Raw genomic sequence first — 57,517 nt, forward strand, 5'->3', positions numbered from 1 at the left:
GTTACGGCGGTCATAGCGTGGGGGAAACGCCCGGTCCCATCCCGAACCCGGAAGCTAAGACCCACAGCGCCGATGGTACTGCACCCGGGAGGGTGTGGGAGAGTAGGTCACCGCCGGAACACCATTAACGGTCGAGGACCCCCACCACAAGGTGGGGGTCCTCCCGCATTTAACCGCCCAAAACACCCAACTGACTGGCAGCAGGGGCCGTTTTGGCGGCTCAGAACGGCCCCTGCTGCGAGTCAGTTGGGAAGAGGCCCCTGATGAAACAGGCGGGCAGTTCTGGCATATGCCTAAGAACCATGGAAAAACCTTGGGCATGTCCTTAATCGATGGAGACCTTGGGAATACCTTTAAACCGCCGGCTATTTTGGTCATGCGCATTGAGAGGCCGGATTTGACCGGCTAGGGTTTGGATTCCTACGGACCACTAAGGCGCAGGGTGCGTCGACCGGACCTTATAGGAGTCCCGCGATGCGCGTAGATCCTGGATTCGCCTTGGGCAAGAAGGCAACTAAGGGGCATCGGTTTGCCCGGTCCTTTGTGGGGCGCCGAGGGATTTCCCTGGCGTCAGTTGTCTTCCTGGTGGCTGCCACAATTTCCCTTATTGCCGGCCCCGCAGAAGCCGCCACTTTGACCTTTTCTACCACGGCCGATGCCGTCGTGAAGCGTGACAGTCCCACTATCAATTTCCGCACGGCGACGGGCCTCAAGGCTGATAATTCGCCGGTCGAAATGATCTTCCTCAAGCTCACGGTAACCGGCACCGCCGGCAGTACCGTGACTGGCGCCAAGCTCCGGCTGTTCGCTACGGATCCATCCAACTCGGGCGGCCAAGTCCGACGGGTCCTCAACAACTCCTGGAGTGAGAACACGATCACGTTCAACAACGCGCCCGTTGCGGAAACGCCGATTGTGGCTTCGCGCGGCGCTGTTGCCGATAACACCTATGTCGAGTTCGATCTCTTCGGCGCGATTAAGGGTGACGGGACCTATTCGTTTCGCATCAGCAACACATCCTCTGACGGCGTCATTTACAGTTCCAAGGAAACTTCCGTCACCACGCAACGGCCTCGATTGACCGTCACCACGAACGCGACGCCGCCGCCACCTCCTCCGCCGCCACCGCCGCCGCCTCCGCCCCCCGGCGACAACCCGTGTGGCACGGCGACCGCCCCTCCGGCAAAGTACGACCACGTCATGTGGGTGCTCTTTGAGAACAAGACCTATTCACAGGTCATCGGGAACGCCAGCGCGCCGTACATGAGTACAAAGGCGAACCAGTGCGCCTCGGTTTCCACCTGGGCTGACGCCGGCCTGGGACTGCCCTCGTTGCCGAGCTATCTGGCCATGACCTCCGGCAGCACGCAGGGCGTCACGTCCGATTCGAGCCCGAGCGGCCTGCCGCCCATTACGGCCGACAATATCTTTCGGCAGGTGCGTACGTCCGGCCAGTCCTATAAGAGCTATATGGAGGACATGCCGTCGAATTGCCGGCTGAGCGCGTCCGGCCTGTATGCCGAGCGGCACAACCCCGAAATCTACTACCAAGGGACGGGGGACAGGGCGGCATGCGCGGTCAACAATGTGCCCCTGGGCACCGTGAGCGCCGGGCAGCTGGCGGGCGACCTCGCCAACAACACATTGCCGAATTTCTCCGTGGTGGTGCCGAATGTTTGCAATGACATGCATGACTGCAGCGTCGCGACGGGCGACACCTGGCTCTCGCAATGGCTGCCGGTCATCCTAAACAGCCAAAGCTACCGGGCGGGACGCACGGCGATATTCGTGCTTTTTGACGAAGATACTCCGGTACCCAATTTCGTGGTGGCACCATCCGTGGTCCCGGGTACCGTTATCCAGGGCAACTACAGCCACTACTCGCTGCTCCGGACCACCGAAGAAATGCTGGCCATCAGCCTGAAGTTGCAGAACGCCGGCACGGCCCTGAGTTTCCGGTCGCCGCTGCGCATCTAGGCACTGCGGGGAATCCCAGCAAAGTCTCGGAAAGCTCCCGGCTCCGGCGGAACGAACTCTCAGTTGCACTCGTTAGAATTCGACGGGGCTGGATTCCAAAAGACCAGTTCATCGCATCGTTCTAAGGACACCTCAATGCCCGAGCGCACTATCGTCATCACCGGAGCCAGCGACGGCATCGGCGCGTCCGCCGCGCGGACCTTCGCCCGGCAGGGGGAACGTGTGGTCGTCGTCGGGCGTTCTGCGCAAAAGACCGAGGCGATCGCGAACGAAATCGGCGCGGAATTCTTTGTCAGCGACTTCGCCGACCTTGCCCAGGTGCGGACCCTGGCCACGCAGCTGAAGGAAAAGTACCCGCGGATCGACGTCCTGGCCAACAACGCCGGCGGCATCATGGGTCCCCGTGAGCTCACCGTGGACGGCCACGAGAAAACCTTCCAGGTCAACCACCTGGCCCCGTTCCTGCTCACCACCGAGCTGATCGAGGTGCTGACCGCCAGTCAGGCCACCGTCATCAACACCTCAAGCGTCGCGAATTCGCTCTTCGCCAAGTTCGACATCGACGACCTCGACGCGGCCAAGAGCTACTCCACCAACCGCGCCTACGGCAACGCCAAACTCGCCAACATCCTCTTCACCGCCGAACTCCACAACCGCTACAACACCGAGGGGATCTCGACGGCGGCGTTCCACCCCGGCGGCGTGGCCACCAACTTCGCTGCCGACTCCACGAGCCCCATGCGCCTGGCCTACAAGTCCTTCCTCAAGCGCTTCATGCTGACCCCTGACCAGGGCGCGGACACCCTTGTGTGGCTCGCCAACGCCACCCCGGGCCACGACTGGATCTCCGGCGCTTACTACGCCAAGCGGACGCTCTCCAAGGCCAACAGGCAGGCCTACGACGCGGGCCTGGCCAAGGCCCTTTGGCAGCGCAGCGAGGCGATGGTGGCCCAGGACCTCGACAAGCTGGACCAGGGCTCGGATCACGGCGCCTGAGCCTCACCGGAAACGCCGAATTCGTGGGTTAGCATTTTCCTGCCCCTCGCCGATCCGCGGCCGAGGGCTTCTACCTGGGGGAGTGCTCTTAAACGTGCGCCTGAAGAAATTGCTTATCGCGTCCCTGGCGGCATCCGCCGTCGTCCTGAGCGCTACGGCCGTGCCGGCATCCGCCGCGCCCGCGCCGAAGTCGTACAAGAACTGCACGGAGCTGAACAAGGTCTATCCGCACGGCGTCGGCAAGAAGGGCGCCCGCGACAAGACCAGCGGAAAGCCGGTCACCACGTTCCGCGTCGACAACACCCTGTACAACCTCAACGACGGCGGTTTCCGCCAGTACGACCTCGACCGTGACAACGACGGCATCGCCTGCGAAAAGCGCTGATATGACCAGTCGGGATCCTCGCCAACGGCGGGGATCCCGACTGCTTTAAGCGGCTACGGCCCCGGGACTCTAACTTCTGGGGCCAGCCCGGACCATCCAACGAATTGCCAAGAACGGCCACTAAGCCATGATGCTTGGCGGCCGTTTGCGTCCAATGGCAGAGTGTGGCGGCGTCAACGCGACCCGCCCGGCCGGCCTAACGTCAGCCAGCCCGCCCGCCTACCGCGCGGCGTCGACCTTGTCCAGGGCGTTCAGGGCACTCTCCATGGTCCCGGCCAGGTGGCTGGCGGGGGCTGGCTTGGCGAACAGGTAGCCCTGCAGGGAGTCGCAGCCGCGGTCCATCAGGTACTTGGCCTGCGCGGGCGTCTCGATGCCTTCAGCCGTGACTTTCAGGCCGAGGGCATGCGCTGCGCTGATCATGGTGGCGAAGAACGGGAGCTGTTCCTGGCCGGTCTTGATCATGGCCACGAAGGAGCGGTCGATCTTGACCTTGTCCAGGGGCAGTTCCTGAAGCCGGCCGAGCGTGGAATACCCGGTGCCGAAGTCGTCCATGGCAATCCGGACACCGGCGCCGCGCAGCTGCCGCAGCTGGCCCAGCACGTCCGAGGAGGCGTCGAAGAACACGCTCTCCGTCAGCTCAAGCGTGAGCTGTCGCGGGTCAACGCCCGTGGACGCCGCAATCGCCAGCACGTCCGCGGCGAAGTCCCGGTGCTGGAACTGCAGGCCCGAGACGTTCACGGCGACGCTGTAGGCAGGATCGCCGGCCAGCCAGGGCCGGATCTCGGCGCAGGCACGGCGCAGGACCTCGTCGCCGATCTCGCGGATCAGGCCGCTCTGCTCCGCGACGGGCAGGAACTGGTTCGGCGGCACCAGCCGCCCGTGCCGTTCCCACCGCGCGAACGCCTCGAACTGCACCACCGAACCGATGCCGGGAGAGACCACGGGCTGGTAGTGCACCGAGATCTGGCCCAGTTCGACGGCGCGCCGCAGCCCGGAATCGCCGTCGGCCTTGTGCGCCGGGGTGCTCAGCATCTCCGGCCGGAACCGCAGCCAGGTGTTCTTCCCGGCAGCCTTCGCCGCGGTCATGGCGGCGTCGGCCTCCCGCAGCAGTTCCGCCCCGTCCAGCGTCTGCCCCGACTTCGACGCCAGGCCCATGCTCACGCCGGGCCGGACCATGGAGTTGCCCACGCGCAGGGGGGCGTAGAGGGACTCGGCGATCCGCTTGGCCACCGCGTCCGCGTTGAGGCATTCGGTGAGCAGCACCGCGAACTCGTCGCCGCCGAGCCGGGCCACGGTGTCATGCGGGCGGACGCAGTTTCGCAGCCTGCTCGCCACCTCCACCAGCAGTTCATCGGCCGCGGAGCGACCCAGCACGTCATTGAGGTGCTTGAAGTCATCGAGGTTCAGCAGCAGGATGTCCACCGGATCGGGACGGCGGAGGGCCGCGGCGAGCCGTTCGTTGAAGAGGGGGCCGTTGGGCAGCGCCGTCAAGGGGTCGCGGAGCGAGCCCGCCTTGAGTTCGTCGTCGTGCTCGGCAAACGCCGCAGGAGCGGCAGCCGCTGGACCTCCGGAAAGAGAAGCTCCCGCTGCACCAGAAGTACGACGGCGGGCAAAGTCGCCGCTGAGCGTGCGCCCGGCGCTGCCGGCGCCCGGGTTCCGGCCTGCGGCGCCGCGGATGGAGAGGGCAACGGACGTTCCGGCGTCGGCTGCTCCGGCCGCGGCGGGGACCAGCGAGCAGGTGATTTCAACGGGGAGTTCCGTGCCGTCGGCGCGGCGGCCCGAGCCGGCGAACGGGGAGCCGGGGCGTGCGGCCTTGGCCAGCCCGGCCAGGACGCCGTGGAATTCCTCCCGCGAGGCCTCGGCCAGGAGCATGCTGTGGTCCGCGCCGAGCAGTTGCGCCCGCGGGTAGCCGAAGAGCCGTTCCGCGGCCGCATTGAGGAAGGAAATGGCTCCGTCCTGGGCGACCAGCAAAAGTGCGTCCGGGCTGTACTCCAGCAGTTGTTGTGCGAAACCAGCTTCCACGATGTCTAACAGCCCCCCGGCGATGAATACGGATAGCGGGCACCTTGCGGAGAGCAGGCGCACTGCGCTGACTGAATCATATGCGGTGCGGGCTCCCCGGACGGGATGGCCATCATGCCGCAACCAAATGTGTCGAACGCCCCGGCTACCCGGGCAGCGGCACGCCCTCGAGCTCGGCGATGGCCGCCGCGGAGTTCCGGACCGCGCGGTGCCTGGCCGCCCCGGGTTCCGGGCGGGAGAAGAGGAAGCCCTGCAGGGCATCGCAGCCGTGGTCCATGAGATAGCGTGCCTGGGCCGGTGTCTCGATGCCCTCGGCCGTGACCTTCAGCCCCAGGCTCCGGGCCATGTGGATCATGGAGGTGAGGATGGGCAGCTTTTCGACGCCGGTCTGCAGCATCGACACGAAGGACTTGTCGATCTTCACCACATCCACCGGCAGGTCCTGCAGGCGGCCCAGCGAGGAATAGCCGGTCCCGAAGTCGTCCAGGGCCACCCGGATGCCGGCCTCGCGAAGGGTCTCGAGCTGGCCGATCACGTGGGAATGGGCGTCGAAGAACACGCTCTCGGTCACCTCCAGGACCAGCTGGCGCGGGTCCACGCCGCTCCACGCCGCAATGTCCAGGACGCGCTCGGCGAAGTCCCGGTGCTGCAGCTGCACGCCGGAGACGTTGACGGCCACGCTCCGGAACGGGTCCTCCCCGAGCCACGGGGCGAGCTCGGTGCAGCTGCGCCTGAGCACCTCGGCGCCGATTTCCCGGATCAGGCCGCTGCGTTCGGCGGTCTCGATGAACTCGTCCGGCGGAATCAGCTCGCCGTCCCACTCCCAGCGGGCCAGGGCCTCGAACTGCACCACCTCGAGCCGGTCACTGGAGATGACGGGCTGGTAGTGGACGGTGATCTGCCCCAGTTCCACCGCCCGCCGCAGCCCGGCCGTGAGCTGGGTGCGCTCCAGCAGCGCGGCCAGCATCTCGGGCCGGAAGTGCACATAGCAGTTCTTCCCGGCCTCCTTGGCCGCGTACATGGCCAGGTCCGCCTGCCGGAGCAGCTCCGACGACGTCTCGGTGCTGGCGTCGCGCGATGCCACGCCGAGGCTCAGGCCGGGCCGCATGAGGGTTCCCTCGATGGAGACCGGGGCGTTCAGGGTGCTGACCACGCGCTGGGCCACGGTGTCGGCGTCCCGGCAGCCGACCAGCAGGACCACGAACTCGTCCCCGCCCAGCCGGGCGACGGTGCCGTGCGGACCCACACAGTTCTGGAGCCGGCGGGAAATCTCGACCAGCATCTCGTCGCCGGCATGATGGCCCAGGACGTCGTTGACTTCCTTGAAGTCGTCCAGGTCCAGGAGCAACACGTGCACCGGTTCCGGGGTCAGCAGTGCCGCGGCGGCCCGTTCGTTGAAGAGCATCCGGTTGGCCAGCCCGGTAAGCGGGTCCTGAAACGCGAGTTCCTTGAGCTTGCCCGCCTGCTCGGCCAGTTCGTCCATGGCGCGGCGGGCCTGGTCCTGGGCGCGCCGGCGTGAGGTGATGTCCCGGAAGTTCCAGATCCGTCCCACGATCGCGTCCGCCACCTTCTGCGGGCGCGAGTACAGCTCCACGGTGCGGCCGTCGGCGAACTCGAGGATGTCATGGCTCTGCATCAGGTTGTCCGCGTAGAGCGCTGCAACCTTTTGCAGGAAGGAGTCGGAATCCACCAGCTGGTCCGCGATGAACCGCACCAGCGCATCGGGGTCCTCGGCCGCGATCAGTTCCGGCGGCATGCCCCACAGCAACAGAAACTGGTCGTTGATCCCGGTGATTTGGCCTTCGCTGGAGAGCACGACGATACCGTCCGACGTCGATTCCAGCGTGGCGTCCACGAGGGAGAGGGCCAGCCGGCGGCCGGAATCGGGGTCGTTGCGGTGCTCGGCGTCGCGGACGGCTACCGCCATGGCCGTGCCGCCGTCGACGCTCACCAGCGAGCACGTGATCTCCAGGGCGAGGTCCGAACCGTCGCGGTGCAGTCCGGCGGCCGCGAACGGGCGGCTTCCGGCCGGGCTTTTGCGTCCCAGCCGGCCGAAGACCCGGAGGAAGCCGCTGTGGGCTTCCTCCGAGAGCAGGATGGTGTGCTGAACGCCGAGGAGTTCCTCGCGGGGGTAGCCGAACAGCCGTTCCGCGGCCGAATTCACGAAGGCGATGGTCCCGTCCGCGGTCAGCAGCAGAAACGCATCAGGACCCTGCTCCAGCAGGTCTTCACCAAATCCAGTTCCCACGACGATACCGGCCCCCAAGCGACGGAAGTTCATAGAGCGATGATGTTCCCGGCCGAGGGCCCGGAGCAATGCGTTTCACTGAATCATAGGGTCCTTCGGCCCCGTGTCCAGCACCTCGGCCATGGAACTTTGCGGGTCACCGGTTGCCGGGCACCCGATCGCCCCGCAGCGCGGCGATGGCCAGGGCCGCCCGGTCCAGCGCGGGCTGGAGCGTGGCCTCCGGCTGGGGGCCTGAAAACAGGAAACCCTGCAGGGAATCGCAGTGCAGGCTCATCAGGTAGCGGGCCTGGGCGGCCGTTTCCACGCCCTCCGCGGTGACGGTCAGCCCCAGTCCGTGGGCCATCCCGATCATGGCGTTCAGGATGGGCAACTGCTCGGTGCCGGTGTTGATCATGGACACAAACGACTGGTCAATCTTCAGCGTGTCCACGGGCAGGCCCTGCAGGCGTCCCAGGGAGGAGAAGCCGGTGCCGAAGTCGTCCAGCGCCACTTGGGCGCCGGCCGCACGCAGGGTCATGAGCTGCTGGATGACGTGGCAGTCGTCTTCGAAGAAGACGCTCTCCGTGACCTCCAGAATCAGCTGGCGCGGGTCCACGCCACAGGATTCCGTCACGGCCATGACCAGCTCGGCGAAGTCCCCGTGCTGCAGCTGGACACCGGAGACGTTCACGGCCAGGGACCGGGTGGAGTCCTCGTCCAGCCAGGGCTTGAGCTCCGTGCAGCTGCGAAGCAGCACCTCGGTGCCGATCTCGACAATGAGGCCACTGCGTTCCGCCGCCGGAATGAAATGCTTGGGCGGGACGAGCGCGCCATCGCGCACCCAGCGGGCCAGGGCCTCGACCTTAGTCACGGTCCCGCTGCCGGCGGAGACGATCGGCTGGTAGTGGACGGCGATCTGTCCGCTGTCCACGGCGCGCCGCAGGCCGGCCTCGAGGTCGTTGCGGTCCACGAGGGCCTTCATCATCTCCGGCTTGAAGCGCATGTACCGGTTCTTCCCGGCAGTCTTCGCCGCGTACATCGCGACGTCGGCACGGCGCAGGAGCTCGGAGGCGTCCACGGCGGCCTCGCCGATCGAGGCGAGCCCCAGGCTGAGGCTGGGCCGCAGCATGGTGCCGTCGATCCACACCGGGACGCGCAGCGAGTCGACGATCCGGGCGGCGACCGCCTCGGGCTCCAGCGAGTCGAGCAGGAGCACCACGAACTCGTCGCCGCCCAGCCGGGCCACGATGTCGCTCGGGCGCACGCACGCGCGCAGGCGCCGGCCGACCTCAATGAGCATCTGGTCCCCGGCGTGGTGGCCCAGGATGTCGTTGACTTCCTTGAAGTCGTCCAGGTCCAGGAGCAGGACGTCGACGGCGCCGCCGTGCTGGTCCGCCAGCGCGCTTGCGAGGCGGTCGTTGAACAGTTGGCGGTTGGACAGTCCGGTCAATCCGTCCCGGAACGCCAGCGCCGTCAGCTGCGCGGACTGTGCGGCGAGGTCGGCCATGGCCCGGGTGATCCGGTCCTGGGCCACCTTGGCCGCGGTCACATCCCGGAAGCTCCACACGCGTCCGACCACCTGGTCCGCGACTTTCTGCGGGCGGGAATAGCGTTCAAAAGTCCGGCCGTCGCGGAATTCCAGGATGTCGTGGCTTTCCGCCGCGGGTTCGGCGTAGAGGGCCTCGACCTTCTCGACGAACTGGGCCGGCTCCTGCAACTGGTCCAGGACGAAGGCCATGACCGCCTCGTCCTCCCCGGTGGCCAACATCTCCCGAGGGATGCCCCACATGGTGACGAACTGATTGTTGACGCCGGCGATCTCGCCGTCGCTGCTGACCACCAGGATGCCGTCCGCGGTGGATTCGAGCGTCGCGCTCAGCAGCGACATGGCCTCGCGGAGGCTGTCATCGTTCTCCGGCCGGTGCGAGGTGTCCCGGACCGCGGCGATCATGCTCGCGGTCCCTTTACCAATCCCGTCCCGGGCGCCTGTACCGGTGAAGAAAATAGATCCGGCCACCTCGGCCTGGAACTCCGTACCGTCCCGCCTCACCCCGTAAGCCTCCACGGGAGCAGTGTCAGTGTCAGTTTCGGCGGCAGCGGCGTCGCCGTCGGGGTGGGCGCCGCGGCGGAGGTTGAAAAACAGCCGCTCGAGGCCGTTCCGGAACCCCTCGGCCAGGAGCATGCGGTGGTCCGAGCCCACGAGTTCCTCGCGGGCGTACCCGAACATGCGCTCCGCGGCGGTGTTGACCATCCTGATGGTCCCGTCCTCGGCCACCACCAGCAGGGCGTCGGGGCTGGATTCCACCAGGTCCCCGTAGCCCGGGACCGCGGCGGATACTTCCTGGGGGACTGTCGTTGGGACTGTGCCGGGGGCTTCCTCCGGGTACAACGACGCCGTCACCCGGCTACCGCCGTGCGAACCTGAGACCACCAACGAGACATTTAGAACCCTCCCATCGGGAAATCATAGGCGCCGGAAGCCTCCCTTGGGTGTCAAGAGGGTGTCAACACGTGGGCGGGGCCGAATCCGTGCCCGTGGCGGAGGACTTACCGCCCAGTTGCGCTATCACCTAGGGTGCTTAAAACTCTGGTTTGGCAGCCCTAAGTGACAGGGCAACGCGGGGGGAGCGGCCCACCTGGGACTCGCCGATCACGGCCCTGTAGTGGCCAACGAGTTCGGCGCCGAGCACGGACCACGTCCGGCCCTGGACCGAGGCGTGCGCGGCCGCGGCGAACGCTCGGCGCTTGGCGTCGTCGCCCATCAGGTCCATCACCCGGGCACGGAACCCGGCGAGGTCGCCGGGCTCGTACAGCCAGCCGGTCCGCGAGTTCTCCACGAGGTCCAGCGGGCCGCCGCGGCCCGTGGCCACCACGGGCACCCCGGACGCCATGGCCTCCTGGATGGTCTGGCAAAAGGTCTCGAACTCGCCGGGATGGACGAAGAGATCGAAGGAGGCCACGGCCCGGGCGAGGTGGTCGCCGCCGAGGAAACCGGTGAAGACCGCCCGCGGCAGGGCAGCTTCCAGGGCGGCCCGCTGGGGCCCGTCGCCGATGATCACCAGCCGGGTCCCGGGAACATCCGCCAGCACCGCCAGATCCTCCACCTGCTTCTCGGCCGCCAGCCGGCCCGCGTAGCCGATGAGGCGCTCGCCGCCGGGCGCCACGGCAGCCCGCCAGCCGGCGTCGCGCTTCGCGGGGTTGAACCGCTGCGTGTCCACGCCGCGCCGCCACATGTCCACGCGCGGAATGCCGCGGCCGCGGAGCTGGTTGAGCGCGAACGTGGAAGGGACCAGGGTGCGCGAGGCCAGCAGGTGGATCTGGTCCACCCGGTTCCAGGCCCAGTTCTCCAGAAAGGGGACGCCGTAGCGGCCCGCATAGCCGGGGACCTCGGTCTGGTAGATGGCGACCGTGGGGATGCCGAGCTGGTGGGCGGCCTGCGCTGCCCGCCAGCCGAGCACGAACGGGGACGCGAGGTGCACGACGTCGGGCGCGTAGTCGGCAAGGATTCGCTTGACCCGATACACACCGCCCATCGCCACCCGCAGATTCGCGTAGCCGGCCAGCGGGACCGAGGGGAGCCGGAGGACGTGGGCGCCATAGACCTCGTCCGGTACATCCGTGTCCTGCGTGGACGGCGCGATCACCAGCACCTCGTCCCCGCGCTTCTGCAGATGCTCCAGCACGCGCAGGATGGAGTGGGTGACCCCGTTCATGAGCGGCAGGAATGATTCGGCGACGATTGCGATCCTCACCCCTCCACGGTGCGGGCGGCGGTTTGCGGCGCGGGGGAGCAGGCGTGGCCGGGAGGGGAAGAGTGGGTTAACAGGCGGGCGAACTCAGGAGGGAACGCCACAGGGCGCGCGGATAGGCGGACGGTTGCCGGGAACTAGTCGGGCACCCTCTCGTCGGCGCAGTTCATCGCGGCCATGCGTCCACGGCGCAAACCCTACGAAGCAGCGGTGCCGGATGGCATGACGAAAGTCGAGCTACAGCGGGTCGGGCCAGTTGCCGACCGGGAAGCGGGCACGGATGCCGGAAACCGGACCGCAACGCGCACGCTTGTTGCCTTCCATCAGAAATACCTCCAGAGGCTACGGAACTTCAGAATACGCCCGTCGCCTCCTACCGTCCAGAGGGTCAATCGGCCTTGAGGACATCCGGAAGTTCGTCCACAAACACCGTCTGCGGCGGTTCAAAATAGATGACCAGGACCTGCTCGCCCACGGCGAAAACGCTGGTCTTATCGAAGGGGTGCGCGTGGAAGGCACTGGTTCCGCCGCGGACCGGCAGCATGACCTCGCCGATGGTGCCCGGGCCGATCCGTCCGGTGACGCGGCCGATCTTTCCGGTCAGGCTCCGGTCAACATCCTTATGCATCAGAACCCCAGTACATCAGAATCCCAGTACATCAGGTCCTCCGGCTCTCCGCGCGCATTCCCGCCCCTACGCCTCAGGCGCCTTCGCCGGCCGTTTGCCGCCATCCCGGGTGTTTTTGAGGGCCGTGGAGAGCGCCGGGAGGTAGTCGCCCACCTGTGCCAAAATCCCGCCGATCATCCGGTTGACCCCTTCGCCGCCGTTGAGAACGGTCATCTGGCCGACGTGCGCGAACGGCTCGGCCGCCGCCGCCACGATCGCCGGCATGTTCTCGGCGAGCTGCTGGGAGATGACGGCGTCCTGGTTGGTGCCCAGTGCTTCGGCGCGGGCCTTGATGCCATCTGCCTCTGCCAGTGCCTTGGCTTTGATGGCGGAGGCGGCGGCATCGCCGCGGGCCTTCGTGGCGGCGGCCTCGGCCTCACCGGTGACCTTGGTGGCCCCGGCCGCGGCTGCTGCCGCCGTCGCGTTCGCCTGGGCCTGCACCTCGGTCCGCCGGGCGTTGGCCTGGGCCTCGAGCTCGGTGCGCCGGGCCAGCGCCTCGGCAGCGCTGATGTCCGCGGATTTCTGGCCTTCCGCGTCGGTGCGCTTGGCGTAGGCCCTCGCGTCGGCGGGCTTGCGGACGGTGGTCTGCAGTTTTTGTTCCTCCCGGTCGGCCTCGAGCTTGGCCACCTCGGTTTCCTGGACCACCACCTGCTGGCGCGCCGTGGCGTCGGCCAGTGGCCCGGCCTGGGCCGCGTTCGCCTTGGCGCGCTCGGCATTGGCCTGCGCCTCGGACTGCCGGATGGCGGACAAGCTCCGGGCATCGGCAATCAAGGCCTCGGCCTCCGCTTCCTTTTCCGCCGCCTCGCGGTTCCGGGTGGCCTCCGCGATGCGGGCCTCCATCTTGACCATGGCGATGTGCGGTTTGGCGATGTTCTGGATGTAGCCCGTGGGGTCCTGGAGGTCCTTGATCTGCAGCGAGTCGACGACGAGGCCCAGCTTCTCCATTTCCACGCCGCTGGCGCTGCGGACCTGGGAGGCCAGCTTGTCGCGCTCGCGGATGATTTCCTCGACCGTCATGCTGCCGATGATCGAGCGCAGGTGGCCTTCGAAGACGTTGTACACCTGGCTTTCCATCTTGGGCTGCTGGCCCAGGAACCGGCGCGCGGCGTTGGCAATGAACGGCGGGGCATCGCCGATCTTGTAGATGACCACGCCGTCGACAATCACCTGGATGCCCTGGGAGGTGACGCAGGAGACCTTGAGTTCGGTTTCGTTCAGCGTCAGGGACAGCGGCCGCACCGTCTGCAGGCCCGGCAGCACCAGGGCCCCCTTGCCCGTGACGATCTTGAAGTCCATCCCCTCACGGGTTTCCAGCGTGCCGCGCGTCAGGCCGGAGATAATGAGGGCCTCGTTCGGTTCCGCCACCTTCCACATCAGTTTTGTTGCCACCCAGATGACGCCGACGACGGCGACCGCCCCCAGGATGATCGAAATGAGCGGATACAAAAATGACAAGTCCGGCATAACCAGGTCCTTTCACGGCGGTGGAAAAGAAATTAAGCAAAGCCCCAAACGATGCTGCTGGTAGTCCCCGGCCGGCCTGGAGGCAGGAATTCCCACGCCGCCCAGCCAGCTGTTGTACACAGTCTGTGGTGCTTCCGGCCGGGAGTCCAGCAATTCGACGATGTCCGGGCATACGCCCAGGTCCCGCCGGTGCCTAAAGCCCCTGTTGGGAGCCTCCACCGCCGTGCCAGCGTGGAAGAGGGTGCGGGCGTGGAAGGGCGGACGAGCGCGCCTGCCTGAGTGAGCGGGGAACGGCGGAGGCCATGAGTGCCTGCCCGTGAAGGGGTGATGGGTGATGCGCGGCTCTCCTCTTGGGATGACACGGACGGCCGGGATCGCGTGGGACATCTGGCGGGCCGGTCGGGCAAGCCAGGATGAGGTCGCCCGCCGGCAGCGCGACCGGCTCGCCGCGCTGGTCGAGTGCGCACGGTCCTCCTCGCCCTTCTTCCGCAGGCTGTACCGGGACGTCCCGGACGTGGTCCCGGACGCAGCCATGGACCGGGCCAAGGACCTGGGCAGGTATTTAGGGGAGCTGCCTCCGGTGGGCAAGCGCGAGCTCATGGAGAACTTCGATGACTGGGTGACCGATCCCCACATCACGCTCGCCGGGCTGAAGCACGACCTGCTCGATGACCCGTCGCGGATCGGCGGCCTCTACCGCGGACAGTACCTCGTGGTGACGACGTCGGGGTCCACCGGTGAACCCGCGGTCCTGGTCCATGACCGGACCTCGCAGCTGGTGGCCAGTCTCCTGGGCCCGATCCGCGAACGGCGGACCCTGATGGCGGCCAAGGAGGCGCGGGCTTTCCCGCACCGGGGACTGCGGGCCGCGGCGCTGATCGCGGACGGGGATCACTTTGCCGGCGTCGTGCTGACCGAATCCGCGCGGCGGCGCAGCCCCCGCATCGCCCGCCGGGTGCGCGTATTCTCCGTGCTCCGGCCGCTCCCGGACCTCGTGGCGGACCTCAACGACTTCCAGCCGACAGTGCTTTACGGGTATCCGAGCGCCATGGTGCAACTGGCCGCCGAACAGAAAGCGGGACGGCTACGGATTCATCCGCTCCTGGCGGTCGCGTCCGGAGAGAGCCTGGCAGCCCACGCAGCGGCCGAGATCGAGGCGGCCCTCGGCTGCCGGGTCACTGAGCGATACCTTGCCTCGGAGGCGCTCGCCCTGACCAGCCGCTGCCGGCAAGGGCTGCTGCACGTCAACGCGGACTGGAACATCGTGGAACCGGTGGACGACGCCTTCCGGCCCGTCCCGCCCGGCGAACTCTCCCACACGGTGCTGGTCACCAACCTGGCCAACCGGGTCCAGCCGCTCATCCGGTACAACCTTGGCGACCGGGTGCAGCTGGCTGCCAGCCCGTGCGCCTGCGGCAGCCCGTTTCCCACGCTGCGGGTCGAGGGCCGCAGCGGCGGCGTGCTGAGCTTCGCTGCCGCCGACAGGACAGGGTCGGACGGGAAAGTGGTCACCGTGCTGCCGTTGGCGCTGGGCACGGTGATCGAGGAGACCGCCGGCGTCCGCCGGTTCCAGGCGATCCGCACCGGGCCGCGCTCGCTCACCGTGCGGCTCGAGCTCTGGCCGGATGCCGCGACGACGGCCGTGCGGACGGCGGTGGGGGAGCGCCTGGGTGCGTTCTTCGCGGCCCGGGGCGCCGCCGGCGTCGACGTCCGCTTTAGCGATGAGCCGCCCCGGCCGGACCGGAGCGGCAAGTTCCGCGAGGTGTGGTCCGCCTGAGCCGGCTGCTGCTGCCCCTGCTGTTAGGGCTGTTAGTGCTGTTCCAGGATCCGCCGGGCGTCCCGCTGGGCCTGGAGCTGCTCCGGGGTCACGGACTGTCCGGTCAGGAACCCGGCGGCGGCCATGATCCGGCGCAGCTCCGCGACGCTGCGCGGGGTCCGTACCCCGTGGTGCGCCATGGCGTGGCAGTTGGCGCAAAGCGGGACGAGGTCTGTGATGGGGTCCAGTTCATACCCGCTGCCCAGCTGTGACACCGGGACCAGGTGGTGGACCGGAATGAAGTCCTTGCCGATCTCGCCGTAAGCAATTTCAAACGAGAATCCGCAAGCGGCGCAGCTGGTCCCGTGGTGGGCGACGCAGACCCGCCGGGCGTCCCGACTGTGTTCGTACTTGTTGACTTCGACCCGGGTGACCGCCGCCGCCGGGATGGTGCCGGGCACGGGCTGGGTGGGGTCCGCCGGTACCGGGCCAACCTCACCCCAGAGGGCGCGGAGCAGGGGCTCGACGGCGGGGTCGACGGCCAGCGCGGGGCCGTGAAGGGCTTCCCAGTCGATGCCGGGCACGGCCTCGGCGAGGACCCCGGTCGGGATCTGGTCGCCGGCGGGCAGGAGGGCGTCGAAGTCCACCTGGACGTAGAGCGGGGACGGGGCCTGTGCGCCGGGCGGTGCGCCGGGCGGCGAGTCGGCCGGTACGCCGGTCCGGGCGGCGCTCGCGGAGTCCGGTGCCTGGACGCGGGGAACCGGCCGTTCCGCGACGATAACGCCGTGGCCGATCAGGCCGCGTCCGTGGCGGCCCTGGAGCACCAGCCACGCGTCCGTGCCGGCGGCGCTTCCGGCCGCGTTGCCGGCTCCGCTGTCGAGAGAGGTCCCGACGTCCCAGCTGGCCAGGTGCCGGCCGGTTTCGGCGACCTCTTCCAGCACGGCCGGGTAGGTCCAATCGTTCCATTCGTCGGGGTCCCAGACGAGGATGATTGCTGTCATCTGCCCATTGTCGCAGTGCCCGGACTGCCTGCGGCATTGTTGAGCGGCCCGGTCGGCCCGGTCATGCACGTGGCGTTGAGGGTGTCCTCCGCGATGGACTCCATTTGGTGCAGAATGTGGGTGTCCCCGCGTGGGAGCGGTTCCGGCGGGTAGGCCACGGCCATGGTGAGCTGCCGGGTTCCGTCCGCGCTGGTCATGGTGATGGTGCCGTAGCCGGGCACGTCGCCGGGATGGCCGTAGTAGAAGTCGTTGGTGCACAGATCGTTCCAGCGGACCACGCCGAGTCCGTACCTGGCGTAGAGCGGGCTCTCCATTTGCGTGATCGTCGCCGGCTTGAGCAGCTTGTTCTGCAGCAGCGCGCGGTAGAACGTATTCACGTCCGCCACGGAGGACACCATGCCGCCCGCGGCGTTGTCGATCTGGGCGGCCGGATAGGTGACGTCCAGTTGTTTGCGGTCCAGCGCGATGTAGCCGTGGATCATGGACGACGGCGCCGGCCCGGCCGCCGTCATCAAGGTCTGGCTCAAACCCAGCGGCTCGATGATGTCGGTGCTGATCACCTCGCCGATCCGCCGGCCGCTGAGGCGCTCGACGATCAGCGCCAGGGCAATGTAATTCGAGTTGGAGTACTCAAATCCCTGGGCCAGCTTCGCCTGCCAGGAGATCCGCCCCGCCATGGCCAGCAGATCCGCCAGGCTCACCTTGGTGGTCAGGGCTTCGCGCACTGTGGCCGGATCGAACAACGGCCCGTCCACCGACGGCATGCCGGAGCGGTGCTGCAGCAGCTGGCGGACCGTGACCGGTCCCGGCGGGTGCATCACCTTGTTGAACTCCGGCAGGTAGGTGCTGACCGGCGCGTCCAGTTCCAGCCGGCCCTCCTCGGCCAGTTTGAGCACGCAGACGGCCACCATGGACTTGGTGACCCCGCCGATGTGCACCGGGTCCGTTATCTCGGCCCGGGACGGGCTGTTCAGGTTTCGGACCCCGTAGGCCGCGGACCACTCGTCCCCGCCCACGCGGACCTGGATGAGGACGGCCGGGGCGCCCTCGTCGAGCAATCTCCTGCCGAACTGTTCGAGCACGGACCGGTAGCCGGAATCGGGCGACGCCGGCGCCGGCGGTTTCGGCCCGGGGACGCAGCCGCCGAGGGCGGCCGTAAGCACGACGGCGAGGATTGCGGCCGTGAACCGGCGGGATTTTTCGCGGATCCAGACCATCGGCATGAGGGTCCTTCTTGCAGGTCGGGAGTGCAGTCAGGGCAGGAAAACGCCCCCAGCCAGGCACAGTCCTAATGCTTGTGATGGTCCTCAGGCAGACATCAGTCGACCAGAGCCATAAGTCACGGGTATGGATTCGACCGACATTCCGAGATCGCGGGCAACCGGCGCAGCGGGCTCAAAGCCTTCGATCATCCATAATTATCGCTGTGGACCATGCGCGAGTACCTCGGATCGAGGTCGTCTTCGAAACGGATCGGCTGCTGCTGCGGCCATGGCGGGTGTCTGACGCCGCCGTCCTGCGCGAGCTGTGGACCGAGCGCGATCCTCGCGTCCCTCCGCATCGTCGCATCAGTCCCGATGGTCACCCCACGCTGGAAGATATCGAGGACCGGATCCGTCGTGATAGCCGACACCCCTTCCCTGGGTTGCTGGCCGCAGAGCAAAAGAGTTCGGGGCAGGTCATCGGCTACTGCGGGCTGATTCCCAACGAGCACGGACGGGCTGGAGAGCCAGAACTCGCGTTCGAGTTCCTCCGCGAAGTCTGGCGCCACGGGTTTGCGACCGAGGCCTCGTGGACCGTCCTCCAGCGGGCGCAGGCGTCGGGCTACCGACGCCTGTGGGCTACAGTCCGTGACTGGAACACAGCGTCACGCCGTGTGCTGGCCAAACTCGGATTTGTCGAAACCGGGCAAGTAGAACCTGACGAAATCCACGGCGATTCTCTCTTCACTACGAAGACACTCTGACCATAATCCGGCCCGGCACTGGAGCTAGTCGGTCCGTCTTGGTAGCTTCAACGCATGGCCATCAAACTTGAAAACGTCGGTATTGCGGTTCGTGACCTCGAAGCAACAATCGCCTTTTTCACCGACCTCGGTCTCACCGTCGTCGGCCGTGATACCGTCAGCGGCGAGTGGACCGACACTGCCGTCGGACTTGATGGCAACCACGCCAAGATTGCGATGCTCCAGACCCCGGACGGTCATGGTCGACTTGAGCTCTTCGAGTACATCCACCCTAAAGCGATCGAGTCGAACCCAACCCGTCCCAACGACATCGGCATGCACCGCGTGGCCTTCTCGGTTGACGACATCGACGAGGCCCTTGAGGTAGCTGCGAAGCACGGATGCCGTCCGCTACGCGGTGTGGCGACCTACGGTGACGTCTACAAACTCACCTACCTCCGAGGTCCCAGCGGAATCCTCGTGATGCTCGCCGAGAAACTGAAAAAAGACTGACACCCGGATCGGCCCGATTAGCCCGTGAATCGCGGCCATGCGATCGAGCTGATTGGCGGCCCATCCGGGTCAGTATTCACCAGAGTCAAACCGGCAGCTCACATTTATCTGCGCAAGGCTGGGGTCGCCCGATGATGGATGGCGAGCAGCGGCGTGATGGGACATGATCAGAAGATGCGCCGATCCGGAAGGACTGCATTCTGGGCGGTCCCGCCGGCCCTGCGTGGCTACAGGATCGAGTGGCTGCGCCACGACTTGGTGGCGGGCGCCGCGCTCTTCGCGATCTTGGTCCCAGCTGGCATGGCGTACGCCCAGGCCGCCGGCCTTCCACCGGTGACCGGCCTGTACGCGACGGTAGTGCCCCTGCTTGTCTACGCGGCAGTCGGGCCATCGCGTGTGCTGGTGCTGGGCCCGGATTCCGCGCTCGCTCCGATGATCGTGGCAGCCTTGATTCCCTTGGCCGCGGATAACGAGCAGAAATCCGTGGCCCTGGCCGGTCTCCTCGCCATACTGATTGGCGGCATCTTGCTGCTCGGCTCAGTGCTGAGGTTGGGAATCGTCACTGGACTGCTGTCGAAGCCCATCCGGCTCGGCTATCTCAACGGTATCGCCTTGCTGGTGGCCGTGTCCCAGCTTCCCACCCTCCTGGGGATCTCCGTGGAAGGCGGTACACCCTGGGAAAAACTCATCGCCGCCGTGCCGAAGGTGCTTGCCGGCGAGACCAATTTGACGGCACTACTGCTCGGCTTGGTCTCGCTGGCGCTCATCTGGGTTCCCCGCCGGCTGAAATGGAAGGTTCCGGGCGTGCTCATTGCGGTGGTTGTGTCCTGCATCGCCGTGGCCGTGCTGGGACTCCAAGAGCGTTTGAAGGTCACTGGTGCCCTCCCGCAGGGGCTCCCTGCACCGGCCCTGGGTGGAATTGGCTGGGCCGACGTCCTGACACTGTTGCCCGCCGCCGCCGCGATCGCCCTCATCGTCTTCGTTGATACCGGTACCCTGGCACAATCCCTGGCGGCCGCAGAGGACGGCAGGGTATCCGGCAACCACGAAATGGCAGCCTTGGGCGCGGCGAACGCTGCCACCGGGCTGCTCGGTGGCTTCCCGGTGTCGGCCAGCACGTCCCGCACGCCGGTGGCAGTCGAGTCCGGGGCGAAATCCCAGCTCACGGGGGCCGTAGGCGCCGTCCTGGTGCTCGGCTTCATGCTTGTGGCGCCTGGCGTCACCGAGTTCCTGCCGGCCACAACCCTTGCAGCCATTGTCATCGCCGCAGCCGCCGCAATAGCCGACCCGGCCGGTGTGCGACGGCTCATCGGCATGAGCCGCAGTGAATCGTTGGTGATGCTCGCGGCCTTCCTGGGGGTGACCATACTGGGCGTCCTCCCGGGCATCGCCGTTGCCATCGGCTTGGCAATTCTGGACTTCCTACGGCAGGCCTGGGACCCCTACCGTGCTGAACTGGTGGACGTGCCCGGGGTTCCGGGGTACCACGACGTGAGCCGTCATCCGGAAGGGGAACGCATCCCCGGCCTGTTGATCCTGCGCTTCGACGCACCGCTGTTCTTCGGCAACGGCGCCTTGTTGGGGTCCTTCGTTCGCAACGAACTGGACCAGGCGGGGGACGGCATAGAACGCGTGGTGCTGGCGGCAGAACCAGTGACGGGAATCGACACGACTGCACTGGACGAGTTGGTGCAGCTTGACGAATGGCTGGACCGGCACGGCGTGGACCTGGTGTTCGCCGAGCTCAAAGACCCGGTCAAAGACAGATTGTTGCAGTACGGCATGGGCGCCCGCTTCTCTCCCGAACATTTCTACCCAACAGTGAGCGAAGCAGTGAGGGCGTTCCAACGGGAGAAAAGGGAGGGGTAGGGAACGGTTGTCCCCGGTCATCAGCCAGTTCAGTCACGGGCTCAGCCGACGGCGCGTGCGCCTAGAGGCGCACGCGCCACCACCGGGTGGTCGCGGTGCAGGTTTCCGAGGGCTGAGGCGCCCTGCGGCGACCCCAGTTCCTCGAAGAACTCCACGTTGGCGCGCACGTAGTCGTCCCACTCGTCCGGGACATCGTCCGAGTAGTAGATCGCCTCGACCGGGCAGACGGGATCGCAGGCGCCGCAGTCCACGCATTCGGACGGGTGGATGTAGAGCGAGCGTTCACCCTCATAGATGCAGTCCACCGGGCATTCGTCGATGCAGGCCTTGTCCTTGACATCCACACAGGGCTGGGCGATCACGTACGTCATGGCTGGCTACACACCCGTGTAGACGGTCTTGCCCCACGTGAAGAAGTCCAGTGCGGACTTCCCCTGTTCGCGGAACGTGTTGGTGGAGGAGTCCTTGACTCCGCCGAACGGCACGTTCAGGTCCAGGCCCGCCGTCGGACGGTTGACCTTGATGACGCCGGCCTGGGCGCGGGCGGCGAAGTCCGTGGAGAACGCCAGGGAGTCGGTGCAGATCCCGGCGGTCAGGCCGTAGCGGGAGTCGTTGATCGCGGCGAGCCCGGCCTCGTAGTCCGGGACCTCGAGGACGGCCACGACGGGTCCGAAGATCTCTTCGGTCACGGCGGCATCGTCGAAGGGCAGGCCCGTGAGGATGGCGGCCGGGAAGAGGAACCCGGCGTCCGTGCCGCCGTCGTACTCGCCGTGCAGCAGCGTGGCGCCGCGTTCGACGGCGGTGCGCACCGCGGCCTGGTTCTGTTCGAACTGCTGGCTGCTCACCACGGCGCCCATCCTTGCGGCCTCGAGGCCGTCGCCGGCCCTGTACTGCGCGGCTTCCTCGGTGAGGGCCGCCAGGAATTCCTCGCGGATGCCGGGCGTGACGTAGACGCGGGACGTGGCGGTGCAGGCCTGGCCGGTGAGGCCGAACGCGCCGGCCGCCACCACCTGGGCGGCCTTGCGGGGATCGGCGTCGTCCAGGACCAGCACGCCGTTCTTGCCGCCCATTTCCAGCTGGACCCGGGCGCGGCGGGCGTTGAGGATCTCCTGCAGCCCCAGCCCGACGCTGGTGGAGCCGGTGAAGGACAACCCGGCGATGCGGGGATCGCGGGCCAGGGCGTCGCCCACCACGCGGCCCTTGCCGTGGACCACGTTGAACACGCCGGCGGGCAGCCCGGCGTCCTGCAGGGCGCGGGCCAGGTGCGTGGCGGAGAGCGGGGTGAGCTCGGCCGGCTTGATGACCACGGCGTTGCCGCTGATCAGCGCCGGCGCGGACTTCCAGGCCGGGATGGCGATGGGGAAGTTCCACGGCGTGATGAGCCCGACGACGCCGAGAGCCTCGCGGCGGGTGGTGATGGTGGTGTCCGGCAGGCCGCTGGGCAGCACCTCACCGGTGGCGGCCCAGCCGAGGGAACCGAAGAAACGCAGCACGTCGGAGGCGCGCTTGACCTCGCCCTTGGCCTCGGCGAGGGTCTTGCCCTCTTCACGGACGAGGTCCTCGGCGATGGCGGTCTGGCGCTCCAGGAGCAGGTTGCCGGCGGCCATCAGGATGGCGCCGCGGGACGGGGCGGGCAGTGCTGCCCAGGCCGGCTGCGCGGCGGCGGCGGCGGTGATGGCGGCGTCGACGTCGGCTGCGGTGCCGCTGGGGGAGAGGGCGGCGAGCTCGCCCGGGCGGGCCGGGTTCATCCGCTCGGTGTCCGCCCCGCCGAGCCATTCGCCGTTGATCAGGTGCCGGGCGGTGAGAAGGTCCCGGGCTGTTGCGGTTGAGGTGTCTGTGTCGGTGGAAGTCATGGTGTTCCTTCGTGAGAGTCGGAGCAGGGTGTGTGCTGAGCGTTCAGCGCCTGTGGCTAGAGCCCGCGGATCAGGCCGCCGTCGCAGCGCAGTGCCACGCCGGTGATGTAGGAGGCCGGGGCGCTGCAGAGGAACGCCGCGGCGGCGCCGAATTCCTCGGGTTCGCCGTAGCGGCGGGCGGGGATGGTCTTGCGGGATTCGAGCTGGATTTCCTCGGGCGTGGTGCCGCGCCGCTTGGCGGCGGCCTGGTCGAGTTCCGCGACCCGGTCCGTGGCGATGCGTCCGGGAAGGAGCATGTTGACCGTGACGGCGTCCAGCGCCACCTCGGCGGCGAGGGTCTTGAGGTAGCCGGCCAGCGCCGCGCGGCCGGTGTTGGACACGGCCAGGTTCGGCAGCGGTGCCACGACGCCGCTCGACCCGACGGCCAGGATCCGGCCCCAGCGCCGTTCCCGCATGCCCGGCAGGATGTGCGAGACCAGGGCGTGGTGCGGTTTGACGAGTTGTTCGAACGCCGCGGCGATGTCGTCCGCGCCGAGTGTGGCGGCCGCGCCGGGCTTCGGCCCGGGACCGTTGAGGACCAGGATGTCGATGGGCCCGAGTTCCGCGACTGTCTGCTCGACGGCTGCGGCCACGCCTTCGGCGGTGCTGAGGTCCGCTTCGATGGCGACGGCGCCCGGTCCGTAGGCGTCCGTCAGTTCGGCCACGATCTCCTTGGCGCGGACTTCGCGCCGGCCGGTGATGGCCACCCGGACGCCTTCGGCGGCGAGGGCCCGGGCGATGGCGAGGCCCAGGCCGCCGGTCGAGGCGGCCACAAAGGCGGTCTTTCCGCTGATTCCGAAATCCATCAGTTCCTCCCCGCCGTGGTCAGCACGGCGGCCGGGTTCTGGCCGAGGGCCTCGGCGGCCTCGGCCAGGTGCGTGCGCAGCCCGGTCCGGAGAACCTCCGGGAACGGCGCGGCCGGTGCCCGGACGCCGGCGTCGGCGATGAGTCCGCGCTGGTGCAGGCATTCCTTGCGGATGGCCAGCGCGATTTTCGCCTGCTGCTCGAAGTTGATCAGCGGCAGGTAGGGCAGCAGGGCATCGCGGGCGGCCTCGTAGCCGTCTTTCTGCCAGGCCTGCACGCAGGCGATGAGCGCTTCCGGGTAGGAGAAACCGGTCATCGCCCCCGCGGCGCCGGCCATGAGCTCGTCCAGCAGCCCCTGGCCGCCGAGGCCGCCGAAGACCGAGACGTCGAGGGCTGCGGTGAGGTGCCCGATCGCCACGGACGTGGGCGGTGCCTCGGCCTTGACCGCGGTGACGAAGCCGCAGGCCTGCACCACCGAAATGAGCGCCTCGGTGCTGATGTGGACGCCGCTGGCCAGCGGGTAGTCCTGCAGCACCACGTTGGCGCCGGTGGAGTGGTGGATGGCGTTCAGGTGCGCGATGACCACCCCGGGGGTGGCGGAGTTGGCCTGGACCATGACGGCCGACAGCCGGTCCCCGGTGGCGGCCTGGATGGAACGGATTTCATCGACGGCCGTGCCGGTGAAGAGGGAAGTCACTCCCACCACGAGGGGCAGGCGCGTTTCCTCCATGACCACTTCCAGGAGCAGGCTGCGCTCGGCCGCCGTCAGGGCCGCGGCCTCGCCGAACACGCCCAGGACCGTGAGCCCCGTGGCGCCGATCGACTCGTAGTAGCTCACGAGCCCGGCCAGGCTGTCCGTGTCGACATCCAGGGCGCTGCCCTGGAACGGTGTGGCGACGACGCCCCACACGCCGGGTGTCAGTGACTCCCGCATTGGTTTCTCCTTCTAAGCTCTTGTTGTTCTTCGAGCGGCTGAATCTTCGGGCCGTGGAACGGCTAGCGTCCCGGCCAGTGCGGCGGGCGCTTCTCCTGGAAGGCGCGGACGCCCTCGGCGGAGTCTTCGCTGTCCAGCGCCGCCATGAGGGCGGGGAGCCGGAGGCCGCGGGCCTCGGCGGCGGTCAGGTGCGCGGTCTGCGTGACCATCTGCTTGACCGCCCGGACCGAGGTGGGGGCGCAGGCGAGGATCTGGTCCAGCCAGCGCTGTACCGCGGCGTCGAGCTGGTCCGCGGGGACCACCTCATTGACCAGGCCCATGGACTGCATCTCGGTGGCCTCGGCCTTCCGCCCGGTCAGGAGCATGCCCATTGCCTGGGTGTAGGGGATCCGGCGCACCAGCTGGTGGATGCCGCCGTCGAGCGCCAGGCGCCCGACGCGCGGTTCCGTCAGCCCGAAGCGGGCCGTGTCCGCGGCGATTACGATGTCCGCGCCGAGCACGATCTCCATGCCGCCGCCGAGCGCATAACCGTTGACCCGGGCGATCACCGGGATGTCCAGCGTGGTGCGCAGGCTGAGCCCGCCGAACCCGTTCGGGTCCAGACCGGCCCAGTATTCGAGCCCGGTCTTGTCCACGGCGGAGGCGGACATGTCCGCCCCGACGCAGAAGGCCCGGGTCCCGGCGCCGGTGATGACCACGGCGCGGACGTCCGGATCGGCTTCGAGCTGGTCCCAGATCTCGTTGAGCCGGGCCTGCGCGCCGCCGTCGACGGCGTTGAGCACGTGCTGGCGGTCGATGACCACGGTAGCGACGTGGTTCTCGATGGTCAGGGTGACCTGGTCAACGGCGGTGGGAACCGAGGCGGTCGTCCCGGCCTCTGAAACGGCGGTCACCGAAGGACCCCCAGCTGCTGCAGGCGCTCGATGGTCTCGGCGTCGAACCCGTTCTCCAACAGCACCTCGACGTTGTGTTCGCCGAGGCGCGGGGCCACCCGGCGGATGGTGGGCGGGGTGGCGGAGAGCCGGATGGGTGCGTTGAGCATCTTCACGGTGCCGACGCCGGGGTGTTCCGCCTCGACGATCATGTTGTTGGCGTGTGTCTGCGCATCGGCCAGGGTCTGTTCCAGGGTGTGGACCGGGGCGTTGAGCAGCCCCTGGTCTTCGAGCCGGGTGGTCCAGTATTCGGTGGTGTTGGTGGCCATGCGCTCGCGGAAGATCGCCTGCAGTGCCGGCTTGTGCTTGAACTGCTGTTCGAGGTTGGCGAACTCGGGCCGCAGCGTGAGGTCCTCGTCCAGGCCCAGGGCCTCGGAAATGCGCAGCAGCGGGTCCGGGGTGAAGCCGCCCACCATGCAGACGGCGCCGTCGGTGGTTTCAAAGACGCCGCTGAGCGGCATGGCGCCCCAGTTGACCTCGTAGCCGCGGTTGAGCTGCATGCAGGCCTCCTGCATCTGCAGGTGCAGCATGGAGTCGTACATGGTCACCTCCACCTTCTGCCCGACGCCGGCGGACTCGCGGGTGCGCAGTGCCAGCAGGATGCCCTGCATGAGGTGCATGCCCGTGATGTAGTCGCACAGCGTGGTGGGGTAGATGGCCGGTTTCATGTCATCCGACTCGCGCCGCCACATGACGCCGGAGTAGGCCTGGGCGATCGCGTCCTGGCCGCCCTTGTGCGAGTAGGGGCCCTCGGGGCCGAAGCCGGTGCCGGAGGCCCAGATGATGCCCGGGTTCTGCTCCTTGAGGTCCTCGTAGCCGAAGCCCATCCGCTCCATCACGCCGGAGCGGAAGTTGCTGACCACGACGTCCGCGTCGGCGAGCAGCCGGCGGAGGACGGCTTTGCCCTCATCGGTGCGGGTGTCCACGGAGATGCTGCGCTTGTTCCGGTTGATGGACAGGAAGATCGGGTTGTCCTGGCCGTCCTTGTCCGGGAACGAGTTGCGGGAGATGTCTCCGGCGCCGGGGCGTTCCACCTTGATGATGTCCGCGCCGTAGTCGCCCAGCAGCTGGGTGCAGGACGGGCCCATGAACACCTGGGTGAAGTCCACGATCTTGATTCCGTCCAGCGGGAGCGGGGTGCCGGCCTCAGCGGCGGCGGTTGCCGCCGTCGTGCCTGACAGCAGGTCGTCGATGACGGTGCTCATGCCCCCACCACCGCGTCCACGTCAAGGGTGGCGTTCGACGACGGGACGTCGCCCGGGTCCGCGCCGTGCCGGCGCATGCCCTGCTGGATGTCCAGGGCGGAGACGTCGCGGACGAGGGTGCCGTTCTGGATCGCCAGCGCGGCGGCGACGCCGACTGCCTGGCCCATGGCCATGCAGGGCGGGATCTCGCGGGACATCTTCTGGGCCTCGGGGGTGGCGGAGTAGTGCCGGCCGGCGACGAGCAGCTGGTCCACTTCCTTGGGCAGCAGCGAGCGGAAGGGGTAGTAGTAGTCGCGGCCGCGGGCCACGGTGTCGGCGAAGTGGCGGCGGGAGGTGACATCTTCCTTGGTCATGACGTACTCGCCTTCGAGCAGGCGGGTCTGGCGCACGCCCATCTGGGACGCGACGTCGAGCATGTAGCAGTTCTCGAAGCCGGGCAGGTTGGCGCGGACGTAGTCCACGGCCTCGGTGATGCGGTCCCGCGCGGCGAACTCGGCGGCCGTCATGTCCGCCGGGTCGACGCCGTCGAACCCGGTCATGTGGGGTGCGTTGCACCAGACGACGCCGTCGATGGGGGTCTTGAGCCACCACAGTTCCCAGGCGCCGCCGAGGAGGCGCTTGATCTTGCGGTTGATGGCGCGGGCTACCTTCGGGTTGGCCTGTTCGAAGGCCTCCGCGGCGTTGGTGTCGACGTTGCCCAGGCGGAAGACGAGCGTGGTGAGGTAGCTGTCCTTGACGTAGCTGGCGCCGGCCCGGGAGGCGACGTCGATGTCGCCGGTGGTGTCGATGACGATGTCGGCCATGAAGGCCTGCGGGCCGGACTTGGTCTCGCAGATGACGCCCTTCATGACGCCGTTGTCCACGATGGGGCGGGAGAACCAGGAGTGCAGGCGCAGGTTGACGCCCGCCTCGCGGACGAGGTCGTTGGAGACACGCTTCCAGCCGTCCGGGTCGAAGGCTGCGGCGTAGCAGACCGGCTTGGGAGTGGTGTGGGAGTGGAAGTCGAAGGTGCCGTAGCGGCCCCACTTGTTCCACAGTTCCTCGGAGGTCTTGCGGTCATCGGCCGGCGGGACGATCGCCAGGCCCAGCTTCTGCAGCCGCTCGACGTACTCGGAGACGATGCCGGTGACCGTGATTTCCTGGCCGTTGATCATGTCATCGAGCACCAGGACCATGCCGCCGGAGGCGAGGCCGCCCAGGGAGGAGTAGCGTTCCAGCAGCGTGACAGAGGCGCCCGAGCGGGCCGCGGTGACGGCTGCGGCCACGCCTGCGGGGCCACCGCCGACGACGAGGACGTCGGAGCGGGAAATGACGGGGGCGGTGAGGTCCGCCGTGGTGGTGCTGAGTTCCAGCGACGACATGGCTGTGGACGGGTTCATGGGGGATCCTTACTGTTTCGGCCGAAGTGCCGTTAGAGGCGTGCCGTGGGAACGGGTGCCGTTGGAACGGTGCCGGTGACGTAGAAGACGGTGCCCGGCAGTAACGCGGCAACGCTGACCGCGAAATCGACCCGGCAGAGGGTATGACGCATCGCGGCCCGTTGCGGGGCCGTGGTGCGGGCTGTTGGAGGGGTTCCGGCGGACACCGCGGTATAGAAGAGGCGTCCGGACCGGAGAAAGGTGACGGCGGCTAGGGCCGGCGGATCACCACGCGTGAGGTGCGTTAACCCAGATTGCTACGCAGACCTCTTCGTAGCTGTTCTTGTACCAGTGGGGCGTATCCGAGGAGAAGGTGATCGAATCGCCTTCTTCCAGGGTGTACTTCTCGCCGTCCAGGAAGATGTCCTTCCGGCCGGAGAGCACGATGCCGAATTCCTCGCCGCTGTGCCGGAAAGGAGTGGCGCTGGTGTCGTGGCCTGGCGGACTCACGATCCATTGGGCCTCCAGCGCACCGTTGAGGTCCGGGGTGAGCAGTTCATAGACTGCTTCACCCACGGACTTCTTGGTGACGCCCTTGAGGTTCCGCCGCTCGGCCTTGCGGACCACGGGGGACCTGGTTTCCTCCTGTCCGAGGAAGAACTTCCCCACCGGAATGTCCAGGCCATGTGCCAGCTGCGCCAAGGTGGTGAAAGAGGGATTGGCCAGGCCGCGTTCGATCTGGCTGACGATCGCCGGGCTGAGGCCAGTGACTTCCGAGAGCTTCGCAAGGGTCATCCCTTTGTCCTTGCGCATGTTGCGGACCTTGTTGCCGACGGTGGCAAGAAGAACGCTTGTGCCGGCGGGGGAATGTCCCGTGACGATTTCGTTGGTCATGCTCCGACTCTCTCTTGGTGAGCTAACACACATAACTATAGTGAAAACTTTTAGCGAATCAAGGTTTTAGTGAATATTTTTACGGTTCCGGGCCGAATCTGCGCCTGACGTGGGGCTTTGTAATCCGGCCCGGGCCCGGCCTGCTGCGGGCGGACGGGACTTCTCCGAAAACCATTGACTCTGTGAAGATCTTCAATATAGTTGTGTGAGCCGCAACACTTTTGGGAAGAACGCTTCAAACAGGTTAGGGCGCACAGCCTTCTGGCGGAAGGTGCATCCGACCCGCGAACACGTTCCTTTCCTTAAGCCAAGCTGCCGTGACATCTGCCAAGCCATCCGCAGAGCACGATGTTGGCCGGTCACCAGGGACCAGTTCCTTGTTGCCGAGCTGGATGGCCCGTTTGCATTCAAGCGCTACGAAGAGGCATGCGTAGCTATCTGGGCTAACTCGCCTCCCATGTGGTGAGCCGGTCCCGCCCCGCGGACCAAGCCAAACGATAGTTTCGATTGCCGGCGACCCCAACAGGGGTGCCCGCCGGCAATCCGTACCCTCACGCACCCCGAAAGTGCGGGGGAAGGAAAAAGGAATCATGACTGACACTGTCGTCAAGACTGACCTGGAGACCGGCCGCAAGTCCCGGCTATCTCCGGAAGTCCGCCGGGGACTGCTCGGCCTTGGACTTGGAAACACCCTGGAATGGTACGACTGGATGGTCTTCGGCCTGCTGTCGGCCTTCATCGGACCCAAGTTCTTCCCGTCGCAGGACCCCGTTGCCGCGACGCTGAGCGCGCTGGCAGTCTTTGCCGTCGGCTTCGCGTTCCGTCCGCTGGGCGGCATCCTGCTCGGCACCTTCGCCGACAGGATCGGACGACGGCGGGTAATGCTCTGGTCCATCATGATGATGGCGATCACCACCCTGATCATTGCCGTGTCGCCGACCTATGACCAGATTGGCCCCGCGGCCGGCGTCATCCTGCTGGTCTGCCGCATCGTTCAGGGCATCTCCACCGGTGTCGAAGCTCCGCTGTCCACCGCCCACGCCGTCGAACTCGTCCCCGAGGGACGCGAGGGCTTTGTCGCCGGCATCATCTCCTTCTACGTCAACGCAGGCATCCTGCTCGCCTCGCTGGTCAGCTACCTCTCGTCCCTGATGCTCGGTGGGGCCGTCATGGCCGACTGGGGATGGCGTGTGCCGTTCATCGTCGGCGCAGCCTTCGGCTTCGTCGTTGTCTACCTTCGCCGGACGCTTCCGGAAACCATGAAACCGGAAGAACTGGCGAACAACTCCGCCAAGACCGTCTGGGGTGGAGTGCGCAAGCACTGGCTCAGCGTCCTGGCCATCACCTTCGTCGTCGGCGCGGCGCAGGCCTACAACTACGCCTGGAACACCGGCCTTCCCACGGCGGCCCGCACCGGCTTCAAGGAGGACGCAACCGCCGTCTTCGCGCTCACCACCATCCTCGGCGTCGTGCTGGTTGTCGGCAGCCTCATCATCAGCAAGGTCGCTGACGGCAAGTCAATGTCCAAGTGGTTCCTGATCACCCGTGCGCTGGCCATTCCGTCCGTGTTCCTGATGCTGATGTACGTCAAGCCCGGCATCGCCGGCTTCGCGGCCGTCCTCCTCGGCGGCTCGGTTGTGCTGGTCCTGAACATGACCCTGTACAACGTGGTCACCAGCTCCCTGATGCCGAAGGGTTGCCGCGGTGCCGGCACCGCGCTCGGCTACGGCCTGGGCGTCGCCCTCTTCGGTGGCACGGCCTCCTACCTCCTGGTCTGGCTCCAGTCCATGAACGCCTCCTGGATCTTCCCCGTTTACGTGGCTGTCCTGTCGGCGCTCAGCATCGTCTTCTACCTGCTCGCCCGGAAGAAGAACGGCATCTTCATCGGCCGGTAGAGCAAACAGCCGGCTACGACCACGGCGGGTTACGAAGACAGCCGGTTACCAAAACAGCCAGGCCAGAACACAGGCACGCAGGAACAGCGGTAAGCAGGAACGGAAAGTGGGAACCCTCATGGACGCCAGTCGCCCGGACACAAACGGTTTGCAGGCAAACGTGATCTCCTTTGATCTCGACGCCTCCGACGTGGAGCTTTACGAGGCAGCGCGCGCGCTGTTGCTCACCGCCCACCACAGCGAGAACCACCGGGTGGCGGCCGCCATGCGCGGTGAGTCGGGGGCCATCTATCTCGGACTGCACATTGGCGCCAAGCGCATTAATGTGTGCGCCGAATCCAGCGCCCTCGCCAATGCCCGCATGGCCCAGGAGCCAGCAATCCACACCGTGGTAGCCGTCAGTATGGACGGGCAGGGACACCCCCAGGTCACCAACCCGTGCGGCCTCTGCCGGGAGCTGCTGCGTTCTTACGGAACCGAGACGTCTGTACTGGTCGATGCCGGGGGCGAGGTGGGCAAGGTCCGGATCAAGGAACTGCTGCCCTTTCCCTGGATGCGTGCCACCGAAACGGAGTGGGACACTGTTCCGCCCCGCGTTCAGGAACACGCAAGCTAACGAGCCGCCGCGGCACCCGCATCATCACCGGCGGCAACGGCAGCGGTAGGGCATCACGGAAGGCCGGGACTCACAAAGTCCCGGCCTTCCGTGATGCCGGGAGGTTCCGCCGTCGGGCGGCCCCAGACGCCACACAGAAAGCTGGTGCAGCCGCCGCGTTTCCGCTAAACCGCTGCACCAGCAGGTAGTACGAATTTTCTGAATACTATGAAACGTTACTCATTCGCGGCTCCCTATGTCCCGGGGGTTGATGACCGGGTCTTTACGTCTTCTTCCAGGTGCCTTGTCATCAGCCAGCCTGCGCCGGCCATTACTACGCCCATCACCATGAAGGCCCAATTGTCCATGGTGTTCAGCGACAGGAAGTTGGCCGCCGAATCCACGCCGACGATGAAACCGTAAATGCTAAGGACGATGTACAGCAGACCGGAGCCCATGAGGAAATTCCGGGCGCCCGTGGCAGTCCGGGACATGGTCAGGCCGGTGGCGCCGATCGCGAGCTGAACGATGTTCAGCAACATCGACACCTGGAACAGGCCCAGGAACAGGGCCTTGGAATCGGGCCCGAAGAACCTCAGTTCGCTGTAATTCGTAGTGATGCCGGGGATGAACCCCAGGATGCCCACGACGATCAGGACGATACCTGCACCCATGCCGACGTTCTGTACATCTGTCCGACCAAAATGAACGCCGTGCGCATGAGGAGATGCGGTAGTCATTATCTGCCTCCAACCACTGATTGCGGACATTTACAATTTTACGACCGGGGTGCGCAAAAAGCGCCGGGGGCCACCGACGGCAAATCCGGCGGATCCGGCCAATGTGCCTGTCGGAAACCGGCCGGGTGCCGGGCCCGTGGCACCATGGATCTCGATGAAACTGCGCGCTGATCAGACCGGACAACGTGGCCTTCCCATGCCCCTGTGGCTGCAGGGTGCCCTCGAGTCCGCCCAGGCCGCCGTCATTTCCGCCCTCGTGGTGGTGGCCCCGATCGTCATTGTCTGGGCCACGGCCGGATTCCAGCATGACGGATTCGATGTCCTGGCACGCCTGGCCGGCCAGGCCTGGCTGCTGATCCACGGCGTGCCCCTGCTGCTGGACACCGCCGGTGCCGGGTCCGCCGCGCAGCCGGAATCCGGGACGCTCTCGCTCATCCCGCTGGGCCTGGCCCTCATCCCGTTCCTGCTCGCCTGGCGCGCCGGTCGGCGCCTTGCCCGCGCCTCATATACGGACCAGCTCTGGCAGGCGCTGCTCGGCTCCTGGCTGGCGTATGCCGGATTCGGGATTGCAACGGGCTTCGTCTGCCGCACGGCCGACGTCGGCATCAGCCTGTGGGCCGCCGCGTTCATTCCCCTCGTCCCGTTCGGGCTCGGCATGGTGGTGGGCGCGCGCCGCGAGGCCGGGTCGTGGAGCCGGCTGATCGGCGTGGACGCCGTGGCCTGGCTCTCCCGTACCAGCCAGCACTCGCGTTGGGCCGGGTCCTACCTGGGTTCGGCCATCAAGGCAGGCTCGGTGGCGCTGATGGCGAGCCTGGCGATGTCCGCCGCGCTGCTTGCCGTCGACCTCTTCATCCACTGGAACCTTGTGGTCGCCGTTTATGAAGGGCTCGACGCCGGTGCCATGGGCGGCGGTGTCCTCACCATCGTGCAGCTCGGCTTCCTGCCCAACCTCGTCGTCTTTGCCCTGGCCTGGATCTCCGGCGCGGGGTTCGCCCTGGGCGTCGGGTCGCTGGCCGGACCGCTCGGGACCGCCGTCGGGCCGCTGCCGTCCGTTCCGGTGTTCGCCGCCCTGCCTGCCGGTTCCCTCGACTTCGGCTTCGTGGCCCTGGTGGTGCCTGCGCTGGCCGGGGCGCTGGCCGGCTGGTGGTTCCTGCGCGAAGGCGAAAACCACTTCGACGAATGGCTGTCCATCAAGATCCGGGCCCGCTGGTTTACCGCCGCCGCCTCCACCCTGGTGCTGGGCGCGGTGATCGGCTCCGTCGCCGGGCTGCTCGCGGCGGGGCTCGCCTGGCTGGCCCGCGGTTCGGCCGGCATCGGTCGGCTGACGGAGATCGGGCCCGACCCGCTGCGCACGGCGCTGTTCGTGGCCGCGGAGGTCGGAATCGGCGTCGTGATCGGCTACGCGGCCGGACCGTGGCTGGAACGCCAGCAGAAGCTGCGCGAGGCAGACCTGGAGACGGTCAGCAGCCGCTAGGGCAGCGGCGTCGGTGCAGCTGTTAGCGCAGCTGCGTGGGCAGCTGGCCCGGCAGGGACTTCTCCAGCTGCGTCCTGCATTCCGAGGTTGCCTGCTGCGTCAGGGCGTAGCGGACGCACTGCTGGTAATCGCGGATCTGGTTGAAGAACAGCGTCGAGGCCAGGACCACCAGCAGCATCACCGCCGAAACCACCAGCCCGGATATCGCGCCGTACAGAACCAGCCGTGATTCCTTGTATTTCACCGCCCGGACCAGGACCACGATGCCCAGCACAATCCCCGCCACCGTGAGCAGCGCCGTCAGCCACACGTAACCCACATCGAGCTGGAAGACGAAGAACGAGCCCAGGACCGCGATGACGAACAGCCGGAACAGGGTGTGCGTCAGCCGTGCGGAATCTTGTGCTGCCTGGCCGGCCGGTTGCCGGTCCGACTGGCCGCTGCCGGATTCCGTGGGGGGATTCATGTTTTCCAGCCTACGCGAGCGGCCCCATAAGCTAGGACCATGCGCATAGTTGTCCTCGTTTCCGGCACCGGCTCCAACCTCCAGGCAGTAATCAATGCCGTGAAGTCCGGCGATCTCGACGTCGAGATCGCCGCCGTCGGCGCCGACCGGCCGGGGACGTTCGGGGTGGAACGCTCCGCCGCCGCCGGGATTCCCACGTTTGTGGTGGACTTCAAGGCCTACCCGGACAGGGCCGCCTGGAACGCGGCCCTGACCGAAGCCGTCGCCGGCTTCGCCCCGGATGTGGTGGTGTCCTCGGGCTTCATGCGGATTGTCAGCGCCGACTTCATCGACGCGTTTGGCGGCAAATACCTCAACACGCACCCGGCGCTGCTGCCGTCCTTCCCCGGCGCCCACGGTGTCCGCGACGCGCTGGCCTACGGCGTGAAGGTCACCGGCTGCACGGTGCACTGGGCCGACGCCGGGGTGGACACGGGCCCCATCATCGCGCAGGAAGCCGTGGCGGTCGGGGACGGCGAGAGCGAGGAATCCCTGCACGAGCGCATCAAGGTGGTGGAACGCCGGCTCCTGGTCTCCACTCTGGCTTCCCTCGCCGCGGCCCACACCCCTGCCTGATTTCCCGCTGCCTGATTTCCGCGCTTGACCCAACTAGCTCGCAGCAGGGGCCGTTCTGAGCGCTCAGAACGGCCCCTGCTGCGAGTCAGTTGGGAGGACGGGCCGGGGCTTGTGGATAACTCTCCGAGGCAGTCCTCGGTTTTGCGACGATGGGTCGATGAAGACACCCCGGCCGCTCCCGTCCCCGCTCGGTTCGGCGCCGTTTACAGTCAGGGAGGCCGTCGACGCCGGAGTCAGCCGGCGCCGGCTCAGGCATCGCTCCCTCCAAGTTCCGAGCCGCGGGATCCGGTTGCCAGCAGAATACCCCGTTGAACTAGCGCACCATGCCCGGCCCCTAACTCTTGTCACGCAGTTCTCGGCAGCCTCCCACGCGACCGCCTTCCTGATCTGGGACTTCCCGGGCTTTCTCCCGGGCTCTGGTGCCCTCGGCATCCACATATCTCGTCCGGACTCCATGGCGATACCGCGGCGCAGGGGCGTGATTGGCCATGTCGGGCAATTCTTCGCCGACGAAATCACCACGATCGACGGTGTGCTGGTAACCTCACGGACCAGGACGTGGTTGGACTGCGCCCGGAAGATGAGCATTGACGAACTGACCGTGGTGGCGGACCACCTGCTGCGCCATCCCCGGCCCGAGTTTGAAAGCCGGACCATGCCCTATGCCCGTCCCGGGGAACTGGCCGAGATGCTGGACCGCCACAAGGGAACACCCGGTATCCGCAAGGCGCGGCTCGCCTTGGAGCAGGCCCGAATCGGTGCGGATTCGGCCCCCGAGACGAGACTCCGGCTTGCCCTCTGCCGCTCAGGACTACCGGAACCGGAACTGAACGTGCGCACGGTCCTGCGCTCCGGCGTCGTGCGTCAACCTGATCTTGCCTATCCGAAACACCGGGTTGCTGTGGAGTATGAGGGGGCCGTGCACTCCGACGCGGCCCAGGTCATCCGCGACATCGCCAGGGAAGAGGACTACAGCGGCGCGGGCTGGACCCTGGTCAGGATCTCAAAACGGCACATGCAGAACGACGCGCGCGCCGCCGTGACCAAGGTCCGCGCCGCTCTCGCCTACCGCGGCTGGCAGCCCAAGTAGCTCGCAGCAGGGGCCGTTCTGAAGACTCAGAACGGCCCCTGCTGCGAGTCAGTTGGGGGAGGGGAGAGGTTACTCGAGCCGGCGCTGCTTCGTCTCGGGGGCGAAGAACGCCATCCACAGCACGGAGAGCAGCACGAGGCCGCCGGCCAGGGCGAACGACGTCGCGAGCCCCAGTTCCGGCCACAGGAAGGCCGCGAAGATCAGCGGACCGAACCCGGCGCCGAGCCGGGAGAACGTCGAGGCCCAGCCGAAGCCGGAGCCGCGCAGTTCCGTGGGGTAGAGCTCGGAGACGTAGGTGTAGAGCACCGGGATGGCCACCTGCACCACGAAGCCGAACACCAGGAGCCAGAACACGGCGGCGGTGGGAATGTCCACCACGATCGCCACGATCACCAGCGTCAGCGCGGACAGCGGTCCGGTGATCGCCAGGATCCACTTGCGGCCCACCCGCTCCACCAGCAGGGCGGCCACCACCACGCCCAGGAGTCCGACGGCGGCCATCGACGCCGTGGTCAGGAAGGCCTTGTACTCCTCGAAGCCGGCGCCGATCAGGATCCGCGGCATCCACGTCAGCGACAGGTAGTAGACGAGCAGGATGCTGAAGAAAAGGGCCCATGCCGCCGTCGTGATCTTCCAGTTGAACTGCCAGAGGGCGCGCAATTGCGTCCACGCACTCCCCGCCGAGAGGCGTGGTGCATCCTGCGGTGCGGGCAGGCTGTAGACGCGGGCCTCGGCGCCGGTGGCCTGGACCAGGGCGTCGATCACTTTGGCGGCCTCGTCGCGGCGGCCCTTGCGGATCAGGAACAGCGGGGATTCCGGCACGCTGCGGCGGATCCAGAACACCAGCAGCGCCGGGAGCACCATGACCAGCATGGTCAGCCGCCAGTCCGCGAAGAACGCGACCAGCCCGGCGGAGACAAAACCGCAGAGGGCGGCGCCGATCGGCCACCAGCCGTCCATCGCGGTGAGCACCCGGCCGCGCTGTTTGCGCGGGGTGAACTCGCCCACCAGCGCATAGTCCACCGGGATGCAGCCGCCCAGGCCGAACCCGGCCAGGAACCGGAACACGACGAACCACATGAAGTCGGGGGAGAAGGCGCCGAGCACGGTGAAGATGGAGAAAATCAGCAGGGTCGCGGTGAAGGCCTTCTTGCGGCCGATGGTGTCCGCGATGGTGCCCCAGACGAATGCGCCCAGGGCCATGCCAATGAGGTTCGCCGTGCCGATCCAGGCGGCATCGCCCGGGCTCAGCGACCAGTGCTTGGACAGCAACGGAATGAGGATGCCGTTGAGGGTGACGTCCCAGGCATCAAACATGAAGCCCAGTCCGCCGATCAGGAAGATCCGGCCCTGGACCTTCCACCGCCACGGCAGTTCCTGGACCACCTGTTCGCCGCTGGGCACAGTGGTGTACGTGTTCATCTTGGCCTCCTGTGAAAACTCTACGTGGCCGGGCCGCGGCCTGCGCGTGCTTCACACTCCGGCGCGCGGGAGGGCCCGGCGGCGGGACGCGATAAACTGGCCGCATCCCCACCACCCGCGGCCCCGCCGCGATATAAGACGGAGACTTTTGTGAGCTTCACGCAGCTTGACCGTGTATCCATCGACCGAGTTCCCATCCACCGGGCACTGATTTCGGTCTACGACAAGACCGGTCTGGAGGAGCTCGCTCAAGGCCTGCACGCCGCCGGCGTCAAGATCGTCTCCACCGGCTCCACGGCCAAGAAGATCGCCGCCGCGGGCATCCCCGTGCAGGAAGTCGAGGAAGTCACCGGCTCCCCCGAAATGCTGGACGGCCGCGTCAAGACCCTGCACCCGCGCGTGCACGGCGGCATCCTCGCGGACCGCCGCGTCCCGGCCCACATGCAGACCCTGGCGGACATGGAGATCGAGCCGTTCGACCTCGTCGTCGTCAACCTCTACCCCTTCGTGGAGACCGTGAAGTCCGGTGCCGCGCCGGACGACGTCGTCGAACAGATCGACATCGGGGGCCCCGCGATGGTGCGCTCCGCCGCGAAGAACCACGCCGCCGTCGCGATCGTGGTGGACCCGGCGTCCTACGGTGCCGTGGTGGAGGCCGCCGCCTCGGGCGGTTTTGACCTGAAGACCCGCCGCCGGCTCGCCGCCAAGGCGTTCGCGCACACCGCGGCCTACGACACCGCCGTGGCCACCTGGACCGCCAGCCAGTTCCGTGACGAGGACGGCGACGGCGTGATCGACTGGCCCGCCTACGCAGGCCTTGCCCTGGAACGCTCCGAGGTGCTCCGCTACGGCGAAAACCCGCACCAGCAGGCCGCACTGTATGTGGACAAGGCCGCCCCGGCCGGCATCGCCCAGGCCGACCAGCTGCACGGCAAGGCCATGAGCTACAACAACTTCGTCGACGCCGACGCCGCCCTGCGCGCCGCCTTCGACTTCGCCGAACCCGCCGTCGCCATCATCAAGCACGCCAACCCGTGCGGCGTGGCCGTGGGGTCCGCGTCGGCGGCCGACCCGATCGCCGACGCCCACGCCAAGGCCCACGCCTGCGATCCCGTGTCCGCGTTCGGCGGCGTCATCGCCGCGAACCGCACCGTCACCGCCGGGATGGCACGGACCGTCGCCGGCATCTTCACGGAGGTCGTCATCGCGCCGGGCTTCGACGACGAGGCAGTGGAGATCCTGTCCAAGAAGAAGAACATCCGCCTCCTGGCCCTCCCGGACGGATACGGCCGCTACCCGACCGAGTTCCGCCAGGTCTCCGGCGGCATGCTGGTACAGGCCACGGACAAGGTCGACGCCGACGGCGACACCCCCGCGAACTGGACCCTGGCCGCGGGCGACGCCGCCGACGCCGCCACTCTGGCCGACCTCGCGTTCGCCTGGACCGCGTGCCGCGCGGCGAAGTCCAACGCCATCCTGCTCGCAGACAACGGTGCCGCCGTCGGCATCGGCATGGGCCAGGTCAACCGGCTCGATTCCTGCAAGCTCGCGGTCGAGCGCGCCAACACCCTCGGCGTCACCGTGGAGTCCGATGTCGACGCCGCCGGCGGTGCTGCTGGCACCGACGCCGCCGCTTCGCCGGAGCGTGCCCGGGGCGCCGTGGCGGCGTCGGACGCGTTCTTCCCGTTCGCCGACGGACTGCAGATCCTGGTCGACGCCGGCGTGCGCGCCGTCGTCCAGCCCGGCGGCTCAGTCCGGGACGAGGAAGTCATCGCCGCGGCCAACGCCGCCGGCATCACCATGTACTTCACCGGGGCACGCCACTTCTTCCACTAGGGCCCTTCCACTCGGGTAGTGCTCTTCCACTCGGGCTGCGGTTCGCGCACAAGGGACCCGCGCGCAAGAGACCGGCACAAAAAATGGACATGCCCTCCCTGGCTGGGGGACATGTCCATTTTTTGTGCCATCGAGCGGGCTGGTGGCCGGACCCTGGGACAGGCTCATTCTTTCCGCGGGACATGCTCATTTTTCGCGGCAAGGAGTGGGCATATGGGGGATATGTCCAGGCTTCGGAGTGTGGAGAGGGCATGTCCTGTGCGACCCTGGGCGTCGGGGCCAGCCGCGGGACATGCTCAGTCTTTTCGTTGCGTACCGGGCCAACCCAAGGGACGTGCTCGCGGCTTCAGGAGCTCGAGACCGACCCGGTCGGACATGCCCATCCCTTCCCTGACATGCCCTCCCTGGCCGGGGGACATGTCCATTTTTTGTGCCATCGAGTGGGCTGGTGGCCGGACCCTGGGACATGCCCGTTCTTTCCGCGGGACATGCTCATTTTTCGCGGCAAGGAGTGGGCATATGGGGGATATGTCCAGGCTTCGGAGTGTGAAGAGGGCATGTCCCGTGCGACCCTCGGCTGCCAGGGCCAGTCGGGGGACATGCCCGTTCTTTCTGGAGCGCAGCGGGCCAGCCGGGGGACATGCTCATTCGTTCCCAAGCGCCGAGAAGCCGCCCGGGAGGACATGTCCATTCCTCATGGCAAGGCCCGGACATGTGGGGTATATGTCCGGGCCTTCGTGTTAGCGGAGGGCATGTCCAGGGGACGGGCGCGATCCGCCGTCGCACATAAAGCCAGCGCGGGGCCACTGCGTCCTCCCCACTGCTGAAGATGGGACGCAATGACCCCGCGCTGGGGTAAACAGGGTAGACAAGCCCGGCTGCGCGGGCCCCGCGAACAGGCCCCCGCGAACGGAGCGCGGGCCCCGCGAACAGGCCCCCGCGAACGGAGCGCGCGGGCCCCGCGATCGGAACGCGGGCCCCGCGCGAACGGGGCCCCGCGCCCTCAGGTCAGGAAGTGGCCGCCGTGGTGTAGGCCTGCTGGATCACGCTACCCCAGTACGGGCCGTACATCGTGGTGGAGTTGCTGCCGTAGCCGTAGCTGTTGATGGAGTTCTGGTAGCCGGCGGCGCTGGTGCCGATGAACCACGGACCGCCTGAGGAACCGCCGGTCATGTTGCAGGGGATCCCCTGGGTGTTGAACTGCGGGTTGTAGGGATCGTTCGTGGCGGTGCCGGAGCAGCTCTTGAGGGATTCACCGTTGAAGGGCGCTGCGGCGGGGTAGCCGAATGACTTGTAGCTCAGGCCGCGGGCGGCGTTGAACTGCAGCCCGGAGCCGCCGACGACGTCGCTCAGGTACTGGCCGTTGAGCGTGGACATGACGGCGAAGCCGGTGTCGTAGGTCATGTCACCCGAGGAGCTCCACTGGGTGGGGGCGTAGAGGGCCTTGGCCGTCCACTTGCCGTAGGGGGCCGCGCCGTTCAGGTACGCCGGGACGAACGTGAACTTGGTGGCGAAGGCGCCCGGGCCCTCATTCACGCAGTGCCCGGCCGTGGAGACCGTGCTCTTGTTGCCGGAGGAGACCGAGTTGCCGGAGCAGACGTAGTTCGTCCCGCCGAGGGTGAAGAAGACCTTGCCGATGTGCGGGACGGGGGTTTCGCTCGCATTGGTCTTGGTCTGGAGCGTCTGGGATTGCAGCTTGGGAGCCGCGGCCTCGACCTTGCTCGGCGCGCCCGTTTCCGCCGGGCCCCTGGCCGCGGTGGCCTTGCCGTTGCGCTTCATGGCCCTGTCGGCGAGGACGTCGCCGGGGACGGCGCTGCGCATGCGTTCCGCGGTCCAGTAGTCGGCCGCGCCCGTCTCGGTGACGGTGTGGCTGGCGACATCGGAGGTGGAAACCGGTGCCTTGGCCGGTGCGGGGGAGGCCGTGGCCGCCCCCGCGGCACTCAGGGCCAGCAGCGCGGCGGCCGAAAGAGTCAGCAGGCTGGTGGCCAGAGTCTTGGGTGTTCTCATGGGTGTCCTAACCGGTGGAAAAGCGGGGCGGCCGCTGTTGGCGGCCGCTGGATGGAACGAAACTACGGCAATTTGACTAACCTGTAAAGTCGCTTGTCAATTTTTGTTATGCCGTGTCGTGATGTCACTCATCCGTCCGCGCACGACGCCGGTAGGCGCCAACGGGGGCACCTCGGGTAAGTTAGGGGTGTTGAGATAACACAAGATTCCGGAAATACCCAGACCTTCAGGGAGACGCCCGCGCAATGGCAAAGATTATCTATACCCACACCGACGAAGCGCCGATGCTGGCCACCTATTCGTTCTTGCCGATCATTGAGGCGTTCGCCTCGACGGCCGGTGTGGAAGTGGAGACCCGCGACATCTCGCTGGCCGGCCGCATCATCGCCGTGTTCGGCGACTACCTCACCGAAGAGCAGCGCGTCAGCGACGCCCTGGCCGAGCTTGGTGCCCTCGCCAAGACGCCCGAAGCCAACATCATCAAGCTGCCCAACATCAGCGCCTCCGTGCCCCAGCTGAAGGCCGCAATCGCCGAACTCCAGGGCCACGGCTACGCGCTGCCGGACTACCCGGACAACCCCTCCTCGGACGAGGAAACGGACATCCGGTCCCGCTACGACAAGATCAAGGGCTCCGCCGTGAACCCGGTCCTGCGCGAAGGCAACTCGGACCGCCGCGCCCCGCTCTCGGTCAAGAACTACGCCCGCCAGAACCCGCACAGCATGGGCGCCTGGACTCCGGAGTCCAAGACCAACGTGGCCCACATGGACGCCGACGACTTCCGCTCGAACGAGCTGTCCGTGGTGATCGAGGCCGACACCAACATCAAGATCCAGCTCGTCAAGGAAGACGGCACCGTCAAGGTCCTCAAGCGTGCCTTCCCGGTCCTGGCCGGCGAGGTCATCGACGGCACCGTGATGCGTGCCGCGGCCCTGGATGAGTTCCTCGCAGCCCAGGTCGCCCGGGCCAAGAACGAGGGCGTGCTGTTCTCCGCCCACCTCAAGGCCACCATGATGAAGGTCTCGGACCCCATCATCTTCGGCCACGTCGTCAAGGCCTACTTCGCGGACCTCTTCGCCACCTACGGTGAGCAGATCGCCGCCGCCGGCCTGAGCCCCAACAACGGCCTTGCCTCCATCCTCAACGGCCTCGAGGACCTGCCGGAGGAGATCCGCGGCGAGGTCCAGGCAGCCATCGAAAAGGGCCTCAACGAGGGCCCCGAACTCGCGATGGTCGATTCCGACAAGGGCATCACCAACCTGCACGTGCCCTCCGACGTCATTGTCGACGCCTCGATGCCGGCCATGATCCGCAGCTCGGGCCACATGTGGGGCCGCGACGGCCAGGAAGCCGATACCCTCGCCGTCCTCCCGGACAGCAGCTACGCCGGCATCTACCAGGTCGTGGTTGATGACTGCCGCGCCCACGGGGCCTTCGATCCCACCACCATGGGCACCGTCCCGAACGTCGGCCTCATGGCCCAGGCCGCCGAGGAATACGGCAGCCACGACAAGACGTTCGAGATCCAGTCCGCCGGCACCGTCCAGATCGTTGACGACGCCGGCACGGTGCTGATCGAGCACAAGGTTGCCCCGGGCGACATCTGGCGCGCCTGCCAGACCAAGGACGTGCCGATCCGCGACTGGGTGAAGCTGGCCGTCACCCGTGCCCGCGCCTCCGCCACGCCCGCCGTCTTCTGGCTGGACAAGGGCCGCGCGCACGACGCCCGGATGATCGCCAAGGTGGAGGAATACCTCAAGGATCACGACACCGCGGGCCTGGAAATCGCCATCATGTCCCCGGATGAGGCCACGGCCTTCACGGTGGAGCGCCTCCGCAAGGGCGAGGACACCATCTCGGTGACCGGCAACGTGCTCCGCGACTACCTCACCGACCTCTTCCCGATCCTGGAACTGGGCACCAGTGCCAAGATGCTTTCGGTGGTGCCGCTGATCAACGGCGGCGGCCTGTTCGAGACCGGCGCCGGCGGATCCGCCCCGAAGCACGTCCAGCAGTTGCTCAAGGAAAACCACCTGCGCTGGGACAGCCTGGGTGAATTCCTCGCACTGGCCGTCAGCTTCGAGCACCTCGCCACCAGCACCGGCAACGCCCGCGCCCAGGTCCTGGCCGACACCCTGGACCGGGCCACCGGCACGTTCCTGCTGGAGGACAAGTCCCCGAAGCGCAAGGCCGGCGAGTTGGACAACCGCGGCAGCCACTTCTACCTGGCCAAGTTCTGGGCCCAGGAACTGGCCAGCCAGAACGACGACGCCGAGCTCGCCGCGGCCTTCGCCGCCGTTTCTGACGCGCTGAACTCCAACGAGGACACCATCACCGGCGAACTCCTGGCCGTCCAGGGTTCCCCGGTGGACCTTGGCGGGTACTACCGGCCGGATGCGGCCAAGGTTGCAGCGGTCATGCGCCCGTCGGCGAAGTTCAGCGAAGTGCTTGCGACGCTGACCAAGTAGTCCCAGCCTCAACCGGCGCCAGACCTCAGGCAGCGCCCGGGCCGGCCGCCACGCAGAACGCCCCGTCTCCCGAAAGGGAGGCGGGGCGTTCTGCTGTCCGCCCGGGATTCCGGTGCGCGCGTCGCTGCTGGTCGTAGGGGTGGCTGGTCGGAGGGGCGGCGGGTCGGAGGATGGCAGGAAAGAGGGGCAGCCGGGCGGGGGAGGGCTGCGGGGTCAGCCCTTGCCGTTGCCCTTGTGCTTCGATTTCCCGGTGGCGGCCTTGGCCGGGGCCGGGGCGACGGCGGCCGGGGCCGTCCGCGCTGCAGCGACCTGGGCTGCTGCCTGAGCCGCGGCAGCCTTTTCAGCCGCTGCTTTGTCGGCTGCCGCTTTGTCAGCCGCTGCTTTTTCCGCAGCCTTCCGGGCCGCCTCGGCCGCCTGCTGCGCGGTAAGGTCCGCCCGGACGGCGTCAATCGATGACTTGATGCTCTGGTGGCGTCTGAAGGACACCTCGCCGCTCGCGGCGACGGCATCCAGCCGGGTCAGCAACTCGTCAAGGTGCTTCAGGGAACCCTCCGGGTCGTTGGCGGCTGCAGCCTGGCTGGCAGCCAAGACTTCGGATTGGAGTTGCCGGGCCGCGCCGCTGCCCAGTTCGGGGGCGGGGGAGCCGCAACCGGCCAAAGCCCCGGCGGCCAGCAGTCCGGCAAGGAGGCTTGCGGACACCCGATACCTCACCCGGCCGCGGTCTTGCCCGGCGGTTCGCGAATCGCTCATGGTTCCACACCCTTCTGCAGTTCCCTCAGGTGATCGCCGAGCGGTCCGGTGACGGTGGGGTAGGGGACGACGTCGGGCGCCGCGGGGGCGGACAGGGCGACCGCGATCGTCGCCACGACGGCAAGGACTGCCAGCGCGGCGAGCAGCACGGCCACGCGGGTGCGGGGCCGGGCCCGGAGGAACCATGCGGCCCCGCGCGACGCGGAGCGGCGGCGGCGCGGCCGCAGCGGCAGGGCATCCGGGTCCAGCGGGTTCAGGGGGCGTGTTCTCGACGCCGCAGCCGTTGCGGCTCCGGGCCTGGGTGGGCGGGGCCGCCTTGCCGGCGGGGCCGGGAGGACCCGGGTGGGTTCCGTTGTGACGGGCCCGGGCAGCGATCCGGGGGAAACGAGGGCAACACGGAAGGCTGCCTCGAGATCGGCGGCCGCGGGGCGGTCCAACGGGTCCAGGACGGTCATGGCCTGGATGAGCCGGGCCCACTCCTCGGGCACGGCGTCCGGGATGACGGGGGCGCGGTGCAGGCGGGCCACAGCGGATTCGACGGCGCTGCCCGGGTACTCCACCTCGCCCTTGAGGCATTCGAGCAGGACCAGGCCCAGCGAGTAGATATCACTCGCCGGACCGAGGTCGGCACCGCGGGCCTGTTCGGGACTGAGGTAGGCGGCAGTTCCCACCATGGTTCCCGTGGCGGTCAGCCGGGTCCCGTCGATGATCCGGGCGATGCCGAAGTCTGTGAGCTTGGGCCGAAGCGGCTCTCCCGGCCGGACCGGCACCAGGAGGATGTTGGCGGGCTTGATGTCCCGGTGGACGATGCCGAGGCCGTGGACGTAGGCGAGGGCATCGGCGATCCCGGCGCCCACCACGGCCAACTCGGCCAGCGGCAGGGGACTGTGGCGGATCCGGGTCCGCAGATCCTGGCCGTCCACGAGCTCCATGGTCAGGAAGGGCCGGGGCTCCTCGGGAATCCGGGTGTCCGTCCCGGCGTCGAACAGCGTCACCAGGCTTGGATGATTCAGGGTCGCCAGCAGTTCGATCTCCGCTTCCTGCCGGCGAAGCTCGTCAGGATCCGCCGATTGCGGTGCAAAGAGTTTCAGGGCAACGTCCCGGCCAAGGTTCAGGTCCTTGGCCGTGTAGACCGATGCCATGCCGCCCCGGCCAATCACCTCCCCCAGCTGATAGCGGCCGCCCAGGGGCTCCGCCATGATGCTGTTGGGCGAACTGTCCACGCTGTCCCCGTACCTTTCGTGTGCGCCCCGGCGGCGCTCCTAAAGAATGATACGGGTACGGGTATCTGATTGCGGTCCGCGTGGTGCGTGGGGGACCTCCGGTCCCGGCGCCGAAGCGTCTTTCCTCACCGGACGCCCACCCGCGGACGCCCCTCCGCCGGAGCATGCCGTTGGGTCCCCCAGCGGACCCAACGACCTCGCTCCGGCGGTACAGGACCTTGATGGGAGCGGTGGCATGCGCTAGGGCGGGCGGGGCTTGCAGCCGGGCCTCGGCTGCGGACCGGAGCGCTCAGGGTGGGCGGGCGCTAAGAGGGTCAGGCCGGCGGGAATTGGGGTGCCGGAAGCCCGGCGGTGGACGGTCGTGTCCATGGGGGATTCTCCTGGGTGACTGTTGGCGGGCGGCAAAGGCAGCCCGACTAGTCAGGAGAAGAACCGGGATCAGCGCTAACGGCTGCGTACTCGTGCTGGAGCGGTCCGCCGATGGCGTCGGCCCCGATGGTGGGCACGTAGAAGACCAGGCTGGGCATCCACGCAGCCGTTCCGGCAGGCCCGCCGCCGGAGTGCCCGCTGCCGGACCCCGAGCCCGGAGCCGGCGGGAGTGCGTCAGGCGCAGGCAGTCCCGTTCCGCCATGCCATGGGCTCGGACCCGGGTTGCCGGAGGGAGCCGGCGGTTCACCGGTCCCGGCAGGGGCCTTGGCCGGCGGGGCAGCGCCGGACTGGACAGCTGCCGCGCCCCGGGGTTCAGGGATCAGCAAGGCGGGATAGGCAACCGTGGCACCCGGGGAAGGAGACGCCGGGAACGGACGGGCCGCCACGGTGCCGGTGGGGGCAGGCGCCGGCAGTTCAGCCGGTGCTGCGTTGGCGGCGGTTGCTTTTGCGCCGCCCGCCGGCGCCGATGCGCCATCGACGGCGGCCGGCGTCCCCGCCGGCGTCCCCGCCGGCGTCCCCGCAGGCGATCCCGCCGCGACGTCGCCGCCTGGAACGACGCCGTCTGGTGGCCCGGCCGCCGGGTCGCCGGGGAGCGGAGTTGCTGGATCCGGAGCCGGGGCCGCCGGGTCGCCGGGCGACGAAGGTGCTGGAGCCGGTACCGCAGGGTCCACCACCGGCGGAATAACACCGGGGACCGGAACCGCAGGGTCCACCACCGGCGGAACAACACCGGGGACCGGAACCGCAGGGTCCACCACAGGCCCGGTTGCCGGCGGGGTGAGTGCCGGCGCAGGGAGCGAAGGGTCAGGGAGCGCCGGAGAGGGGAGCGCCGGGTCCGGTGCCGCCGGCCCAGGGGCGGGCGGTGGCGCGTCGGGAACCGCCGGGTCAGGGGCGGTGTCCGCGGGCCCGTTCAGGTCGGCAGCAACGACGTCCGCGGAAGCTGCTCCCGGCCCCGGAACAGCGCCTGCCGCCCAGGTGCCCGCCGGGACCGCAGGGATGTCCACGGAGACCACGCCGTCGAGGGAGGGAACAGGGAGGTCGTCGGCGTCCGTACAGGAGGCGGCGGCCGTGCTCTCCCCGGCGTCGACGGCCGTCCCATAGAACGCGCAGGCGTCGTCCGCCTGCGCGGCCGTGCAGGTCAGTGTCAGCCACGCGGCGCCGGCGACGGCGGCCAAAAGCACGCGGCGCAAGGGGCGCAGGGGGCGCAAGGTGCGGCCCGCGCGGGAGGACGCTGCTGCAGGATCCATGCGCGCACCCCCGCTCCCGGAAGACTGGACAATTGCCTACAGGGTAAGTCGGCCCCAACAGGAGAGTCCAGAGCGGGGCCGAAACTGTAGGCATACCGAGACACTTGGAATGCGCCGGGTCCGTTGCCTGGGGCGTGGAAAATGCGAGGCGGTTAGTGGGCGTCGTTGGGGTAGCTCACGCCGAGCTGCGCGCGTACGCCGTCGAAAAGCCGCATGGTGTTCAGGGAGTCCTCCAGCGGCATGACCGGGCTCTCGGTGAGGCCCTGCTGGATGCACCGCGTGACCTCCCGGAGCTCGTAGGTGTAGCCACGTCCCACCACGGTGAACTGCTCCGTCCGGGGCCCCTCGAAGCCGATCCGGACCAGCAGTTCCTTCGGGTTGTTGATGGAGCCGGGGCTCTGGAGGTAGCCCTTGGTGCCGGCGACGGTGGCCGTGCGGGGGCCGTAGGCCATCAATGACGAGGTCAGTTGGGCCTGGGCGCCGTGGTGGTAACCGAGCGTCAACGCATTCTGGGCGTCGACGCCGTCGTCGTTCAGCCAGCCGGTGGCGCTGACCGTTTGCGGGAACCCCAGGGTGCCGAGCGCCCAGAGCAGGGGATAGACCGTCATGTCCAGCAGGGCGCCGCCACCGTCCTTGGGTGCCCAAAGCCGGGAACCGGGCGAGTACGGCGCCGGAAAGCCGAGGTCGGCGCTGACCCATTTCACCTCGCCGATCTCGCCCGAGGCAGCGATCTCGAACGCCCGCTGCATGCTGGGCAGGAACCGGCTCCACACCGCCTCCATCAGGAAGACTCCGTTGGTCCGGGCCGCCGCGATCAGCTCGGCTGCTTCCCGGGCATTGATCGTGAGGGCCTTCTCGCACAGCACGTGCTTGCCGGCGTTGAGGGCGGCGAGGGCTATCTTGTGATGGTGGGCGTGCGGGGTGGCGACGTAGACGACGTCGACGGCGTCATTGGCGAGCAAGCGGGCGTAGCCACTGGCGCCGTCCTGGTCACCGTAGGCGTGGACAAAGCCGTAGTCGGCCGCGAACGCGTCCGCGGCCGCCTGTGTGCGGGAGCTGACGGCGTACAGTTCCGCATCCGCCAGCAGCCCAAGGTCGCGTGTGACCGAAGCGGCGATCCCGCCGGTGGCGATGACACCCCAGCGCAGCCTGGCACCGGTGGCTGTGCGGGGGTCCTGGTCCGGCTGGCTGAACAGCCACGGCTTTGCGATGAGGGCAGACATGATGCCATCTTCTCACCCAGGGGCGGGCGGGCCGCGGTGTTGACGGCCTTGGCATGGCGGAGGTTCGACGCGGAGATCCAGTCTCACGAAGTTCAGTCCCGGCGGCTCGACGCCGGAGCTGCGGGCGGGCCCCCAAGGCCTGCCCGCAGCTCCGCCGCCGAAGTCCCCGCCGCCGGCCGGTCCTCAGCCGGTCAGGGCCGCCGTCGCACGGGTCCGGGCCGTTTCCTCCGTGAGCCGGCCCTGCTGGAGCCGGAAGCGCCGGTCCGTCTTGTTGGCCAGGGCACGGTCGTGGGTGACCACCAGGATGGTGGTGTTGTGGTCCCGGCTGAGAGTGCTGAGCAGCTCGATGATGTGCTCGCCGGTCTGTTCGTCCAGGTTGCCGGTGGGTTCATCGGCCAGGATCAGTTTGGGTTCGTTCGCCAGCGCCCGGGCGATCGCCACCCGCTGCTGCTCGCCGCCGGAGAGCCGGTTGATGCGCCGCCCGTGCTTGTCCGGATCGAGCTGGACCTGTTCGAGCAGCTGCCGGGCCCGCTCGGCCCGCGCCGCCTTGCGCACGCCGGCGAATTCCATCGGCAGCATCACGTTGTCCACGGCCGAGAGGTTCGGGATCAGGTTGAACTGCTGGAACACGAAGCCGATGTCCCGGCGCCGGTAGTTGGTCAGTTTCCCGTCGGGCATGCTGGCCAGGCTCACGCCGTTGACCACCACGTCGCCGCTGGTGGGCTTGTCCAGCGCCCCGAGCAAGGAGAGCAGGGTGCTCTTGCCGCTGCCGCTCTTGCCCACGATCGAGGCCAGCGTGCCCTGCTCCAGCTCGAAGCTGACATCGTTGACCGGCTTGATGGTCCGGTCGCCGGACTTGAACGTGCGGACCAGGTTCTTGACTTCGATCATGGCTATTCTCCTCGGAGGACTTCGATGGGACGGATGCGGGCGGTGAGCAGGGCCGGGACGAGCGCGCCGATGATGGCGACGCCGAAAACTGCGGCGATGCCCGCGGCGATGACGCCGGGGGAGGCGCTCGCCGTCACGGAGGTCAGCAGCTGGCTGGCCCCGCCCAGCGGTCCGCCCGCCCCGCCCGGGAACCCGCCCCCGGGAAAGCCGCCAGCGCCGCCGCGCTGGCCGGTGGCCGCCGCGCTCGTGCTGCTGCTTGAACTGATGAGGGCGCTGGCGATGCCGCCGCTTGCGAGGGAGGCGACGGCGGCGCCCACCACGCTGCCCATGGCCACCAGCACGAGGGCCTCCAGCACAAACTGCAGGCCGATGGTGCGGTTCGGGGCGCCGATGGCCTTCAGGACACCGATCTCGCGGCGTCGTTCGCGGACCAGCATGACCATGATCAGGAGGATGATCAGGCCGGCGGTGCCAAGGGCCGCGACGAAGGCGATGAAGGAAATGTTCTTGACGCTGTCCAGCGAGCTGACGGCGGTCTCAAGGTTCCGCTGGCCCTGGGTGACGTCGGCCTTGTCGGAGCCCAATGCCGCCTGCAGGGCGGTCTTGGCGGCGTCGACGTTTTCCATGCTGTTGACCGTGACGATCATGGTGGAGAGTTCGTCCGGGAGCGCGGCGAGGGTCTGGGCGGTCGGCAGCGTCACGTAGAGCGCATTGTTGCCGAACGCGGTCCCGGCGTCGAACAGCCCCCGGACGGTGAAGGTTTTATCACCGATGGTGAACGTCGAGCCCACGCTGAGGCCGTTCTTGGTGGCCAGGGTGGTGCCCAGCAGGGCGCCGGTGGACGCGGCGGTGTAGTTGCCCAGGCCGGTGCCCTGCGTCAGCTGCAGGGCCTTGCCGGTGGAGTCCACCTCGGCGCCGATGCCCGTTGCCGTGATGGGCAGCGAGAACGCCGGCGCGGCCTGCGCGGTGCCGCCGGTACTGCCCGAGGTGCTGCTTCCGGTGGCGCCGGTACTGGCTTGGTTACGGTTGCCGCGGGTGCCGGCGTCGACGGCGGCCGTGAGGCTCGTGGTGACGGAGGTGGCCGACTGGCCGCCGGGGCCGCCTTGGCCTGTCCGTCCTGACGCGGCCTCGGCGGCAATGTCAGCGGCGTTGCGCAGGCGCATCGCCTTGGTGCCGACCACGCTGCTGACGTTGGGGACGGCCGCCGCCGTGGCTGCCTGGGCGGACGTCAGCGGCTCGCCGCCGCCCTCGAACCCCTGGCCGCCGGCGGGGTTCACGGTCAGGACCGTGCCCACCGAGGCGTTCAGCTCGGCAACCTTGCCGGTGACGGCCTGGTTGGCCACGAGCATGGCCAGGGCCAGTCCAATGGCTACGGCCAGGACCGCCACCACGGCGGCGGTCCTGACCTTGTTTCGAAAGGCGTTGCCTACACTCCGGGCAAGAACGCTCACGGTGCTCCTAGTTTTTCTTGGGTGTCTCTGGGGGGTATCTCCTGCCGGGCCCGATGCCCGGCGCTGGTCCCACAGTGGTACGGGCCGCTGTGCGAACCTCCCGGCGAAGCTATGTCTCCGCTGTGAAGCCGATTGCCGCAGGCGAGGTCACCGCCAAGGTCACTGCCAAGGTCCCAGCCGGGACACCACGGCCGACGCATCACTGCCAACGCAAGAGCCCCGGCCCTCCCTTGCGGGAGAGCCGGGGCTCTGTACTCTGGCGCGGCCGGTGAAGCGGTCGCCCAGATAAGGAACTACTGCTTGGTGATCGGGCCGAGGACCGGATCGTTCTCGTACGCCGTGTGGACGTTGTCCTTGGTGACGATGACCGGTTCCAGCAGGTAGGCGGGAACAACCTTGTTTCCGTTGTTGTAGGACTTGTCGTCGTTAATCTCCGGCTTCTTGCCTGCCTGGACGTCGTTGACCATGGTGATCGAGTGGTCAACGAGCGCATTGGTGTCCTTGTTGATGGTGGAGTACTGCTCGCCCGCCATGATGGACTTGACCGACTCAACCTCGGAGTCCTGGCCCGTGACAACCGGGATCGGCTTGCCGGCGGCCTTGACAGAGGTGATGATCGCGCGGGCCAGGGTGTCGTTCGGGGACAGCACGCCGTCAAGCGGGGCGCTGCCGTACGTTCCGGCGAGCAGGGTGTCCATGCGCTTCTGGGCGTTCTCTGCCTTCCAGCCCTGGGTAACGGCCTGTTCGAAGCTCGTCTGGCCCGAAAGGACCTTGAGGGTGCCGTCGTCGATCTTCGGCTTCAGGACGCTCATGGCGCCGTCGAAGAAGACCTTCGCGTTGGCGTCATCAGGGGAACCTGCGAAGAGCTCGATGTTGTACGGGCCTGCCGGCTTCTTGCCCTTCATGCCGTCCAGCAGCGCCTGGCCCTGGAGTTCACCGACCTTGAAGTTGTCGTAGGCCACGTAGTAGTCCACGTCCGGGGTGTTCAGGAGCAGACGGTCATACGCGATGATCGTGGCGCCGGCATCCTTGGCCTGCTTGAGCTGGGTGCCCAGCTGCGCACCGTCGATGGCACCGACGATGATGAGCTTGTCGCCCTTGGTGATCATGGCGCTGATCTGGTTCTGCTGATCCGAAACGCCGCCATTGGCGAACTGCACATCCGGCTTGTAGCCGGCCTTGGTGAGGCCGTCGTTGAACAGCTGCTCCGCCAGGACCCAGTTTTCCGAGGTCTTCTGGGGCAGCGCGACGCCGATCGACGAGCCCTTCGGGAATGCTTCGCCTCCGGAGCTCGAACCGCCGGTAGTCCCGGTGTCGGAGCGGCCGCAGGCCGTCAGCGCCAGTGCCGCAATAGCAGCGATTGCTGCTGCCTTTCCTGCTTTACCAATCATTCGCATTGCTTGGTTCACTTTCTTTTGGTGGTGTGCGGAGAATTGTGGGGTTTGGGGAACCGGGGGAGCCGCTCAGGCTCCCCTGGAGATGACGTCTGTGGTTTGGGTTGTCTCGTCGGCCTTGATCTCGTTACTGCGGCTGAAGTTCTTCATCAGCATCCCGACGACGGACCTCTTGCCCTGGGTCTTGTTGTAGACGTCGAAGGCGACGGCGATCAGGAGCACCAGGCCCTTGATGATCTGGGTGAGGTCGGCGCCGACGCCGAGCAGCTGCAGGCCGTTGTTCAGGACTGCCATGACCAGGCCGCCGATGATCGAGCCGATCACGGTGCCCACGCCACCGGTGACCGCGGCGCCGCCAATGAACACGGCGGCGATGGCGTCCAGTTCCCAGCCGACGCCGTCGAACGGGCCTGAGGCGGTGGAGCGGCCGACGAAAATCATGCCGGCGAGGCCGGCCAGGAAGGACATGTTCATCATGACCAGGAAGTTGACCTTCTTGGACTGGACACCGGAGAGCTCGGCGGCGTGCCGGTTGCCACCGACGGCGTAGATGTGGCGGCCGATAACGGTCTTGGAGGAGATGAAGCCGTACACGAGGACCAGGACGGCCAGGATCAGGCCCGGCACGGGGAAGGAGGTGCCCGGCCGGCCGGTGGCAAAGAGGTAGGTCGCGTAGAGGATGGCGCCGGAGACCAGCACCAGTTTGATAACCATGACCCACGCTTCGGGAACCTCGGCACCGAGGGCCTTGGCGTTGCGGCGGGAGCGGATCTCGCTGAAGATCACGAACGCGACGCCGAGCAGGCCAATGAGCATGGTGGGGTTGTTGTAGCCGGTATTCGGTCCAAACTCGGGCAGGTAGCCGGAGCCGATGTACTGGAAATCCGTGGGAACCGGGATGGTGTTCGACTTGCCGACCAACTGGTTGGCGCCGCGGAAGATCAGCATGCCGGACAGCGTCACGATGAACGCGGGGATGCCGACATAGGCCACCCAGAATCCCTGCCACATTCCGATCAGGGCGCCGAGCCCGAGCCCCATCAGGACGCCGATGTACCAGGGCAGCCCCCAGTCGCGGATGAAGAGTGACACGCAGACACCCACGAAGGCCGCGACGGAACCGACCGAGAGGTCGATGTGCCCGGCGATGATGACCAGCACCATGCCGATGGCGAGGATCAGGATGTAGGAGTTGCCGTTGAAGAGGTTGATGACGTTGCCCGATGTGAGCGTGCGGCCCTCCGTGAAAATCTCGAAGAACACGATCAGCGCAACCAGGGCGAAGATCATGCCGAATTGGCGGGTGTTGCCGCCAAAGAGCTTCTTGAGCGCGTTCATTGTTTCAGTCCTTGTGTCCGGGGTGTTCGGATTGTTCTGGTTTGTCCCAAAGGGTCAAGCGGTCTTGCGGGCGGACGTCATGAGTTTCATGAGGCTTTCCTGGCTGGCTTCGTCCTTGTTCAGGACGCCGGTGATGGCGCCTTCGAAAATCGTGTAGATCCGGTCCGAGAGGCCCAGCAGCTCGGGCAGCTCCGAGGAAATGACGATCACGGCCTTGCCCTCGTTGGCCAGCTTCTGGATGATGCCGTAGATCTCGTACTTGGCCCCGACATCGATCCCGCGGGTGGGTTCGTCCAGGATCAGCACGTCCGGGTCGGTGAACATCCATTTCGCCAGCACGACCTTCTGCTGGTTGCCGCCGGAGAGCTTTGCGACGCCTTCCTCCACGGAGGGCGTCTTGGTCCGCAGCGACTTCCGGTATTCCTCCGCGACGGCGTATTCCTTGTTGGCGTCCACCACGAAGTTCTTGCTGATCTTGCGTAGGTTTGCCGAGACCGTGGTGGCCTTGATGTCGTCCAGCAGGTTCAGGCCCAGGGACTTGCGGTCCTCGGTGACGTAGCCGAGTCCGGCGTCGATCGCCTGGCGGACGCTCTTGAGCTGCAGTTCCTTGCCTTCTTTGTAGACATGGCCCGAGATGAAGCGGCCGTACGAGCGCCCGAACACGGACCGGGCCAGTTCGGTGCGTCCGGCGCCCATCAGGCCCGCGAACCCGACGATCTCGCCGCGTCGGACGAAAAAGCTGGAGTTCTTGCAGACCAGGCGGTCCTGGATCTGCGGGTGCCCGACGTTCCAGTTCTTCACCTCGAAGAGGACATCGCCGATCTTCGGCTCGTGGTCCGGGAACCGGGATTCCAGGGTCCGGCCCACCATGCCCTTGATGATGCGGTCCTCGTCGACGCCGTCGGCCTTGACGTTCAGGGTCTCGATCGACTTGCCGTCGCGGATGATCGTGATCTCATCGGCGATCTGTTCGATCTCGTTGAGCTTGTGCGAAATGATGATCGAGGTGATTCCGCGGCCCTTGAGGCCCAGCATGAGGTCCAGCAGGTGCTGGGAGTCGGACTCGTTCAGCGCCGCCGTGGGCTCGTCCAGGATCAGGAGCTTGACCGACTTGTTCAGGGCTTTGGCGATCTCGACCAGCTGCTGCTTGCCGACGCCGATCTCCTTGATGGGGGTGTCCGGGTCCTCGCGCAGCCCCACGCGGGCCAGCAGTTCGGTGGACCGGGTCCGGGCCTCGGCCCAGTCGATCACGCCGCGCTTGGTGGGCTCGTTGCCGAGGAAGATGTTCTCCATGATCGACAGTTCGGGGATAAGCGCGAGTTCCTGGTGGATGATCACGATGCCGGCGTGCTCGCTGGCCCTGATGTCCTTGAACTCCTGGACTTCGTTCTGGTAAACGATGTCCCCGGTGTACGTGCCGTAGGGGTACACGCCTGAGAGTACCTTCATCAGGGTCGATTTCCCGGCGCCGTTCTCACCGCAGATGGCGTGGATCTCGCCGGCCTTCACCCGCAGGCTCACATCGGCCAAAGCTTTAACGCCGGGGAACTCCTTGGTGATGGATCGCATCTCGAGGATTAGCGGATCACTGTGCGTGTTGAGGGACGTCATCTGCCCTTACGCCTCCAATGCATGACTTCGTTGTCCGCCCCTGCAAACCGCAGGGCCGTCTGATGGAAAAGTAAACTGGATCACAGCCCTTGTCGTCAAGTCTTTAACGCAACAGCCACATAACGAAATGGTTAGTTTCGCCGGATTCCGGCGTGCTGGAAGACCAAAGCCGTGGCCCCGAGGGCCTCGGCCCGGTCGCCCAGGGACGACATCGTGAGGGTGGTTGTTTCGCCTATGACCGGCACCGCGTGGCGGATCAGGCCGCGCCGGATCGGGTCCAGCAGCAGCTGGCCAAGGCCCGCCAGCGGGCCGCCGACCACAATGACCTCGGGGTTGATCAGGTTCGCCACGTTGCCCAGCGCGCGCCCGACGGCGAGCCCGGCGTCGTCCACGACACGGAGCGTGGCGGAGTCCTTCTCCAGGGCCTTGCGAACGATGTCCCCGGGCGAGAGCGGCCGGTCCTCGCCGCGGCTCAGGAGCTCGATCATGGTGGTGGTGGAGGCGATGGTTTCCAGGCAGCCGCGGTTCCCGCAGCGGCAGATCAGTCCGTGCTCGTGGATGGTGGCATGGCCGATTTCGCCGGTGATGCCCACGTTGCCGTAGTACGGGGCGCCGTTGAGGATCAGCCCCGCGCCGATGCCCGAGCCGATCTTGAGGAACATCAGGTTGCTGATGCCGCTGTGCGGCCCCCAGGTGACCTCGGAGAGGGCGCCCAGGTTGGCGTCGTTGTCCACGAAGACGGGGAGTTCCAGCGCTTCTTCTAGGCGTTTGAGGATGTTGATGCCCACCCATTCGGGCAGGATCGCGCCTTGCGCCACGGTGCCGGTGCGGCGGTCGATCGGGCCGGGAATTCCGACGCCGGCACCCACCAGGGCGCTGCGTTCCACACCGCTGTCCGTGAGCAGCCGGTCCAGCACGCCGACGGCGGCCTGGATGCCTTCCTCGGCGTGATGGCCCAGGGGCAGCAGGACCGACTCTTCGGCGATCACGTGGTAACTCAGCGAGGCCAGCACGACGCGCAGGTGGCGCCGGCCGAAGTCGATTCCGACGGCGACGGCTCCGTTGCTGTTGAGCCGGACGTTCAGGGCGCGCCGCCCGGAACTGGTGATCGGTTCAGTCGAGGCCAGCCCGGCGTCCTGCATGATTTTGACGATGTTCGAGACCGTGGCTGTCGAAAGCCCGGTCTGGCGGGCCAGTTCCGCCTGCGTGGATGGGCCCGCGAGGAGGCATTCGATGATCCGCTGCTGGTTCAAATGCCGGAGGGCGGACTGCGATCCGGGGTTCTTGGTTCGGCTCCTCGTTGAGCGCGTTGGTGAGGGCATGCTATGAAGCGTGACGCATTCGCGCCTTGTAGTCAAGAAGTTAACGCAACGATAACGGCCGCGCCGGTCGAATGCCGGGGAGAGGGCGTTCAGCACCCGCCGTCTCCGCGGCAAGGACGTTCTGCCCCGCCGGCACGCTGGCCGGGTGGAATTGCACCACACCCAGCGTTCCGGGCCACGGATACTCTGGTCGGGAGAACCCGCCGCGACCCGCGGAGGCGTCCGGAAACGTGAGGTGGTAATGGTGCTGCTGGCCCTGATGCAGGCGAACTCCGCCGTGCTGGACATCGAGGCGAACTGCGCCGCGGTGGAGGCCGCGGCGCGCAATGCGTCCGCCGCGGGCGCGCAGCTGCTGGTGACCCCGGAACTCTTCCCCGTGGGCTACGCGCCGCGGCGGCTGCGGGAGGCGTTCGATCCCGGCAGGTTGCCCGCGCTCCGGGAAGCCCTGGCCGGCATCGCGCGGCGCAACGACATCGCTCTGGTCTACAGCCTGCCCACGGTGACGCCGGCCGGCGGGTGGCACATTTCCGCCACCCTGGTCGACGAGGCGGGCGAGGAGCTGCTCAGTTACGACAAGGTGCACCTGTTCGGCCCGGACGAGCGGGCGGCGTTCACGCCCGCCGCGGCTGCCCCCGGCGTCGTGGATTTCCACGGGCACAAAACGGCGCTGGTCATCTGCTACGACATCGAGTTTCCCGAGTCGGCGCGGGCGGCCGCCCTGCGCGGCGCGGACCTGCTGCTGGTGCCGACGGCACTCGCCGGCGGATTCGACGCCGTGCCGCAGGTGCTGATCCGGGCCCGCGCCCTGGAGAACCAGCTGACGGTCGCCTACGCCAATCACACCGGTTCGGAGGATGACGGCGACTTCCGCGGCGGCAGCATGGTCGCGGGCCCGGACGGCTCGGTCCTGGCCGCGGCCGGGGCCGGGCCGGAACTGTTGTTTGCCGAGCTGGGTGAGACCGGCCACGCCGCGGCAGACGGCATCGAGGACGCCGTGGACTACCTGCGCGACCGCCGCCCGGAGGTCTACCGCTCCTGGGGATTCTGACCGGCAGCCGACGCCTGACCTGCGCTGGCCGGTGCGCCGGACGCCTGACCTGCGGTGGCCGGGGCGGGCGGCTCAGGCTCGGCCTGGTACTGCAGGGCGATCCAGAGTTCCGCGCGCGCCTGGGCCTGGTTGAGGTCAAGGCCCAGCAACTCAGCGATGATGCCGATCTGCCGGCGGACGCTGTTTCTATGCAGTCCCGTGGCCTTTGCCGTGGCGTCCCAGCTTCCGTTTTCGCCCAGCCAGGCCCGCAGGATGCCGAGCAGGCTGTCGCGGCGCTCCGGCTCGAGGGCGAGCAGGGGCGCCAGCAGATGGCCCGCCAGCAGGGTGCCGGCAGCGGGTCCCAACAGGCCGGCCACCGACCACGTCACGTCATCCGCCCGGACGCTCCGGCG

Annotated in this window: 46 protein-coding genes and 1 rRNA gene (1 of these 47 cut by a window edge); 16 read left to right on the forward strand and 31 right to left on the reverse strand. The window is 67.5% G+C overall.

The genetic code is table 11. From position 1 onward, the window contains the following. Nucleotides 1-2 precede the first annotated feature (2 nt). From rrf to AC1DFR_RS02535, 4 genes are all read left to right on the forward strand, one after another. Nucleotides 3-119, forward strand: a 5S ribosomal RNA gene (gene rrf / locus AC1DFR_RS02520). A 379-nt stretch (nt 120-498) separates the two neighbouring features. Further along, nucleotides 499-1,977, forward strand: coding sequence for a CBM96 family carbohydrate-binding protein (locus AC1DFR_RS02525; protein WP_476872653.1), 1,479 nt, complete (start codon nt 499-501; stop codon nt 1,975-1,977). A 135-nt stretch (nt 1,978-2,112) separates the two neighbouring features. Next, a complete protein-coding gene (locus AC1DFR_RS02530; RefSeq protein WP_476859204.1) occupies nt 2,113-2,973 on the forward strand; it encodes an SDR family NAD(P)-dependent oxidoreductase in 861 nt (286 codons plus the stop codon). Between the two features lie 94 nt (nt 2,974-3,067). Beyond that, nucleotides 3,068-3,358: an excalibur calcium-binding domain-containing protein gene (locus AC1DFR_RS02535; protein ID WP_256860197.1), complete on the forward strand. Its 291-nt coding sequence runs from the start codon at nt 3,068-3,070 to the stop codon at nt 3,356-3,358. Between the two features lie 219 nt (nt 3,359-3,577). On the opposite strand, the gene AC1DFR_RS02540 is transcribed toward AC1DFR_RS02535, so the two are convergent. The 6 genes from AC1DFR_RS02540 to AC1DFR_RS02565 all read right to left on the reverse strand — a co-directional run bounded on the left by AC1DFR_RS02540 (nt 3,578) and on the right by AC1DFR_RS02565 (nt 13,487). Further along, nucleotides 3,578-5,380 (reverse strand): putative bifunctional diguanylate cyclase/phosphodiesterase, encoded by a 1,803-nt coding sequence (locus AC1DFR_RS02540; protein ID WP_476872654.1) that lies wholly within the window; start codon nt 5,378-5,380, stop codon nt 3,578-3,580. Nucleotides 5,381-5,525: 145 nt separating this feature from the next. Next, a complete protein-coding gene (locus AC1DFR_RS02545) occupies nt 5,526-7,661 on the reverse strand; it encodes a putative bifunctional diguanylate cyclase/phosphodiesterase (RefSeq protein WP_476872655.1) in 2,136 nt (711 codons plus the stop codon). Nucleotides 7,662-7,764: 103 nt separating this feature from the next. Next, nucleotides 7,765-10,008 carry a putative bifunctional diguanylate cyclase/phosphodiesterase gene (locus tag AC1DFR_RS02550; protein WP_476872656.1) on the reverse strand — a complete coding sequence of 748 codons (2,244 nt, stop codon included), beginning with the start codon at nt 10,006-10,008 and terminating at the stop codon, nt 7,765-7,767. 178 nt (nt 10,009-10,186) lie between these two features. Further along, nucleotides 10,187-11,359, reverse strand: a complete 1,173-nt coding sequence (locus AC1DFR_RS02555) for a glycosyltransferase family 4 protein (RefSeq protein WP_476872657.1) — start codon at nt 11,357-11,359, stop codon at nt 10,187-10,189. 385 nt (nt 11,360-11,744) lie between these two features. Beyond that, nucleotides 11,745-11,984: a hypothetical protein gene (locus tag AC1DFR_RS02560; protein WP_143264731.1), complete on the reverse strand. Its 240-nt coding sequence runs from the start codon at nt 11,982-11,984 to the stop codon at nt 11,745-11,747. A gap of 66 nt (nt 11,985-12,050) precedes the next feature. Beyond that, entirely contained in the window at nt 12,051-13,487 is a 1,437-nt protein-coding gene (locus AC1DFR_RS02565) for a flotillin family protein (protein ID WP_476859199.1), read from the reverse strand. 355 nt (nt 13,488-13,842) lie between these two features. Between AC1DFR_RS02565 and AC1DFR_RS02570 the strand changes: the two genes are divergently transcribed. Then, complete coding sequence (locus tag AC1DFR_RS02570; protein ID WP_476872658.1) at nt 13,843-15,264, forward strand: phenylacetate--CoA ligase family protein; 1,422 nt, start codon at nt 13,843-13,845, stop codon at nt 15,262-15,264. Between the two features lie 32 nt (nt 15,265-15,296). On the opposite strand, the gene AC1DFR_RS02575 is transcribed toward AC1DFR_RS02570, so the two are convergent. Continuing rightward, on the reverse strand, nt 15,297-16,244 hold the full coding sequence (locus tag AC1DFR_RS02575; protein WP_476872659.1) for an HNH endonuclease: 948 nt from the start codon (nt 16,242-16,244) through the stop codon (nt 15,297-15,299). Beyond that, nucleotides 16,241-17,467: a serine hydrolase domain-containing protein gene (locus tag AC1DFR_RS02580; RefSeq protein ID WP_476872660.1), complete on the reverse strand. Its 1,227-nt coding sequence runs from the start codon at nt 17,465-17,467 to the stop codon at nt 16,241-16,243. Before AC1DFR_RS02580 ends, AC1DFR_RS02575 begins: the two co-directional genes overlap by 4 nt. Nucleotides 17,468-17,670: 203 nt before the next feature. On the opposite strand from AC1DFR_RS02580, the gene AC1DFR_RS02585 reads away from it, so the two are divergent. From AC1DFR_RS02585 to AC1DFR_RS02595, 3 genes are all read left to right on the forward strand, one after another. Beyond that, nucleotides 17,671-18,210, forward strand: coding sequence for a GNAT family N-acetyltransferase (locus tag AC1DFR_RS02585; protein WP_476872661.1), 540 nt, complete (start codon nt 17,671-17,673; stop codon nt 18,208-18,210). A gap of 54 nt (nt 18,211-18,264) precedes the next feature. After that, nucleotides 18,265-18,702, forward strand: coding sequence for a VOC family protein (locus AC1DFR_RS02590; RefSeq protein ID WP_230012177.1), 438 nt, complete (start codon nt 18,265-18,267; stop codon nt 18,700-18,702). Between the two features lie 156 nt (nt 18,703-18,858). Continuing rightward, a complete protein-coding gene (locus tag AC1DFR_RS02595) occupies nt 18,859-20,571 on the forward strand; it encodes a SulP family inorganic anion transporter (protein ID WP_476872662.1) in 1,713 nt (570 codons plus the stop codon). A gap of 41 nt (nt 20,572-20,612) precedes the next feature. Here the strand turns inward: AC1DFR_RS02595 and fdxA are convergent, their stop codons facing one another. The 8 genes from fdxA to AC1DFR_RS02635 all read right to left on the reverse strand — a co-directional run bounded on the left by fdxA (nt 20,613) and on the right by AC1DFR_RS02635 (nt 28,590). Next, nucleotides 20,613-20,942: a ferredoxin gene (gene fdxA / locus AC1DFR_RS02600; RefSeq protein ID WP_476872663.1), complete on the reverse strand. Its 330-nt coding sequence runs from the start codon at nt 20,940-20,942 to the stop codon at nt 20,613-20,615. 6 nt (nt 20,943-20,948) lie between these two features. Beyond that, nucleotides 20,949-22,424 (reverse strand): aldehyde dehydrogenase family protein, encoded by a 1,476-nt coding sequence (locus AC1DFR_RS02605; protein ID WP_476872664.1) that lies wholly within the window; start codon nt 22,422-22,424, stop codon nt 20,949-20,951. A 56-nt stretch (nt 22,425-22,480) separates the two neighbouring features. Continuing rightward, complete coding sequence (locus AC1DFR_RS02610; protein WP_223915886.1) at nt 22,481-23,269, reverse strand: SDR family oxidoreductase; 789 nt, start codon at nt 23,267-23,269, stop codon at nt 22,481-22,483. Further along, the gene (locus tag AC1DFR_RS02615) at nt 23,269-24,201 is read right to left on the reverse strand and encodes a dihydrodipicolinate synthase family protein (RefSeq protein ID WP_476872665.1); all 933 of its coding nucleotides are present in this window, start codon (nt 24,199-24,201) and stop codon (nt 23,269-23,271) included. Before AC1DFR_RS02615 ends, AC1DFR_RS02610 begins: the two co-directional genes overlap by 1 nt. 62 nt (nt 24,202-24,263) lie before the next feature. Next, nucleotides 24,264-25,094 (reverse strand): enoyl-CoA hydratase-related protein, encoded by an 831-nt coding sequence (locus AC1DFR_RS02620; protein ID WP_476872666.1) that lies wholly within the window; start codon nt 25,092-25,094, stop codon nt 24,264-24,266. Then, nucleotides 25,091-26,338 carry a CaiB/BaiF CoA transferase family protein gene (locus tag AC1DFR_RS02625; protein ID WP_476859190.1) on the reverse strand — a complete coding sequence of 416 codons (1,248 nt, stop codon included), beginning with the start codon at nt 26,336-26,338 and terminating at the stop codon, nt 25,091-25,093. The genes AC1DFR_RS02620 and AC1DFR_RS02625 overlap by 4 nt, the downstream gene beginning before the upstream one ends. Further along, nucleotides 26,335-27,717 (reverse strand): FAD-dependent oxidoreductase, encoded by a 1,383-nt coding sequence (locus tag AC1DFR_RS02630; RefSeq protein ID WP_476872667.1) that lies wholly within the window; start codon nt 27,715-27,717, stop codon nt 26,335-26,337. The genes AC1DFR_RS02625 and AC1DFR_RS02630 overlap by 4 nt, the downstream gene beginning before the upstream one ends. Nucleotides 27,718-27,981: 264 nt before the next feature. Continuing rightward, nucleotides 27,982-28,590 carry a helix-turn-helix domain-containing protein gene (locus AC1DFR_RS02635; RefSeq protein WP_028277301.1) on the reverse strand — a complete coding sequence of 203 codons (609 nt, stop codon included), beginning with the start codon at nt 28,588-28,590 and terminating at the stop codon, nt 27,982-27,984. Nucleotides 28,591-29,180: 590 nt separating this feature from the next. Between AC1DFR_RS02635 and AC1DFR_RS02640 the strand changes: the two genes are divergently transcribed. After that, the gene (locus tag AC1DFR_RS02640) at nt 29,181-30,485 is read left to right on the forward strand and encodes an MFS transporter (protein WP_459384138.1); all 1,305 of its coding nucleotides are present in this window, start codon (nt 29,181-29,183) and stop codon (nt 30,483-30,485) included. Nucleotides 30,486-30,633: 148 nt separating this feature from the next. After that, nucleotides 30,634-31,101 carry a cytidine/deoxycytidylate deaminase family protein gene (locus tag AC1DFR_RS02645; protein WP_476863718.1) on the forward strand — a complete coding sequence of 156 codons (468 nt, stop codon included), beginning with the start codon at nt 30,634-30,636 and terminating at the stop codon, nt 31,099-31,101. 233 nt (nt 31,102-31,334) lie between these two features. On the opposite strand, the gene AC1DFR_RS02650 is transcribed toward AC1DFR_RS02645, so the two are convergent. Then, nucleotides 31,335-31,754 (reverse strand): DUF4383 domain-containing protein, encoded by a 420-nt coding sequence (locus AC1DFR_RS02650; RefSeq protein WP_476872668.1) that lies wholly within the window; start codon nt 31,752-31,754, stop codon nt 31,335-31,337. Nucleotides 31,755-31,974: 220 nt separating this feature from the next. Between AC1DFR_RS02650 and AC1DFR_RS02655 the strand changes: the two genes are divergently transcribed. Further along, a complete protein-coding gene (locus AC1DFR_RS02655; RefSeq protein ID WP_476859187.1) occupies nt 31,975-33,294 on the forward strand; it encodes a cell division protein PerM in 1,320 nt (439 codons plus the stop codon). Nucleotides 33,295-33,316: 22 nt separating this feature from the next. Here the strand turns inward: AC1DFR_RS02655 and AC1DFR_RS02660 are convergent, their stop codons facing one another. Continuing rightward, nucleotides 33,317-33,760, reverse strand: a complete 444-nt coding sequence (locus AC1DFR_RS02660; RefSeq protein ID WP_476849143.1) for a hypothetical protein — start codon at nt 33,758-33,760, stop codon at nt 33,317-33,319. A 39-nt stretch (nt 33,761-33,799) separates the two neighbouring features. Here AC1DFR_RS02660 and purN point away from each other — a divergent pair, with 39 nt between their 5' ends. Next, nucleotides 33,800-34,375 carry a phosphoribosylglycinamide formyltransferase gene (gene purN, locus AC1DFR_RS02665; RefSeq protein WP_476872669.1) on the forward strand — a complete coding sequence of 192 codons (576 nt, stop codon included), beginning with the start codon at nt 33,800-33,802 and terminating at the stop codon, nt 34,373-34,375. A 157-nt stretch (nt 34,376-34,532) separates the two neighbouring features. Beyond that, nucleotides 34,533-35,465, forward strand: coding sequence for an endonuclease domain-containing protein (locus AC1DFR_RS02670; protein WP_476872670.1), 933 nt, complete (start codon nt 34,533-34,535; stop codon nt 35,463-35,465). 69 nt (nt 35,466-35,534) lie between these two features. On the opposite strand, the gene AC1DFR_RS02675 is transcribed toward AC1DFR_RS02670, so the two are convergent. After that, nucleotides 35,535-36,887: an MFS transporter gene (locus AC1DFR_RS02675; RefSeq protein ID WP_476872671.1), complete on the reverse strand. Its 1,353-nt coding sequence runs from the start codon at nt 36,885-36,887 to the stop codon at nt 35,535-35,537. Between the two features lie 150 nt (nt 36,888-37,037). On the opposite strand from AC1DFR_RS02675, the gene purH reads away from it, so the two are divergent. Continuing rightward, nucleotides 37,038-38,723: a bifunctional phosphoribosylaminoimidazolecarboxamide formyltransferase/IMP cyclohydrolase gene (gene purH / locus AC1DFR_RS02680; RefSeq protein WP_476872672.1), complete on the forward strand. Its 1,686-nt coding sequence runs from the start codon at nt 37,038-37,040 to the stop codon at nt 38,721-38,723. Between the two features lie 1,008 nt (nt 38,724-39,731). Here the strand turns inward: purH and AC1DFR_RS02685 are convergent. Beyond that, a complete protein-coding gene (locus AC1DFR_RS02685) occupies nt 39,732-40,730 on the reverse strand; it encodes a trypsin-like serine peptidase (RefSeq protein ID WP_476872673.1) in 999 nt (332 codons plus the stop codon). 245 nt (nt 40,731-40,975) lie between these two features. Between AC1DFR_RS02685 and AC1DFR_RS02690 the strand changes: the two genes are divergently transcribed. Further along, a complete protein-coding gene (locus tag AC1DFR_RS02690; protein ID WP_476872674.1) occupies nt 40,976-43,198 on the forward strand; it encodes an NADP-dependent isocitrate dehydrogenase in 2,223 nt (740 codons plus the stop codon). Between the two features lie 213 nt (nt 43,199-43,411). On the opposite strand, the gene AC1DFR_RS02695 is transcribed toward AC1DFR_RS02690, so the two are convergent. The 10 genes from AC1DFR_RS02695 to AC1DFR_RS02740 form a co-directional block, all read right to left on the reverse strand. Beyond that, entirely contained in the window at nt 43,412-43,948 is a 537-nt protein-coding gene (locus tag AC1DFR_RS02695) for a mucin-associated surface protein (protein ID WP_476872675.1), read from the reverse strand. Then, the gene (locus AC1DFR_RS02700) at nt 43,945-45,147 is read right to left on the reverse strand and encodes a serine/threonine-protein kinase (RefSeq protein ID WP_476872820.1); all 1,203 of its coding nucleotides are present in this window, start codon (nt 45,145-45,147) and stop codon (nt 43,945-43,947) included. Before AC1DFR_RS02700 ends, AC1DFR_RS02695 begins: the two co-directional genes overlap by 4 nt. Nucleotides 45,148-45,587: 440 nt before the next feature. Beyond that, a complete protein-coding gene (locus AC1DFR_RS02705) occupies nt 45,588-46,847 on the reverse strand; it encodes a hypothetical protein (protein ID WP_476872676.1) in 1,260 nt (419 codons plus the stop codon). 152 nt (nt 46,848-46,999) lie between these two features. Next, nucleotides 47,000-48,070: a Gfo/Idh/MocA family protein gene (locus tag AC1DFR_RS02710; RefSeq protein ID WP_476872677.1), complete on the reverse strand. Its 1,071-nt coding sequence runs from the start codon at nt 48,068-48,070 to the stop codon at nt 47,000-47,002. Between the two features lie 183 nt (nt 48,071-48,253). Then, the gene (locus tag AC1DFR_RS02715) at nt 48,254-48,961 is read right to left on the reverse strand and encodes an ABC transporter ATP-binding protein (RefSeq protein ID WP_243180213.1); all 708 of its coding nucleotides are present in this window, start codon (nt 48,959-48,961) and stop codon (nt 48,254-48,256) included. Nucleotides 48,962-48,963: 2 nt separating this feature from the next. Next, entirely contained in the window at nt 48,964-50,412 is a 1,449-nt protein-coding gene (locus tag AC1DFR_RS02720; protein WP_476872678.1) for an ABC transporter permease, read from the reverse strand. Nucleotides 50,413-50,705: 293 nt separating this feature from the next. Beyond that, nucleotides 50,706-51,809, reverse strand: coding sequence for a substrate-binding domain-containing protein (locus AC1DFR_RS02725; RefSeq protein ID WP_476872679.1), 1,104 nt, complete (start codon nt 51,807-51,809; stop codon nt 50,706-50,708). Between the two features lie 66 nt (nt 51,810-51,875). After that, nucleotides 51,876-53,144, reverse strand: coding sequence for a multiple monosaccharide ABC transporter permease (gene mmsB, locus AC1DFR_RS02730; protein ID WP_476856608.1), 1,269 nt, complete (start codon nt 53,142-53,144; stop codon nt 51,876-51,878). A gap of 54 nt (nt 53,145-53,198) precedes the next feature. Continuing rightward, nucleotides 53,199-54,755, reverse strand: coding sequence for a multiple monosaccharide ABC transporter ATP-binding protein (mmsA, locus tag AC1DFR_RS02735; protein ID WP_476849130.1), 1,557 nt, complete (start codon nt 54,753-54,755; stop codon nt 53,199-53,201). A 131-nt stretch (nt 54,756-54,886) separates the two neighbouring features. Further along, nucleotides 54,887-56,077, reverse strand: a complete 1,191-nt coding sequence (locus AC1DFR_RS02740) for an ROK family transcriptional regulator (RefSeq protein WP_243180206.1) — start codon at nt 56,075-56,077, stop codon at nt 54,887-54,889. Between the two features lie 241 nt (nt 56,078-56,318). Between AC1DFR_RS02740 and AC1DFR_RS02745 the strand changes: the two genes are divergently transcribed. After that, nucleotides 56,319-57,125, forward strand: a complete 807-nt coding sequence (locus AC1DFR_RS02745; RefSeq protein WP_476872821.1) for a nitrilase-related carbon-nitrogen hydrolase — start codon at nt 56,319-56,321, stop codon at nt 57,123-57,125. Here AC1DFR_RS02745 and AC1DFR_RS02750 read toward each other — a convergent pair. Next, nucleotides 57,104-57,517 carry the final stretch of a PucR family transcriptional regulator gene (locus AC1DFR_RS02750; RefSeq protein ID WP_476871223.1) on the reverse strand. Its footprint extends 1,362 nt past the window's final position, so 414 of the gene's 1,776 nt are visible here — the last part of the coding sequence; its start codon lies off the right edge, out of view; the stop codon is at nt 57,104-57,106. The genes AC1DFR_RS02745 and AC1DFR_RS02750 overlap by 22 nt on opposite strands.

Source organism: Arthrobacter sp. 05T410 (assembly GCF_056396505.1).

What these genes read in the sequence shown, in the direction of transcription:
- AC1DFR_RS02530 (WP_476859204.1), top strand. Translation starts at nt 2,113, where the DNA reads ATGCCCGAGCGCACTATCGTCATCACCGGAGCCAGCGACGGCATCGGC.
- AC1DFR_RS02545 (WP_476872655.1), bottom strand. Translation starts at nt 7,661, where the DNA reads ATGAACTTCCGTCGCTTGGGGGCCGGTATCGTCGTGGGAACTGGATTT.
- AC1DFR_RS02560 (WP_143264731.1), bottom strand. Translation starts at nt 11,984, where the DNA reads ATGCATAAGGATGTTGACCGGAGCCTGACCGGAAAGATCGGCCGCGTC.
- AC1DFR_RS02565 (WP_476859199.1), bottom strand. Translation starts at nt 13,487, where the DNA reads ATGCCGGACTTGTCATTTTTGTATCCGCTCATTTCGATCATCCTGGGG.
- AC1DFR_RS02570 (WP_476872658.1), top strand. Translation starts at nt 13,843, where the DNA reads ATGACACGGACGGCCGGGATCGCGTGGGACATCTGGCGGGCCGGTCGG.
- AC1DFR_RS02575 (WP_476872659.1), bottom strand. Translation starts at nt 16,244, where the DNA reads ATGACAGCAATCATCCTCGTCTGGGACCCCGACGAATGGAACGATTGG.
- AC1DFR_RS02580 (WP_476872660.1), bottom strand. Translation starts at nt 17,467, where the DNA reads ATGCCGATGGTCTGGATCCGCGAAAAATCCCGCCGGTTCACGGCCGCA.
- AC1DFR_RS02590 (WP_230012177.1), top strand. Translation starts at nt 18,265, where the DNA reads ATGGCCATCAAACTTGAAAACGTCGGTATTGCGGTTCGTGACCTCGAA.
- AC1DFR_RS02595 (WP_476872662.1), top strand. Translation starts at nt 18,859, where the DNA reads ATGGGACATGATCAGAAGATGCGCCGATCCGGAAGGACTGCATTCTGG.
- fdxA (WP_476872663.1), bottom strand. Translation starts at nt 20,942, where the DNA reads ATGACGTACGTGATCGCCCAGCCCTGTGTGGATGTCAAGGACAAGGCC.
- AC1DFR_RS02605 (WP_476872664.1), bottom strand. Translation starts at nt 22,424, where the DNA reads ATGACTTCCACCGACACAGACACCTCAACCGCAACAGCCCGGGACCTT.
- AC1DFR_RS02610 (WP_223915886.1), bottom strand. Translation starts at nt 23,269, where the DNA reads ATGGATTTCGGAATCAGCGGAAAGACCGCCTTTGTGGCCGCCTCGACC.
- AC1DFR_RS02615 (WP_476872665.1), bottom strand. Translation starts at nt 24,201, where the DNA reads ATGCGGGAGTCACTGACACCCGGCGTGTGGGGCGTCGTCGCCACACCG.
- AC1DFR_RS02625 (WP_476859190.1), bottom strand. Translation starts at nt 26,338, where the DNA reads ATGAGCACCGTCATCGACGACCTGCTGTCAGGCACGACGGCGGCAACC.
- AC1DFR_RS02630 (WP_476872667.1), bottom strand. Translation starts at nt 27,717, where the DNA reads ATGAACCCGTCCACAGCCATGTCGTCGCTGGAACTCAGCACCACCACG.
- AC1DFR_RS02635 (WP_028277301.1), bottom strand. Translation starts at nt 28,590, where the DNA reads ATGACCAACGAAATCGTCACGGGACATTCCCCCGCCGGCACAAGCGTT.
- AC1DFR_RS02640 (WP_459384138.1), top strand. Translation starts at nt 29,181, where the DNA reads ATGACTGACACTGTCGTCAAGACTGACCTGGAGACCGGCCGCAAGTCC.
- AC1DFR_RS02650 (WP_476872668.1), bottom strand. Translation starts at nt 31,754, where the DNA reads ATGGGTGCAGGTATCGTCCTGATCGTCGTGGGCATCCTGGGGTTCATC.
- AC1DFR_RS02655 (WP_476859187.1), top strand. Translation starts at nt 31,975, where the DNA reads ATGAAACTGCGCGCTGATCAGACCGGACAACGTGGCCTTCCCATGCCC.
- AC1DFR_RS02660 (WP_476849143.1), bottom strand. Translation starts at nt 33,760, where the DNA reads ATGAATCCCCCCACGGAATCCGGCAGCGGCCAGTCGGACCGGCAACCG.
- purN (WP_476872669.1), top strand. Translation starts at nt 33,800, where the DNA reads ATGCGCATAGTTGTCCTCGTTTCCGGCACCGGCTCCAACCTCCAGGCA.
- AC1DFR_RS02670 (WP_476872670.1), top strand. Translation starts at nt 34,533, where the DNA reads ATGAAGACACCCCGGCCGCTCCCGTCCCCGCTCGGTTCGGCGCCGTTT.
- AC1DFR_RS02675 (WP_476872671.1), bottom strand. Translation starts at nt 36,887, where the DNA reads ATGAACACGTACACCACTGTGCCCAGCGGCGAACAGGTGGTCCAGGAA.
- AC1DFR_RS02685 (WP_476872673.1), bottom strand. Translation starts at nt 40,730, where the DNA reads ATGAGAACACCCAAGACTCTGGCCACCAGCCTGCTGACTCTTTCGGCC.
- AC1DFR_RS02690 (WP_476872674.1), top strand. Translation starts at nt 40,976, where the DNA reads ATGGCAAAGATTATCTATACCCACACCGACGAAGCGCCGATGCTGGCC.
- AC1DFR_RS02695 (WP_476872675.1), bottom strand. Translation starts at nt 43,948, where the DNA reads ATGAGCGATTCGCGAACCGCCGGGCAAGACCGCGGCCGGGTGAGGTAT.
- AC1DFR_RS02700 (WP_476872820.1), bottom strand. Translation starts at nt 45,147, where the DNA reads ATGGCGGAGCCCCTGGGCGGCCGCTATCAGCTGGGGGAGGTGATTGGC.
- AC1DFR_RS02705 (WP_476872676.1), bottom strand. Translation starts at nt 46,847, where the DNA reads ATGGATCCTGCAGCAGCGTCCTCCCGCGCGGGCCGCACCTTGCGCCCC.
- AC1DFR_RS02710 (WP_476872677.1), bottom strand. Translation starts at nt 48,070, where the DNA reads ATGTCTGCCCTCATCGCAAAGCCGTGGCTGTTCAGCCAGCCGGACCAG.
- AC1DFR_RS02715 (WP_243180213.1), bottom strand. Translation starts at nt 48,961, where the DNA reads ATGATCGAAGTCAAGAACCTGGTCCGCACGTTCAAGTCCGGCGACCGG.
- AC1DFR_RS02725 (WP_476872679.1), bottom strand. Translation starts at nt 51,809, where the DNA reads ATGCGAATGATTGGTAAAGCAGGAAAGGCAGCAGCAATCGCTGCTATT.
- mmsB (WP_476856608.1), bottom strand. Translation starts at nt 53,144, where the DNA reads ATGAACGCGCTCAAGAAGCTCTTTGGCGGCAACACCCGCCAATTCGGC.
- mmsA (WP_476849130.1), bottom strand. Translation starts at nt 54,755, where the DNA reads ATGACGTCCCTCAACACGCACAGTGATCCGCTAATCCTCGAGATGCGA.
- AC1DFR_RS02740 (WP_243180206.1), bottom strand. Translation starts at nt 56,077, where the DNA reads ATGCCCTCACCAACGCGCTCAACGAGGAGCCGAACCAAGAACCCCGGA.
- AC1DFR_RS02745 (WP_476872821.1), top strand. Translation starts at nt 56,319, where the DNA reads ATGGTGCTGCTGGCCCTGATGCAGGCGAACTCCGCCGTGCTGGACATC.